The sequence below is a fragment of the Rhodanobacter geophilus genome (assembly GCF_040812275.1).
GTDB classification, from domain to species: domain Bacteria; phylum Pseudomonadota; class Gammaproteobacteria; order Xanthomonadales; family Rhodanobacteraceae; genus Rhodanobacter_A; species Rhodanobacter_A geophilus.
The window spans coordinates 166316-222608 of the sequence record NZ_JBFOHL010000003.1 but is presented as its reverse complement, the minus strand read 5'-3'; the positions used below and the strand labels follow the sequence as shown (position 1 = coordinate 222608).

Annotated in this window: 48 protein-coding genes and 1 tRNA gene (2 of these 49 cut by a window edge); 28 read left to right on the top strand and 21 right to left on the bottom strand. The window is 67.7% G+C overall.

What is annotated here, in order from left to right; genetic code table 11:
* The 3 genes from ABQJ56_RS05135 to radA all read left to right on the top strand — a co-directional run.
* Window positions 1-1136: the 3' portion of a replicative DNA helicase gene (locus ABQJ56_RS05135; protein ID WP_367843911.1), read on the top strand. The gene continues 259 nt to the left of window position 1, outside the view; 1136 of the gene's 1395 nt are visible here — the last part of the coding sequence; its start codon lies off the left edge, out of view; the stop codon is at window positions 1134-1136.
* Window positions 1137-1296: 160 nt separating this feature from the next.
* Window positions 1297-2385, top strand: a complete 1089-nt coding sequence (alr, locus tag ABQJ56_RS05130; protein WP_367843910.1) for an alanine racemase — start codon at window positions 1297-1299, stop codon at window positions 2383-2385.
* A 140-nt stretch (window positions 2386-2525) separates the two neighbouring features.
* On the top strand, window positions 2526-3902 hold the full coding sequence (gene radA, locus ABQJ56_RS05125) for a DNA repair protein RadA (protein ID WP_367843909.1): 1377 nt from the start codon (window positions 2526-2528) through the stop codon (window positions 3900-3902).
* 181 nt (window positions 3903-4083) lie between these two features.
* Here radA and rpsT read toward each other — a convergent pair whose 3' ends face one another.
* Window positions 4084-4347: a 30S ribosomal protein S20 gene (gene rpsT / locus ABQJ56_RS05120; RefSeq protein WP_077483432.1), complete on the bottom strand. Its 264-nt coding sequence runs from the start codon at window positions 4345-4347 to the stop codon at window positions 4084-4086.
* 197 nt (window positions 4348-4544) lie between these two features.
* On the opposite strand from rpsT, the gene murJ reads away from it, so the two are divergent.
* The 9 genes from murJ (at window position 4545) to ABQJ56_RS05075 (ending at window position 15463) form a co-directional block, all read left to right on the top strand.
* Window positions 4545-6152 (top strand): murein biosynthesis integral membrane protein MurJ, encoded by a 1608-nt coding sequence (gene murJ / locus ABQJ56_RS05115; protein WP_367843908.1) that lies wholly within the window; start codon window positions 4545-4547, stop codon window positions 6150-6152.
* Window positions 6153-6183: 31 nt separating this feature from the next.
* Window positions 6184-7137 carry a bifunctional riboflavin kinase/FAD synthetase gene (locus ABQJ56_RS05110; protein ID WP_367843907.1) on the top strand — a complete coding sequence of 318 codons (954 nt, stop codon included), beginning with the start codon at window positions 6184-6186 and terminating at the stop codon, window positions 7135-7137.
* A gap of 183 nt (window positions 7138-7320) precedes the next feature.
* Window positions 7321-10299 (top strand): isoleucine--tRNA ligase, encoded by a 2979-nt coding sequence (locus tag ABQJ56_RS05105; RefSeq protein WP_367843906.1) that lies wholly within the window; start codon window positions 7321-7323, stop codon window positions 10297-10299.
* A gap of 142 nt (window positions 10300-10441) precedes the next feature.
* Window positions 10442-10942, top strand: coding sequence for a signal peptidase II (gene lspA, locus ABQJ56_RS05100; protein ID WP_367843905.1), 501 nt, complete (start codon window positions 10442-10444; stop codon window positions 10940-10942).
* A gap of 114 nt (window positions 10943-11056) precedes the next feature.
* A complete protein-coding gene (gene ispH / locus ABQJ56_RS05095) occupies window positions 11057-12016 on the top strand; it encodes a 4-hydroxy-3-methylbut-2-enyl diphosphate reductase (protein ID WP_367843904.1) in 960 nt (319 codons plus the stop codon).
* A gap of 181 nt (window positions 12017-12197) precedes the next feature.
* The gene (locus tag ABQJ56_RS05090; protein WP_367843903.1) at window positions 12198-13205 is read left to right on the top strand and encodes a tyrosine-type recombinase/integrase; all 1008 of its coding nucleotides are present in this window, start codon (window positions 12198-12200) and stop codon (window positions 13203-13205) included.
* Complete coding sequence (locus tag ABQJ56_RS05085; RefSeq protein ID WP_367843902.1) at window positions 13187-13963, top strand: helix-turn-helix transcriptional regulator; 777 nt, start codon at window positions 13187-13189, stop codon at window positions 13961-13963. The genes ABQJ56_RS05090 and ABQJ56_RS05085 overlap by 19 nt, the downstream gene beginning before the upstream one ends.
* A 93-nt stretch (window positions 13964-14056) precedes the next feature.
* Complete coding sequence (locus ABQJ56_RS05080) at window positions 14057-14365, top strand: helix-turn-helix domain-containing protein (protein WP_367843901.1); 309 nt, start codon at window positions 14057-14059, stop codon at window positions 14363-14365.
* 87 nt (window positions 14366-14452) lie between these two features.
* A complete protein-coding gene (locus tag ABQJ56_RS05075; RefSeq protein WP_367843900.1) occupies window positions 14453-15463 on the top strand; it encodes a hypothetical protein in 1011 nt (336 codons plus the stop codon).
* Between the two features lie 54 nt (window positions 15464-15517).
* Here the strand turns inward: ABQJ56_RS05075 and ABQJ56_RS05070 are convergent, their stop codons facing one another.
* The 7 genes from ABQJ56_RS05070 to ABQJ56_RS05040 all read right to left on the bottom strand — a co-directional run bounded on the left by ABQJ56_RS05070 (window position 15518) and on the right by ABQJ56_RS05040 (window position 26557).
* Entirely contained in the window at window positions 15518-16186 is a 669-nt protein-coding gene (locus ABQJ56_RS05070) for a hypothetical protein (RefSeq protein ID WP_367843899.1), read from the bottom strand.
* Window positions 16187-16343: 157 nt separating this feature from the next.
* Window positions 16344-16419, bottom strand: a tRNA-Thr gene (locus ABQJ56_RS05065).
* Between the two features lie 18 nt (window positions 16420-16437).
* Window positions 16438-18420 (bottom strand): exodeoxyribonuclease V subunit alpha, encoded by a 1983-nt coding sequence (gene recD, locus ABQJ56_RS05060; protein WP_367843898.1) that lies wholly within the window; start codon window positions 18418-18420, stop codon window positions 16438-16440.
* Window positions 18410-22057, bottom strand: a complete 3648-nt coding sequence (recB, locus tag ABQJ56_RS05055; protein ID WP_367843897.1) for an exodeoxyribonuclease V subunit beta — start codon at window positions 22055-22057, stop codon at window positions 18410-18412. Before recB ends, recD begins: the two co-directional genes overlap by 11 nt.
* Window positions 22054-25575, bottom strand: a complete 3522-nt coding sequence (gene recC, locus ABQJ56_RS05050; protein ID WP_367843896.1) for an exodeoxyribonuclease V subunit gamma — start codon at window positions 25573-25575, stop codon at window positions 22054-22056. Before recC ends, recB begins: the two co-directional genes overlap by 4 nt.
* Window positions 25576-25797: 222 nt before the next feature.
* Window positions 25798-26151, bottom strand: coding sequence for a hypothetical protein (locus tag ABQJ56_RS05045; protein WP_367843895.1), 354 nt, complete (start codon window positions 26149-26151; stop codon window positions 25798-25800).
* A 67-nt stretch (window positions 26152-26218) separates the two neighbouring features.
* Window positions 26219-26557 carry a hypothetical protein gene (locus tag ABQJ56_RS05040; RefSeq protein WP_367843894.1) on the bottom strand — a complete coding sequence of 113 codons (339 nt, stop codon included), beginning with the start codon at window positions 26555-26557 and terminating at the stop codon, window positions 26219-26221.
* Between the two features lie 200 nt (window positions 26558-26757).
* Between ABQJ56_RS05040 and ABQJ56_RS05035 the strand changes: the two genes are divergently transcribed.
* Both ABQJ56_RS05035 and ABQJ56_RS05030 read left to right on the top strand, forming a co-directional pair.
* Window positions 26758-27360, top strand: coding sequence for a TetR/AcrR family transcriptional regulator (locus tag ABQJ56_RS05035; RefSeq protein ID WP_367843893.1), 603 nt, complete (start codon window positions 26758-26760; stop codon window positions 27358-27360).
* Window positions 27361-27374: 14 nt separating this feature from the next.
* Window positions 27375-28292 (top strand): alpha/beta fold hydrolase, encoded by a 918-nt coding sequence (locus tag ABQJ56_RS05030; RefSeq protein ID WP_367843892.1) that lies wholly within the window; start codon window positions 27375-27377, stop codon window positions 28290-28292.
* A gap of 199 nt (window positions 28293-28491) precedes the next feature.
* Here the strand turns inward: ABQJ56_RS05030 and pdxR are convergent, their stop codons facing one another.
* Window positions 28492-29985 (bottom strand): MocR-like pyridoxine biosynthesis transcription factor PdxR, encoded by a 1494-nt coding sequence (gene pdxR, locus ABQJ56_RS05025; protein ID WP_367843891.1) that lies wholly within the window; start codon window positions 29983-29985, stop codon window positions 28492-28494.
* A 133-nt stretch (window positions 29986-30118) separates the two neighbouring features.
* Here pdxR and ABQJ56_RS05020 point away from each other — a divergent pair, with 133 nt between their 5' ends.
* The 3 genes from ABQJ56_RS05020 (at window position 30119) to ABQJ56_RS05010 (ending at window position 35216) form a co-directional block, all read left to right on the top strand.
* Entirely contained in the window at window positions 30119-31045 is a 927-nt protein-coding gene (locus ABQJ56_RS05020; protein ID WP_367843890.1) for a transporter, read from the top strand.
* Between the two features lie 208 nt (window positions 31046-31253).
* The gene (gene chaB, locus ABQJ56_RS05015) at window positions 31254-31481 is read left to right on the top strand and encodes a putative cation transport regulator ChaB (protein ID WP_367843889.1); all 228 of its coding nucleotides are present in this window, start codon (window positions 31254-31256) and stop codon (window positions 31479-31481) included.
* 96 nt (window positions 31482-31577) lie between these two features.
* A complete protein-coding gene (locus ABQJ56_RS05010; RefSeq protein WP_367843888.1) occupies window positions 31578-35216 on the top strand; it encodes a methylmalonyl-CoA mutase family protein in 3639 nt (1212 codons plus the stop codon).
* Between the two features lie 82 nt (window positions 35217-35298).
* On the opposite strand, the gene ABQJ56_RS05005 is transcribed toward ABQJ56_RS05010, so the two are convergent.
* The 3 genes from ABQJ56_RS05005 to ABQJ56_RS04995 form a co-directional block, all read right to left on the bottom strand.
* Complete coding sequence (locus tag ABQJ56_RS05005; RefSeq protein ID WP_367843887.1) at window positions 35299-36507, bottom strand: TIR domain-containing protein; 1209 nt, start codon at window positions 36505-36507, stop codon at window positions 35299-35301.
* 157 nt (window positions 36508-36664) lie between these two features.
* Window positions 36665-36817, bottom strand: a complete 153-nt coding sequence (locus tag ABQJ56_RS05000) for a topoisomerase DNA-binding C4 zinc finger domain-containing protein (RefSeq protein WP_367844013.1) — start codon at window positions 36815-36817, stop codon at window positions 36665-36667.
* Between the two features lie 182 nt (window positions 36818-36999).
* On the bottom strand, window positions 37000-37356 hold the full coding sequence (locus ABQJ56_RS04995) for a hypothetical protein (protein ID WP_367843886.1): 357 nt from the start codon (window positions 37354-37356) through the stop codon (window positions 37000-37002).
* A 538-nt stretch (window positions 37357-37894) separates the two neighbouring features.
* Here ABQJ56_RS04995 and ABQJ56_RS04990 point away from each other — a divergent pair.
* The 3 genes from ABQJ56_RS04990 to ABQJ56_RS04980 all read left to right on the top strand — a co-directional run bounded on the left by ABQJ56_RS04990 (window position 37895) and on the right by ABQJ56_RS04980 (window position 39324).
* A complete protein-coding gene (locus tag ABQJ56_RS04990; RefSeq protein WP_367843885.1) occupies window positions 37895-38617 on the top strand; it encodes an rRNA pseudouridine synthase in 723 nt (240 codons plus the stop codon).
* Window positions 38618-38735: 118 nt separating this feature from the next.
* Entirely contained in the window at window positions 38736-39017 is a 282-nt protein-coding gene (locus tag ABQJ56_RS04985) for a type II toxin-antitoxin system RelE/ParE family toxin (protein ID WP_367844012.1), read from the top strand.
* A 16-nt stretch (window positions 39018-39033) separates the two neighbouring features.
* Window positions 39034-39324, top strand: a complete 291-nt coding sequence (locus ABQJ56_RS04980) for a HigA family addiction module antitoxin (RefSeq protein ID WP_367843884.1) — start codon at window positions 39034-39036, stop codon at window positions 39322-39324.
* A 92-nt stretch (window positions 39325-39416) separates the two neighbouring features.
* Here ABQJ56_RS04980 and ABQJ56_RS04975 read toward each other — a convergent pair whose 3' ends face one another.
* Complete coding sequence (locus tag ABQJ56_RS04975) at window positions 39417-40058, bottom strand: hypothetical protein (RefSeq protein WP_367843883.1); 642 nt, start codon at window positions 40056-40058, stop codon at window positions 39417-39419.
* 236 nt (window positions 40059-40294) lie between these two features.
* Between ABQJ56_RS04975 and ABQJ56_RS04970 the strand changes: the two genes are divergently transcribed.
* Together ABQJ56_RS04970 and ABQJ56_RS04965 are read left to right on the top strand one after the other, a co-directional pair.
* A complete protein-coding gene (locus ABQJ56_RS04970) occupies window positions 40295-40660 on the top strand; it encodes a YciI family protein (protein ID WP_367843882.1) in 366 nt (121 codons plus the stop codon).
* Between the two features lie 74 nt (window positions 40661-40734).
* A complete protein-coding gene (locus tag ABQJ56_RS04965) occupies window positions 40735-41283 on the top strand; it encodes a DUF1801 domain-containing protein (protein ID WP_367843881.1) in 549 nt (182 codons plus the stop codon).
* Between the two features lie 118 nt (window positions 41284-41401).
* On the opposite strand, the gene ABQJ56_RS04960 is transcribed toward ABQJ56_RS04965, so the two are convergent.
* The 3 genes from ABQJ56_RS04960 to ABQJ56_RS04950 form a co-directional block, all read right to left on the bottom strand.
* Window positions 41402-42421, bottom strand: coding sequence for an alpha/beta fold hydrolase (locus ABQJ56_RS04960; protein WP_367843880.1), 1020 nt, complete (start codon window positions 42419-42421; stop codon window positions 41402-41404).
* Window positions 42422-42599: 178 nt separating this feature from the next.
* On the bottom strand, window positions 42600-43244 hold the full coding sequence (locus ABQJ56_RS04955; protein WP_367843879.1) for a glutathione S-transferase family protein: 645 nt from the start codon (window positions 43242-43244) through the stop codon (window positions 42600-42602).
* Window positions 43245-43597: 353 nt separating this feature from the next.
* On the bottom strand, window positions 43598-45340 hold the full coding sequence (locus ABQJ56_RS04950) for a glycoside hydrolase family 76 protein (protein ID WP_367843878.1): 1743 nt from the start codon (window positions 45338-45340) through the stop codon (window positions 43598-43600).
* Window positions 45341-46052: 712 nt separating this feature from the next.
* Here ABQJ56_RS04950 and ABQJ56_RS04945 point away from each other — a divergent pair.
* Window positions 46053-46592 (top strand): nucleotidyltransferase family protein, encoded by a 540-nt coding sequence (locus tag ABQJ56_RS04945; protein WP_367843877.1) that lies wholly within the window; start codon window positions 46053-46055, stop codon window positions 46590-46592.
* Window positions 46555-46755 carry a hypothetical protein gene (locus tag ABQJ56_RS04940; RefSeq protein ID WP_367843876.1) on the top strand — a complete coding sequence of 67 codons (201 nt, stop codon included), beginning with the start codon at window positions 46555-46557 and terminating at the stop codon, window positions 46753-46755. The genes ABQJ56_RS04945 and ABQJ56_RS04940 overlap by 38 nt, the downstream gene beginning before the upstream one ends.
* A gap of 98 nt (window positions 46756-46853) precedes the next feature.
* Here the strand turns inward: ABQJ56_RS04940 and ABQJ56_RS04935 are convergent, their stop codons facing one another.
* From ABQJ56_RS04935 to ABQJ56_RS04925, 3 genes are all read right to left on the bottom strand, one after another.
* A complete protein-coding gene (locus ABQJ56_RS04935) occupies window positions 46854-48662 on the bottom strand; it encodes an amidase (RefSeq protein WP_367843875.1) in 1809 nt (602 codons plus the stop codon).
* A gap of 145 nt (window positions 48663-48807) precedes the next feature.
* Window positions 48808-49677: a hypothetical protein gene (locus ABQJ56_RS04930; protein ID WP_367843874.1), complete on the bottom strand. Its 870-nt coding sequence runs from the start codon at window positions 49675-49677 to the stop codon at window positions 48808-48810.
* Between the two features lie 95 nt (window positions 49678-49772).
* Window positions 49773-50195 (bottom strand): hypothetical protein, encoded by a 423-nt coding sequence (locus tag ABQJ56_RS04925; RefSeq protein ID WP_367843873.1) that lies wholly within the window; start codon window positions 50193-50195, stop codon window positions 49773-49775.
* Between the two features lie 493 nt (window positions 50196-50688).
* Between ABQJ56_RS04925 and ABQJ56_RS04920 the strand changes: the two genes are divergently transcribed.
* The gene (locus ABQJ56_RS04920) at window positions 50689-51990 is read left to right on the top strand and encodes an MFS transporter (protein ID WP_367843872.1); all 1302 of its coding nucleotides are present in this window, start codon (window positions 50689-50691) and stop codon (window positions 51988-51990) included.
* A gap of 108 nt (window positions 51991-52098) precedes the next feature.
* Here ABQJ56_RS04920 and ABQJ56_RS04915 read toward each other — a convergent pair whose 3' ends face one another.
* Complete coding sequence (locus ABQJ56_RS04915; RefSeq protein ID WP_367843871.1) at window positions 52099-52620, bottom strand: lipocalin-like domain-containing protein; 522 nt, start codon at window positions 52618-52620, stop codon at window positions 52099-52101.
* Window positions 52621-52736: 116 nt separating this feature from the next.
* Here ABQJ56_RS04915 and ABQJ56_RS04910 point away from each other — a divergent pair, with 116 nt between their 5' ends.
* Complete coding sequence (locus ABQJ56_RS04910; RefSeq protein WP_367843870.1) at window positions 52737-53618, top strand: LysR substrate-binding domain-containing protein; 882 nt, start codon at window positions 52737-52739, stop codon at window positions 53616-53618.
* Between the two features lie 141 nt (window positions 53619-53759).
* On the top strand, window positions 53760-54593 hold the full coding sequence (locus ABQJ56_RS04905) for an arginase family protein (protein ID WP_367843869.1): 834 nt from the start codon (window positions 53760-53762) through the stop codon (window positions 54591-54593).
* On the opposite strand, the gene ABQJ56_RS04900 is transcribed toward ABQJ56_RS04905, so the two are convergent.
* Complete coding sequence (locus tag ABQJ56_RS04900) at window positions 54487-55092, bottom strand: IS110 family transposase (RefSeq protein WP_367843868.1); 606 nt, start codon at window positions 55090-55092, stop codon at window positions 54487-54489. The two genes, ABQJ56_RS04905 and ABQJ56_RS04900, sit on opposite strands and share 107 nt — an antisense overlap.
* 278 nt (window positions 55093-55370) lie before the next feature.
* Between ABQJ56_RS04900 and ABQJ56_RS04895 the strand changes: the two genes are divergently transcribed.
* On the top strand, window positions 55371-56293 hold the 5' portion of the coding sequence (locus tag ABQJ56_RS04895) for an MFS transporter (RefSeq protein ID WP_367843867.1). 301 nt of this gene lie beyond the right edge of the window; only the first 923 of its 1224 coding nucleotides appear in the window; the start codon lies at window positions 55371-55373; its stop codon lies off the right edge, out of view.

The window sequence follows — 56293 nt, the reverse complement described above, 5'->3', positions numbered from 1 at the left end:
ACGGCCTGGCCGAGATGGTGGGTGGCGCAAGCTACCTGATCGAGCTGGCCAACGGCACGCCCAGCGCGGCGAACATCGCCGCCTACGCGGAGATCGTGCGCGAGAAGTCCGTGCTGCGCCAGCTGATCGACGCCGGCACCGGCATCACCGAGGACGGCTACCGCCCCGAGGGCAAGAGCGTGCAGGAGGTGCTGGAGAACGCCGAACAGGCGGTGTTCAAGATCGCCGAGTCCGGCGCACGCGGCAAGAAGGATTCCGTCTCCATGCGCGAGGCGGTGAAGGACGCGTTCCGCCTGCTCACCGAGCGCTACGAGAACCGCGGCCAGCTCACCGGCATCACCAGCGGCTTCAGCGACCTCGACAACCTCACCTCGGGCCTGCAGCCGTCCGACCTCATCATCGTGGCCGCACGCCCCTCGATGGGCAAAACCGCGTTCGCGCTGAACATCGCCGAGAGCGCCGCGCTGCGCGCGAAGAAGGCGGTGGTGGTGTTCTCGATGGAAATGTCCGCCTCGCAGCTGGCGTTCCGCCTGATCTCCTCGGTGGGCCGCATCCACCAGCAGCACCTGCGCAACGGCGACCTCGCCGAGGAGGATTGGCCGCGCGTCTCCAACGCGATCGCGATCCTGTCCGAGGCGAAGATCTTCATCGACGACACGCCGGGCCTGTCGCCGGTGGAACTGCGTTCGCGCGCGCGCCGCCTGCATCGCGAGCACGGCGGCCTGGGCCTGATCGTGATCGACTACCTGCAGCTGATGCAGGTGCCCGGGAACAAGGAGAACCGCGCCACCGAGATTTCAGAAATCTCGCGTTCACTGAAGGGGCTCGCCAAGGAACTGAACGTGCCCGTGATCGCCCTCTCGCAGTTGAACCGCTCGCTGGAGCAGCGCGCCGACAAGCGACCGATGATGTCCGACCTGCGCGAGTCGGGCGCCATCGAGCAGGACGCCGACGTGATCATGTTCATCTACCGCGACGAGTACTACAACAAGGAATCGGCGGACAAGGGCCTGGCCGAGATCATCATCGGCAAGCAGCGCAACGGCCCCACCGACACCGTCAAGCTCACCTTCCTCGGCCACTACACCAAGTTCGAGAACTACGCCGCCGATTCGTTCGTGGGGGCGTTCGAGTGAGGGCGGGGAACGGAGAACGGGGAATGGGGAATGGGCCGGTTGCGCGGGCTTGTGGCCTGTCGTCCGACATGGCCGAAGATGCCTGCGCGAACCGTGGCCTGCCTGTCCATCGTGTGTCCCCCGTTCCCCGTTCCCCATTCCTCGTTCCCCGCTCCACTCCATGAGCCGCACCACCGTCGCCACCATCCATCTGGGCGCGTTGCGCCACAACCTCGCCCGCATCAAGGCCATGGCCGCGCCGGCGAAGGTGATGGCGGTGGTCAAGGCCGATGCCTACGGCCATGGCCTGGAGCGCGTGGCGCGCGCGCTGGACGCCGAGGCCGAGTGCTTCGCGGTGGCCGCGCTGGGCGACGGTCTGCGCCTGCGGGCGGCGGGTCATCGCCAGCGCATCGTGGTGCTGTCCGGTCCCGACCAACCCGGCGACATCGCCGAAATGCAACGACTGGGGCTGGAGGCGGCGATCCATCACGAGGCGCAACTGGCCTGGCTGGCCGAGGCCAGTGCGCGGCGCGGCCGGTTGCGCGTATGGCTGAAGATCGACAGCGGCATGCATCGGCTCGGCTTCGCGCCCGAGTGCGCAGCCGAAGTGCATGCGCGGCTTGCCGGGATGCCCGGCGTCGATCCCGGGATCGGCCTGCTCACCCATTTCTCCGAGTCGGAAGTGTTCGACGGCGACGCCACGCGCGTGCAGATCGCACGCTTCGACGAGGCGACGCGCGGCCTGGACGGCCCGCGCTCGCTGTCCAACTCGGCCGCCGTGCTGGGCTGGCCCGGCGCGCGCGCCGACTGGGTGCGCAGCGGCGGCCTGCTGTATGGACTTTCCGTGGTGGAAGGGAAGAGCGGGGCGGACTTCGGCTTCCGTCCCGCGATGACGCTGGCCACGCGCCTGGTCGCGATCAACCGGACGGCCAAGGGCGAGCGCATCGGCTACAACGGCACGTGGACCTGTCCCGAGGACATGCCGGTCGGTGTCGCAGCGGTGGGCTACGGCGACGGCTATCCGCGCAGCGCCGCGGCCGGCACGCCGGTGCTGGTGGGCGGGGGGCGCGTGTCGCTGATCGGCCGCATCTCGATGGACCTGATCACGCTGGACCTGCGCACGGCGCCGCAGGCGCAGGTGGGCGACCGCGTCACCCTGTGGGGCGATGGCCTGCCGGTCGAAAGCATCGCCGCCCAGGCCGGCACGATTTCCTATGACCTCACCTGCGGCATGACCCGTCGCGTGCTGTTCGTCGAGGACGAAGGCTGACGCGCCACCCGGCTGCATGCCGTCTCGTCGCCTGCGATGGACGCCGGTTACTCTTGGCCGCATGACTTTTGCACTCGTCCTTGAGTGCGAAGATCAAGAGGCGGTCATCCATGACCGCACTATTCACGAGGAACCTCAGCATGGCCAAGGCCAAGACCGCCTACGTCTGCACCGACTGCGGTGCCGAGCATCCCAAGTGGCAAGGCTCGTGCGTGGAGTGCGGGGCGTGGAACACGCTCTCCGAGATCGTGCTGCAGCCGGCGGCGAAGTCGGCGGGCGCGGCGCGCGGCGGCTACGCGGGCAAGGCGGCGGGCGCCAGCAAGGTGATGCCGCTGACCGAAGTCGCCATGACGGCCGAGGCACGCACGCTCACCGGCATCGGCGAGCTCGACCGCGTGCTGGGCGGCGGCCTGGTGGAGGGTTCGGTGGTGCTGGTGGGCGGCGATCCCGGCATCGGCAAGTCCACCCTGCTGCTGCAGATGCTGGGCACGCTGGGCGCGCAGCTGCCCAGCGTCTACGTCACCGGCGAGGAATCGCTGGCGCAGGTGGCTTCGCGCGCGCAGCGCCTCGGCCTGCCGCTGGAGCCCTTGCAGGCACTGGCCGAAACCTGCATCGAGCGCATCCTCGAACAGGCCGTGGCGGCGCGGCCGCGCGTGCTGGTGATCGATTCGATCCAGACGATCTGGACGGAACTGCTCACCGCCGCGCCGGGCTCGGTGTCGCAGGTGCGCGAGTCGGCGGCGCGGCTCACGCGCTTCGCCAAGGAGACCGGCACCAGCGTGTTCCTGGTCGGCCACGTCACCAAGGAGGGCGGCATCGCCGGCCCGCGCGTGCTGGAGCACATGGTGGATGCGGTGCTGTATTTCGAGGGCGAGTCCGGTTCGCGCTTCCGCGTGCTGCGCGCGTTCAAGAACCGCTTCGGCGCGGTCAACGAGCTGGGCGTGTTCGCGATGGGCGACAAGGGCCTGCGCGAAGTGCCCAATCCCTCCGCGATCTTCCTCTCCGCGCATGCCGGCCCCACGCCGGGCAGCGCGGTGATGGTGACGCGCGAGGGCACGCGGCCGCTGCTGGTCGAGGTGCAGGCGCTGGTGGACCAGTCCAGCCTGGGCAATCCGCGCCGGGTGGCGCTGGGCCTGGAGCAGAACCGCCTGGCGATGCTGTTGGCGGTGTTGCACCGGCACGGCGGCGTGGCCGCCTACGACCAGGACGTGTTCATCAACGTGGTGGGCGGCATCCGCGTGCAGGAGACGGCGGCCGACCTGCCGGCGCTGCTGGCGGTGCTGTCCTCGCTGCGCGACCGCCCGCTGCCGGAGAAGACCGTCGCGTTCGGCGAGGTGGGCCTGTCCGGCGAGATCCGCCCGGTGCCGAACGGCGAGGAACGCCTGAAGGAAGCCGCGCACCACGGCTTCCGCCGCGCCATCGTGCCGAAGGCGAACGCACCGAAGTCCGGCCGCGTGGGCGAACTGGAAGTGGTGGGGGTGGAGCGGCTGGGGCAGGCGATCGACGCTTGCCGGTAGTGCCTTGCTCCCCTCTCCCTCCGGGAGAGGGGTTGGGGGAGAGGGTTCGGGCTGGCAGGGTGGTTGAGGCAAGTCGTGCGCCCTCTCACCCGCCCCCTCCCCCGCAGGCGGGGGAGGGGAGATAAGCGAACGCAAAAAAGCCGGCCAAGGCCGGCTTTTCGTGACGCGCGATGGAGCCGGCTTACGCCAGTTCGCGGATCTTCGCGTTCAGGCGGCTCTTGTGGCGGGCGGCCTTGTTCTTGTGGATCAGGCCGCGCGAGGCGTAGCGATCCATCACCGGCTGGGCGGCGGCGAAGGCCTCGACGGCGGCAGCCTTGTCCTTGGCCTCGATGGCCTTGACGACCTTCTTCAGCGCGGTACGGACCATGGAACGGGCGCTGATGTTGCGCAGGCGGCGCTGCTCGGACTGGCGCGCACGCTTCTTCGCGGACTTGATGTTGGCCAAGGTAGAACTCCCGAATCGCGGGTTGCAGGGTGGAGAAAGAGGCGGATTATGCGGGCGATTCGCCCATGCGTCAAGCATTTAGGCGGCTGCGGACAGGGCATTGCCTGCATTCGGCCATGATCCGCCGGTGATCTTGCCCGCGCCGGCTGGCAGACTGTGCGCCCGTCGCCCGCATTGATCCAGGATCTTCCATCGGCATGAAGTCCCCCAGCATGTTCCGCGGGCTGCTCTCGTTCAGCAGCATGACGATGGTGTCGCGCGTGCTCGGCCTGGTCCGGGACATGTCGCTCAACACGGTATTCGGCGCCAATGCCGTCACCGATGCGTTCTGGGTGGCGTTCCGCATCCCCAACTTCATGCGCCGGCTGTTTGCCGAGGGTTCGTTCTCCACCGCCTTCGTGCCGGTGTTCACCGAGGTGAAGGAGAAGGGCACGCACGAGGACCTGCGGCAACTGATGGCACGCGTCTCCGGCACGCTGGGCGCGGTGGTGCTGCTGGTGACCGCGCTGGGGCTGATCTTCGCGCCGCAGGTGGCGACATTGTTCGAGCCGGGCGCGCTGGACCAGCCGCACAAGTTCGACCTCACCATAGCCCTGTTGCGGTTGACGTTCCCGTTCCTGTTCTTCGTGTCGCTGACCGCGCTGGCGGCGGGCGTGCTCAACAGCTTCCACCGCTTCGCGCTGCCGGCGCTGGCGCCGGTGATCCTCAACATCTGCATGATCGCGGGCGCGCTGTGGCTGTCGACGCGGCTGGACGTGCCGATCATGGCGATGGGCTGGGCGGTGCTGGCGGCCGGCGTGCTGCAGTTGCTGTTCCTGCTGCCGGCGCTGCGCAGGCTGGACCTGCTGGTGTGGCCGCGCTGGGGCTGGAGCCATCCCGAGGTCAAGCGCATCCTCAAGCTGATGGTGCCCACGCTGTTCGGCTCCTCGGTGGCGCAGATCAACCTGCTGCTGGACACGGTGATTGCCTCGCTGCTGGTCACCGGCTCGCAGAGCTGGCTGTCGCTGTCCACACGTTTCCTCGAATTGCCGCTGGGCGTGTTCGGTGTGGCGCTGGGCTCGGTGGTGCTGCCCTCGCTGTCGCGCCACCACGTGAACACGGATCGCGAGGGGTTCTCGCGTGCGCTGGACTGGGGTTTGCGGCTCACCCTGCTGATCTCGGTGCCGGCGATGTGCGCGCTGCTGCTGCTGTCCGAACCGATCGTGGCCACGCTGTTCCAGCACGGCCGCTTCAATGCGTTCGACACGCGCATGTCCACGCTGTCGATCCTGGCCTTGAGTTGCGGCCTGCCGGCCTTTGCGCTGGTGAAGGTGCTGCTGCCCGCGTTCTATTCGCGCCAGGACACCAGGACCCCGGTGCGCGCCGGCGTGGCGGCGCTGGTGGTGAACATGCTGGGCAACTTCCTGTTCATCGCGCTGCTGTTCGAGCTGTGGGCGCCAGCCGCGGTGCGCCGGGAGAGCTGGCTGGCCGGCATCGCGCAGGTGCCGGGCCTGCACCTGGCGCTGGGCATTGCCAGCACGCTGTCCAGCTACCTCAACTTCGTGCTGCTGTGGCACTGGCTGAAGCGCGCCGGTGTCTACCAGCGCCAGACGGGCTGGTTGCGGCACTGGACACGGCTGGCACTGGCCTGCGCGGCGATGGTGGCGGTGCTGCTGCTCGGCCGCTGGCTGTGGCCGGACTGGGATCACGTCGGCACCTTCACCCGCGTCTGGCGTCTTGCGGCGATGGTGGTGGCGGGTGGCGCGGCGTATGTCGCGGCGCTGTTCGGGGCGGGTTTGCGGTTGCGGGACCTGCGGGCAGTGTGAGTGGCCTGGACGGGCCCGATATACTGGCGCGATGACGAAACTTTCCCGCGATATCGCAGGCCCCTGCCTTGTGCCCGGCGGCAGCGTGGTGGCCATCGGCGCGTTCGATGGCCTGCACCGGGGGCACCAGGCCTTGTTTGCCCAGGTGCAGCGCCGTGCGCGGTCCCTGGGCTGCGCAGCGGCGGTGGTGACGTTCGAGCCGCTGCCACGGACCTATTTCTCGGCCGAGCCGCTGCCCCGGCTTTCCAGCGTGCGTGAAAAGCTGCTCGGCTTTGCCGCGGCGGATTTCGGGCAGGTGCACATGCTGCGCTTCAACGCCGGGCTGGCGGCGATGTCCGCCCGGGACTTCGTGCAGCGCGTGCTGGTCGAGCGCGTGGCTGCGAAAGAAGTATGGGTGGGCGCGGACTTCCGCTTCGGGCACAAGCGCGAGGGCGACGTGGCCTTGCTGCGCGAGCTGGGCGAGAAGGCCGGTTTCGCCGGCTGCGTGATGCCGGCCATCCTGCTGGATGGCGCCCGCGTCTCCGCCAGTCGCGTGCGCCAGTTGCTGGGCGCGGGCGATTTTGCTGCCGCCACGGCCTTGCTCGGTCGTCCGTTCGTGATCGAGGGCAAGGTGGAATACGGCAACCAGCTCGGCCGCACGCTGGGCTTTCCCACCGCCAACATCCACCTGCGCGAGCGGGTGAGTCCGGTGCAGGGCATCTTCGCGGTGCGCGTGGGCCTGGGCGAGAGCGAATGCAGCTGGCCGGGTGTGGCCAGCCTGGGCGTGCGGCCCACGGTGAACCAGGTCAGCCGGCCGCTGCTGGAGGCGCACCTGTTCGATTTCGAGGGCGACCTCTACGGCCGGCGCATGGCGGTGGAGTTCGTGGCCAAGCTGCGCGACGAGCAGAAATTCGACGATCTGGATGCGCTCAAGGCGCAGATGGATCATGATGCGCGTTCGGCCCGGGAGATCCTGGGCATGAATCCGGTACTGGCCCGCGCATGAAGCCCTGCGACACGTCCAATCCGCGTTGCACCCGTCGCCGCCGCACGAATGCGGCAGCGATCGTCATTATTATTTGAAGGCATCCGCCCGCAGCGCGAGCGCCTGCCGCCGCGCGCGGCGGGCGGCACTACAGCGCTCCGGGCCGGGCGGTTCCGGGGCGGGACCGAAGAGGCACCCGAAGCGATGACCCAGGACTACAAGAGCACGATCAACCTGCCGCAGACGGATTTCCCGATGCGCGGCGACCTGCCGAAGCGCGAGCCGGGCTGGCTGGCCGAGTGGGAGCAGGCGGGCCGCTACGCGCAGATACAGGCGAAGACCGCCGGCCGCGACAAGGCCTTCGTGCTGCACGACGGGCCGCCGTACGCGAACGGCGCGATCCACATCGGCCACGCGGTCAACAAGATCCTCAAGGACATGGTGGTGCGCTCCAAGCTGCTCGCCGGCCACCGCGCGCCCTACGTGCCGGGCTGGGACTGCCACGGCCTGCCGATCGAGATCGCGGTGGAGAAGCAGCACGGCAAGCCGGGCGAGAAGCTGGACGCGCGCGCGTTCCGGCAGAAGTGCCGCGAATACGCCGCCGAGCAGATCGACACCCAGCGCGCCGGCTTCAAGCGCCTGGGCGTGCTGGGCGACTGGGAAAACCCGTACCGCACGATGGACTTCAAGTACGAGGCCGACATGGTGCGCGCGCTGTCGCGCATCGTCGCCAACGGCCACGTGGTGCGCGGCGCCAAGCCGGTGTACTGGTGCTTCGACTGCGGCTCGGCGCTGGCCGAGGCGGAGATCGAATACGGCGACAAGGTCTCGCCGGCGGTGGACGTGGCCTACGACGCGGTCGATCCGCAGGCGCTGGCGGCGGCCTTCGGCGTGGACGCGGACGACGCCATCGTCGCCGTGCCGATCTGGACCACCACGCCGTGGACGCTGCCGGAAAGCCAGGCGGTATCGCTGGGCGCGGAGCTGGAATACGCCTTGGTTGAAGGCCCGGCACGCAACGGCAAGCGCGTGCTGCTGGTGATCGCGAGCGCCTTGGTCGACAAGGCGCTCGCACGCTATTCCCCTCCCCCTCCGGGGGAGGATGCCCGAAGGGCGGGAGAGGGTACGGGCGGAGCGCAGCCTTCCGGTGCCGTCGTGCCCTCTCCCCCGACCCCTCTCCCGCAAGCGGGAGAGGGGAGAGTGCTTGGCCATGTCGCGGGTGCCGCGCTCAATGGCGTGAAGCTCCGTCATCCGTTCTACGACCGCGAAGTGCCCGTCATCCTCGGTGAGCACGTCAGCGCCGAGGACGGTACCGGCGCGGTGCACACCTCGCCCGACCATGGCGTGGAGGACTTCGTGGTCGGCCGCGAGAACGGCATCGGCCTGCTCAACTACATCGGCGCGCGCGGCACCTACCGCGACGACACGCCCAAGGCGGGTGGGCCAGGTGCCGGCGACCTCGACCTCGCGGGCATGCACATCTGGAAGGCCAACGACGCCATCGCCGAGCTGCTGCGCGCGCGCGGCGTGCTGCTGGCGCACGCGAGGATCGAGCACAGCTACCCGAACTGCTGGCGCCACAAGACGCCGGTGATCTTCCGTGCCACGCCGCAGTGGTTCATCGGCATGGAACAGGCCGGCCTGCGCGCCACGGCACTGAAGTCGCTCAAGGACGTGCGCTGGGTGCCGGGCTGGGGCGAGGAGCGCATCGCCGGCATGGTGGCCGGCCGCCCGGACTGGTGCATCAGCCGCCAGCGCACCTGGGGCGTGCCGATCGCGCTGTTCGTGCACAAGGCCACGCAGGAGCCGCATCCGGATTCCGTGGCGCTGATGGAGCAGGTGGCGAAGCGCATGGAGCAGGGCGGCATCGACGCGTGGTACGACCTCGATCCCGCCGAGCTGCTGGGCGACCAGGCCAGGGACTACGACAAGGTCACCGACGTGCTCGACGTGTGGTTCGACTCCGGCGTCACCCATTTCGGCGTGATCGGCCAGCGTCCCGAGCTGCAGCAGGGCGGTGCACGCGAATACAAGGTGATGTACCTCGAAGGCTCCGACCAGCACCGCGGCTGGTTCCAGTCCTCGCTGCTCACCTCGGCGGCGATCCACGGCCGCGCGCCCTACGACGACGTGCTCACCCACGGCTTCACCGTGGACGCCTCGGGCCGCAAGATGTCCAAGTCGCTGGGCAACGTGGTGGCGCCGCAGAAGGTGATGGACACGCTGGGCGCCGACGTGCTGCGCCTGTGGGTGGCCTCGGCCGACTACCGCAACGAGATGAGCGTCTCCGACGAGATCCTCAAGCGCGTCTCGGACGGCTACCGCCGCCTGCGCAACACCGCGCGCTTCCTGCTCGGCAACCTCGACGGCTTCGATCCCGCGAGGCACCTGGTGGCAGTGGAAGACAGCCTGCCGCTGGACCAGTGGGCGGTGCAGCAGGCGTACGACGTGCAGCAGGCGGTGGTCGCCGCCTACGAGCGCTACGACTTTCCCGAAGTGGTGGCGCGCGTGCAGAACTTCTGCACCAACGAGATGGGCGCGCTGTACCTGGACATCACCAAGGACCGCCTCTACACCATGCCCACCGACAGCCACGGCCGGCGCAGCGCGCAGAGCGCGATGTACCGCATCGCCGAGGCGCTGGTGCGCTGGCTGGCGCCGATCCTGGCGTTCACCGCCGAGGAAATCTGGCAGGCGTTGCCGGGCCAGCGCGGCGAGAGCGTGCTGTTCGAGACCTGGTACGACGGCCTGGCCGCCGCGCAGGCATCGCCCGGGCAGCGGCGCTGGTGGGCCGACCTGCTGGCGATCCGCGACACCGCCGCGCGCGTGCTCGAAGGGATGCGCAAGGCCGAAAAGATCGGCGCCGCGCTTGAGGCGAAGCTGGCGATCCATGCCGACGAGGCCACCGTGGCGCGCTATGCGCCGGCGATGGAGGAGCTGCGCTTCTTCTTCATCACCTCCGACGTGCGCCTGGACAAGGCCGGCGGCCAGCCGGACGACGCCGTGCTCACCGAGCTGGAAGGCGTCGACGTGTGGGTCTCGGCCACGGTCAGCGGCGCCGCCAAGTGCGTGCGCTGCTGGCACCGCCGCGACGACGTGGGCCATCACGCCGACCACCCGGAGCTGTGCGGCCGTTGCGTGAGCAATGTGGAAGGGCCGGGCGAGACACGGCGCTGGTTCTGACGCTTGCCGGAGCCCCTCTCCCTTTGGGAGAGAGGTGAGGGTGCGGTACTTGCGGCGCGCCTATCCAAGTCCGAACCCTCATCCGCCCCTCCGGGGCACCTTCTCCCGGAGGGAGAAGGGAATTCACCTTGAGAGTCATTGCATGACCACCAAACCCAACGCACTCCCCTGGCTGCTGCTTTCTGCCTTAGTCATCGTCCTCGACCAGCTCAGCAAGTGGTGGGCGCTGGCCGCATTGCAGCCGGTGGGCCTGCCGCACCCGGTGATCCCCGGCTTCCTCAACTGGACGCTGGCCTACAACCCCGGCGCGGCCTTCAGCTTCCTCGCCTGGGGCGACGGTTGGCAGCGCTGGTTCTTCGTGGCGCTGGCGCTGGTCATCAGCGCGGTGCTGGTCGTCTGGCTGGCGCGCACCGCGCGGCGCGACTGGCGCACCGCGCTGCCGCTTTCGATGGTCATCGGCGGCGCCATCGGCAACCTGATCGACCGCCTGCACGCGGCCCAGGTCACCGACTTCATCGACGTGCAGTTCGGCAACTGGCACTACCCGGTGTTCAATCTTGCCGATTGCGGCATCACCGTGGGCGCCGTGCTGCTGGTGGCGTTCGGGCTGTTCGGCGGGAAGGGACAGGGCGGCGTGCGATAATCTGCAGGCTTCTCCCTCCCCTGCGTAGTAGGGGAGGGCCGGGGAGGGGTGAAGCCCTTACCCCCTCCATCTCCCCCTGCTTGCAGGGGGAGGGATATCGCCACGGCTTTCACTATGGACATCCTGCTCGCCAATCCCCGCGGTTTCTGCGCCGGCGTCGACCGCGCCATCGCCATCGTCGAGCGTGCGCTGGAATCCTACGGCGCGCCGATCTACGTGCGCCACGAGGTGGTGCACAACCGCTACGTGGTGGACAAGCTGCGCCACGACGGCGCGGTGTTCGTGGAAGAGCTAAACGAGGTGCCCGACGGCGCCACCGTGATCTTCAGCGCCCACGGCGTGTCGCAGGCGGTGCGCGAGGAGGCCGAGCAGCGCGACCTCAAGGTGTTCGACGCCACCTGCCCGCTGGTCACCAAGGTGCACATGGAAGTGGCGCGGCTGGGGCGCATCGGCCGCAGCGTGGTGCTGATCGGCCACGCCGGCCATCCCGAGGTGGAAGGCACGATGGGCCAGTGGAACGTCGCCAACAGTGGCGAGATCCTGCTGGTGGAATCGGTGGAGGACGTGGCCGCGCTGGCGCCGAAGTTCCCGCACGACCTGTCCTACGTCACCCAGACCACGCTGTCGGTGGACGACACCAAGGCGATCATCGCCGCGCTGCGCGAGAAATTCCCCGACATCGAGGGGCCGCGCAAGGACGACATCTGCTACGCCACGCAGAACCGCCAGGACGCCGTGCGCCGGCTCGCCGACGCGGTGGACCTGATGCTGGTGGTCGGCTCGGTCAACAGCTCCAACTCCAACCGCCTGCGCGAGCTGGCCGAGAAGCAGGGCGTGCGCGCCTACCTGATCGACGGCGCCGAGCATATCGAGCGCAGCTGGCTGGACGGCGTGCAGCGCATCGGCCTCACCGCCGGCGCTTCCGCGCCGGAGAAACTGGTGCGCGACGTGATCGCCCGCCTGCAATCCTGGGGCGCCGGCGCAGTGCGCGAACTGGACGGCGAAGCGGAAACCATCACCTTTGCCCTGCCGAAGGAGCTGCGCCTGTTTGCCGGCAGTCCGGCGAAGGATTGATTCGACCAGCCGGACGACAAAAGGCCCGCATCGCTGCGGGCCTTTTGCTTGTTCGATGGTGCCGGAAACAGGAGTCGAACCTGCGACCTACGCATTACGAAGACTCAAGAAAATGTTTCTTTTCTTGAGGTTAGGTCATCGCTGGGGCAATCTCGGCCCATCGCCATGAGGGAGCCGTGCGATGGCCGCTCGCAAGTCGTTGGGACGTGGGTTGGAAGACCGAATGGATAGCTCGGCCATCCGGGCCCGAGTGAGGCGATCGGATCGGGAAGGCAACCGCCACAGCCTGAACCAGCAGTTTCCCTATGATCCCCTGGTTCCGGCGGACTCGCCCTATTCCCGGACGTCTGCCCTCACCCGCGCCCGCGCCTGGCTGGCCGAGCAGCAACGGTCGCTCCGGCTGGATGGCGCCCGGCAAGGCAATCGGTTGGAAGACCAAACCTTGGGTGGATGGGTTGAGCGCTACATCGAGGAAGCCCGGGCCGGCGCGCTGGCGCTGAAACACGGGGAAATCCGAAAAGTCCCGCTTCATGCGCGGAAGAAGTGGATCGAGAAGGACATTTACCTGGCCAAGTGCTGGCTGACCGAGTGCCCCGGCCTGATGGCGAAAGCGCCGGACGCGGTGACGGCCTCGGATCTTAATCATGAGATCGACTTTTTCAGATACCGGCGCATGGACGAGAACGGCAACCTGCGGATATTGAAGCCGGCCACCATCATTCGCCGCCTGATGCTGTTGTCGTCGGTCTATCGTGCGGCGGCGCGCGAGTGGAAGTTTGAGATCGTCAATCCGGTGCCATTGGCGCAACGGCCCCAGCCGAATGCCCCGCATGAGCATGAGCGAGAGGGCCGGTTAGTGTCGGATGAGGAACTGTCGAAGATCCTGGCCGCCCTGGCGGATGCCACCCCGGAAACCTTGGCCTGTTTGCGTTTCCTGCGCTGGTCGGGGGCGCGGCGCAGTGAGGCGTTGAAACTGGACTGGGCCGACGTGGACTTGGCCGCGGAAGTCCCGATGGCGACGTTCCGGGACACGAAGGATCCTAAGGGGCGCAAGCGTCACCGCACCATTCCCTTGGCGCAGGGAGCCGTGGATGCGTTGCGTGGCCTGATGGGCGAGCAGCCACAGCCAAAAAGCGGGCGGGTTACCGCAGGGGTGGCAAGAACATCCACGTGGCCATCAATCATCTGATCGGTCGCCCTCAGTTCTCAGACGAGAAGCGGGCCGCGGTTTCAGGGTTCATGTATCACCTGTCCCGCTGGGCCAGCCAATTGTTCATGGCCGACGAGGTGCGGGGCGCGGCGGCAGCCGGTTTCTTCGCCTTGGAAACCTTGGGCCAGGGCATCCTGATCCTGGATGACCGGCAGCACGTGCTTTTTGCCAACCAAGCCGTGAACCAGTTGCTGGGGGACGTGCTCACCGCCCAAGGCTTCCGGCGCTCCTGGGGCTACGGGGCCACCCTGCGGGACTTGTTCAAACAGGTCACGGCTGATCGTCAGGCGCGTTCCACGACCGTAGTGCACACGGTCGGCGGGCGCGTGGTCTCGCTCCTGTTCTCCCTGCTGCCGTTGCCGCGGGAACAAGGGATCGGATTCACGATGCCCAAGGGATTGGAAGCGGCCTCACGGGCCGAGGAAGGGTCACCCGGGCAGCGTGAGGCGATGCTCCCGGCTGGGAATGCTTCCGTGCTGGTGCTGGTTCGGGCGCAGGTGGAGGCTCAGGCCACCGGTAGCCGCCTGTATCAACAAGCCTTCGGGCTCACCGCCGCCGAGGCCCGGTTGGCCGATGCGCTGGCGCAAGGCCACAGCCCCCAGGATCATGCCGATCGTGCGCGGGTCAGCATCGCCACCGTTCGCACCCAAATCCGGGCGCTGTTGTCCAAAACGGGGGCTGTCAATCTGCGTGCCCTGGTGGTGCTGTTGGCCAGCCTGCCCAAGGCCAGTCGCTGAGGCTTCTCCGAGGGTGTTTCATCTAAACTTCATGTAACTGCGTATCGAAAGTTGGCGTATATGGTTAGGCCCCAATACATTTGGGGATAGGCCATGGCGCTTGCGCGAAAATCAGCCAAGCAGTTGGGGATCAAGTCGGTCTACCGCGCCGAGAACCCCGTGTTTTTGGCCACGCTCCGCGCCTTCCGGGAAAGGGCCAATCTGACCCAAGACGAACTGGCGGCCTTGTTGCAGCGCCCTCAATCCTTCATCACCTCGGCAGAACGGGGCACCGTCCGACTGGACGGCTTGCAGATCCATGATTGGGTCCATGCGTGTGGTGGCGATTTGGTGCACTGGGCCAAGGAAATCGAGCAGGCCTTGGGGACACCGGCGAAGGGTCGAACCAAGGCCCGGAGATAGAGGCCCACACCGCGCGTCGGACGTGACCGACGCCCGATGTCGGCCAACAGGGAAGACAGAGGTGGCACCACTGGGGGTGTAATCACGATGGAAGACAAGCCGCCATTCAGTGATGAGCTGACGACCAAGTTTCGAGTGGACACCGAAGCGATTGCCAAATCACTGATCGAGTTTTGCGGGCTGACCCATTCCAGGGCCATCCCACATCTGGATAGAACCCTCTTGCGATGGCTGGATTTCCGGCTTCGGTTCGTAGATCCGAAGCCTCGTCCGTTGGTGTGTTCGACGGTCTTTCCGAAGAACTTATCCAGTGAAGTAGGACAGGCACTGGACGAGTTTGAACGGCTCAGTTTGGCTGGTGAAGACCTCAACCCTTTTCAGGGGAAAGGGTTGACCAGGCATCACGACACCAGCGGGACCAAGCGGCAAAACAGAACGGATCTTTTATGGGCGGAGTGGAGCATTCATCACTTCCATCTCGCACTACCGACCAAGAGATTCGACCAATATTATTCAGAACGCTCCGGGCAACTGTTGTTTGCCATCGTGTTTGACAACGCGATTGCCTGCCTTGACATCGGAACCCATGGCGCCATGGAGAAGCGAGCGCTGGTCGAGGCGTTCGTGCACAGCTGGCCCGAGGCGGCGGAGCGCTTTCGTTTGAATGGCATCCTCCCTTCAACGTCACCGTTTCCAGAAGAGGATGTCAAAAAACTCCGGGTCGCGGGTGTTTCGTCCTATGTCGTCGTGGACGGTGCGGTGTATGTGCCAGGAGGAATCACCACCGCGTCAACACCAACTAGGGTCACATTGGCCTCCGATCAGGTGACCAGGGGAGTAGACGCCATCGCGCAGATTGCGATCAGCGAAGTCATCCGTGACCGAGGGGCGTGGGGGGAGAGCGATTTGCCGCACCTCCGCTTGGCGTTAACGCCTCGGGGGATCGGGATTTGTGACGATCGAAGCAACAAATGCTGGCGATTGCCTAGGGCAAAGGGAGAGTGGGCCAATCATCCCGTGGGGCACTGGCATGACCTGATGCTTCCGGAATGGATCGAGGAAAAGGTGGCGGAGGCGGTTGCGAAAGCAAGCACCTGACGTGTCGCTAGTCTTGATGAGGAACGGTGTTGCGCGCGCCCACTTTCGGTGGCTTCATGCGCGACTTTTGCTCAAGTTCCCCCGCTTCCTTGTGGGTGCTGGCAACTCCATGGCCTGCTCCGCTCGCTCCCGCGCCCGGATCGCACGGAGGGCATGGCTCACTTCCTCCCAGATCTGTGTGGTGCGCTCCCGGTTCCGCGCATCGCGCTGCTGCTGAGTTTCCGTGTCGAAGGTGGGCAACGGATCAGGGATCTGCTCGGGGGCCAGCTGCCAAACCTCATCACCATCTTTCCCGTATAACCGGAAAGTCTCTCGGGTATCCAGAAAGCCGGTGGACGGCACGATGGCCGCCCTTCCGCGCCGCTTGGGAGTGGCCTCGGGCGAACTGGACTCGCGCATCGGAGTGACTGGACGCCGTCGAGTGGTGGCGAGCTTCGAGGTGGTGGCCAAGTCACCGGGTTGGAAGCCGTGACCGAAGTGGTAGGCCAGGTCATACAGGGGGATGCGCCACTGGCGCCCCGCAGGGCGACCGAGCCCCGGGATCAATCGTCCGGACTGGATGGCGCGCCGAACCAGTTCCTCCGCACCGGTGCCGAGCTTGACCCCGAGCATCTCGTGGAGAGTTTGCGCGGTCTCCTTGACCGACAGCGCCAAGCGGTTCGGCCACCTCGTTTCCAGCTTGCCCAAAAAGTAGGCCGTGCGTTCCTCGGCTGTCACGATCATGAGCCGCTCCCGGGCAGAAAGTGCGGGGCAATCCTGGGGCAAGAATACGTTGGAAAGAGTGCGTTTTGCCCCAGAAAGCGTAGGACAGCGTTGGATGGCCGGTCAACGAAAAAAGCCCCGGAAGCTTTGATTTCCGGGGCTTTCTTCAATTTTGGACTGGTGCCGGAAACAGGAGTCGAACCTGCGACCTACGCATTACGAATGCGCCGCTCTACCAACTGAGCTATTCCGGCGATGCCGAACCGTGGATTTTACGGGCCGGCCGGGTGAGGCGCAAGCCGCGCGGCCAGGCCGGAGTGGCGCCGCGTGCGGTGGGCAATCGCCTGCTCCACGATCGCCGCGCTGCCGACCAGGCTGAACCGGCGGCGGGCGCGGGTGATGCCGGTGTAGAGCAGTTCGCGCGTCAGCACGGCGTTCGGTTCCGGCGGCAGCAGCAGGGCGGTGTGTTCGAACTCCGAGCCTTGCGACTTGTGCACGGTGAGCGCCCAGGCGGTTTCCACCTCACCCAGCCGCGAGGGCGTTGCGAAGCGCAGTCGCGTGCCGCCGTCGCGATCCGTGGCGGTGGCGAGGAAGGCCACCGCCAGTCGGGCGTCGCCCGTGCCGTCGGCGGTGGGCAGCCGCAGGCACAGGCCGATATCGCCGTTCATCAGGCCCAGCCCGTAGTCGTTGCGGGTGAGCAGCACCGGGCGGCCTTCGTACCAGCCGTGCTCGCTCTCGATCAGGCCGCGGGCGTGCAGCGCAGTGGCGAGTTGCCGGTTCAGGCCTTCCACGCCGTGCGGGCCGCGGCGCAGTGCGCACAGCAGCTGGAAGCGGTTGAATGCCTCCAGCGCGCCGCGTGCCCAATCCGCGTGCGCCGCTTCGCCAGCGCCGGGGGCGGGACGATGCGCGTGCAGCCATTCGAGGTAGTGGCGATAGCCGCAGGCATCGCCGTCGCCGTGCGGCGCAGCCGAACCGTCGATTGCCAGGGCCGCCAGCGCACTCTCGTCGATGGCGGGCTGCCAGGCGAGATCGGGCCCGGGCGTCTGCAGCAGCGCCAGCGCCGCAGACGCGTCGCCCGCGTTCACTGCCCGTGCCAACTGGCCGATGCCGCTGCCCGCGCCGAAGCGATGGCTCTGGCGCAGCATGACGATGCGCTGGTCCAGCGGCTGCGCATCGGCATGCACGAAGGCCGCGATGTCGTCGCCGGTGGTGGCCGCGACCCACCGTGCGGTGGCGTCGTCGTAGTGGCCGGCTTCGGCGCGGCGGCACAGGTCGCCCAGCACCGCGCCGGCTTCCACCGAGGAGAGCTGGTCCTTGTCGCCGAGCAGGACCAGCCGTGCCGACTCGGGCAGCGCGTCGAGCACGGCGGCCATCATTTCCAGGTCGATCATCGAGGCTTCGTCGATCACCAGCACGTCCAGGTGCAGCGGGTTGCGGCGGTCGTGGCGATAGCGGCGCGTATCCGGCCGTGCGCCCAGCAGGCGATGCAGGGTGAGCGCTTCGGACGGGATCGCCGCGCGCACGGCATCGTCCACGTCGAGGCGCGCGAGCTGATCGCTGATCGAGGCGTTGAGCCGCGCGGCGGCCTTGCCGGTGGGCGCGGCGAGGCGGATGCGCAGCGGCTGCGCCTGCTGGCGCAGCCGCTGCGTCTGCAGCAGGCCGAGCAGGCGCACCACCGTGGTGGTCTTGCCCGTGCCCGGGCCGCCGGTGATCACGCCGAACGCGCCGCGCGTGGCCAGCGCACAGGCGACACGCGGCCAGTCGGGCGCGCCGCCCGACGCGGCGGGAAACAGCCGCGCGAGTTCGCCGGCCAGGTGTTCCGGCGGCGGTTCCGCGCACGCCACGCGGGCGAGAATGCCTTGCGCCACGCTGCGCTCGTGGTTCCAGTAGCGCCGCAGGTACAGCCGGGTGCCGTCGAGCACCAGTGGCGCGTTGGCCGGCTCGCCGTCGTGGTGGGCGGCGAGCAGCGGCGAGGCGGGCAGGCGCAAGGCGTCGCCGTCGTACAGCGTGGCGGCCAGCGCCTGCCATTCGGCGGGCCAGTCGTGTTCCTGCGCCAGCGCGGGCAGCAGTTCGAGGTCGAGGCAGAGGTGGCCGTCGGCGAGTTGCCGGCTGAGCACGGCGCCCAGCCATGGCAGCGCGGGCGCGATCTGCGCGTCCTGCTCGGCGAGGAAGCGGGCGAAGGCCACGTCCAGCGGACGCAGGCGCTGCTGTTCCAGCGCGCGGTCGAGCAGGGCGAACAGGGCGTCATGCCGCATGCGCGATGCCTCCCGTGGCGAACAGGCGGTCCAGCGCATCGACCAGGGCGAACGGCAGCCGCTCGCGGTGCACGCCGTGGCCCTTGCCATCGACACCGCGCAGGTAGAGATAGAGCACGCCGCCCATGTGGCGCGCATAGTCGTAGCCTGGCAGGCGCGCCTTGAGCTGGCGGTGCAGGGCCAGGGTGTAGATCGCGTACTGCAGGTCATAGCGGCTTTGCAGCACCGAATCGCGCATCGCTTCCGTGGTGTAGGCGCCGGCGTCGTGGCCCAGCCGGTTCGACTTGTAGTCGGCCACGTACCAGCGGCCCTCGTGTTCGAACACCAGGTCGATGAAGCCCTTGAGCATGCCGTTCACGAGGTTGGCCGGGAGTGCCGGGCGCGTCGCGCCGTCCAGCGTGTGCGCGCTCACGAGGCGGTCCAGCGCCCGCGCATCGACGCGGTTCGCCTCGAACCAGAATTCCAGCTCGGCGCGATAGCGCTGCGGATCGGCCAGCGCGGCCAGCGGCATCGCCGTGCCGTCGGGCAGGGGCAGCGGCGTGCGCAGCAGTTCGGGCAGCCATTGCGTCAGCGGCTTGATCCAGGCTGGCCAGCCGCGCGCCTGGCAGCGCCGCGCGATGGTGTCGCGCAAGCCGGCGGAAGGCGCGGCGGCACGGGCGAAGCCTTCGTTGGCGCAGCTTTCCAGCAGGTCGTGCAGAAAGGTGCCGGGCGCGGCGCCGCGTGGAAAGGCATGGATGCCGTGTGCCGGCACGCTCGCGCTTTCCGCGTCGCCGGTGGCGACGGTCTCGGCGAGCGTGGCCTGCCCGGCGGTCTCGGGGGCGGGGCGCGGCATCGCGGCATCGCCGCTGTGCGCCAGCGCACTGTAGCTGGCGATCCACCACGGTTCGTGCGGGGGCAGCGTGCACCTGCGCGCCGCGCGGGTGAGGGTGGTTTCCGCGGCGGCTTCGCAGCGTTGCGTGTCGGCGGTCTCGGCCAGCTCGACGACATCGATGGATGCGCCGTCGCCGGCGAGTGCCCGCACGCGCGGCAGCAGGTCGTCGGGCGCAATCGGGTCGCCGCCCGCCAGCACGTAGCCCAGCGCGGACTTGTGCAGGCCGGAGTCCTTCTTGCGGCCTTCCCTGAGGCAGGCCACGCCCAGCCAGCAGGCATGCCGCGCACGGGTGAGCGCCACGTAGAGCAGGCGCAATTCCTCCTGCAGGCGCTCGCGATCGGCGGCAGCCAGGGCGCCGGCGTCGGGAGCGAGGTCGAGCTGCACCTGGTCCCCGCCATCGCGGCTGCGGACCGCGCCCCTGTCCTTCACCTCGCGGAAGCCGCAGGCGAAGGGCAGCAGCACCACCGGGTATTCCAGGCCCTTGGACTTGTGGACGGTCACCACCTTGATCAGCGCGGCTTCGCTCTCCAGCCGCACGAGTTGCGCCTCGGCGGCCTCGCCGCTGCCGGGGTTGGCGATCTGCGCGGCGAGGAAGCGGATCAGCGCGTGCTCACCATCCAGCCCGGTGGCGGCCTGCTGCAGCAGTTCGGCCAGGTGCAGCAGGTTGGTGAGTGCGCGTTCGCCGTCGTCGCGGGCGAGCAGGCGCGCGGGCAGGTCGAAGCGGTGCAGCAGCTCGTGCAGCATCGCCAGCACGCCGTGGCGCTGCCACAGCGCGTGCAGCTGGCGGAAGTGTTCGTCGCAGGCCTCGCGGTAGCCTTCGTCGCGGTCCAGCCGATCCAGTTCGGCGAGGCTGCGGCCCATGCCGGGCGTGGCCAGCGCGGTACGCAGCGCGCGGTCGTTGCCCGGCTGCGCGCCGGCATGCAGCCAGCGCAGCAGGTCGTTCGCCTCGTCGCTGGCGTAGACCGACTGGTTGTCGGAGAGGTAGACGTGGGCGAGGCCGCGCCGGCGCAGCGCGGCCCGCATCGCAGCGGCGTCGGTCTTGTCGCGCACCAGGATCGCGATATCGCCAGGCTGCAGCGGCACATGGTGGCCGTCCGCATCGGTGAAGCCGCAGCGGCCGCCCTGCGCGGCAGCCAGCCAGGCCACCAGTTGCGCCGCTGCATGCCCGGCCATGCGCTCGCGCCACTCGCCGATGCCGATGGGTTCGTCGGACGTCTGGACGGCCATTTGCATGGCCGGCACCGGCCTGCCATCAAGCTGCAAGACTTCCTTGCGGCCGCGGGCATCCACCGGGATGAAAGGCAACGCCCCGCCGAAACCGAAGGCGCCCTGCGGCTGGCCGTCGGCGTACTCGAAGACGCGGTTGACGGCCTGCACCAGCGCCGCGGTGGAGCGATGGTTGGTGCCCAGCGTCCAGTGCGGACGGGCGGCCGCGGCGCGGGCGCGCAGGTAGGTGTGGATGTCCGCGCCGCGGAAACCGTAGATGGCCTGCTTGGGATCGCCGATCAGCAGCAGCGCGCCACCGTCGCGTTCGCCATAGATGCGCTGCAGGCCGTGCCATTGCAACGGATCGGTGTCCTGGAACTCGTCGACCAGCGCCACCGGGTATTGCATGGCGATGGTGCGCGCCAGTGCGTCGCCGCTGGCGCCATGCAGGGCGGCGTCGAGGCGCTTCAGCATGTCGTCGTAGCCGAGCTGGGCGCGCTGGCGGCGCGCTTCGTCGAGGCGGCGGGCGATCCACGGCACCGCATGGGCGAGCAGTCGCGGCTCCAGTGCAGCGGCCGCGGCCCTGGCCGCAAGCCACCGGTCGATGGCGCGGAAGGCGGCATGCGCCGGGGCCGTCTTGCCACCGTTGACCGAATCGTCCAGGCGCCGCTGGCCGAATCGCCCCGGCGTTTCCTGATCGGCTTCGCCGCCTTTCGCCCAGTGGCGCATGGTGGCGAGATGGTGCGGGAGATCCTTCGCCCTGACCTTGTTGCCGTTGAAGACCCTGGCCTGCACGGCCGCCGTCATGCTTGCCTCGATTGCTTCGATGTCGTCGCGCCACGCATTGCGTGCTTCGAGTTCGGCGTCGCGCAGCGCCCGGGCTTCGGCTTCGAGCAGGCCGGCAGGGTCGTCGATGGCCGGGATGGGCTGGCCTGCCAGCCGCAGGCTGTCGGGCGAGTGGGCGAGCAGCGGCCTGACCGCGTGCTGCAGCTCGTCGGGCCTCCTCCAGTATTGCGTGGCCAGCCCGGCAGCGCCGCGCTCCAGCGGGAAGCGGTAGCGACGCCAGTAGTCGCGCACGGCCTCGGCCAGCAGCTCGCTCTCGTCGGCGATGCCGCCCTCGCTGGCTGCCTCGCCGCTGTCGAAGGCATGCTGGGTGAGCATGCGCTGGCACCAGCCGTGGATGGTGAACACCGCGGCCTCGTCCATCCATTGCGCGGCCAGTTCCAGCTGGCGCGCGGCCATCGCGCGCGCCTCGGCGTCGGGGTATTCGGCGATCAGCGCACGCAGGAAGTCGTCGGCCTCGCGCTGGCCGCGGAACGCGTCGGCGGCTTCGGCGAGGCGCGTGCGTATGCGTTCGCGCAGTTCGGCGGTGGCGGCCCTGGTGAAGGTCATCACCAGGATCTGCGCGGGCAGCAGCGGCGTTTCGCGGCCGTGGCCGAGCACCAGGCGCAGGTACAGCGCGGCGATGGTCCAGGTCTTGCCGGTGCCGGCGCTGGCCTCGATCAGCTGGATGCCGGCCAGCGGCAGGCGCAGCGGAGCCAGTGGGGCGGCGGCGTTCATGCGGCATCTCCTTCGTCGCAGACTGCCTCGGTCAGGGGACGGTACAGGTGCAGCCAGTGCTCGAAGCCGGCGGCGTGCAGTTGCGCGAAGCCGGGCCACTCACGGGCGAGGCAGGCGTCCTCGTCCACTTCCCCGTGGCCGAAGCCGCCTTCGCTGTGGTCGTAGCGAAGGCGCGCGGCGGTTTCGGCGTCCTTGCCCTTGGCCGCGGCCCGCAGCCAGGCAAATGCGGTCTTGCGCGCGATGGGCAGCGGGGCCTGCATGCCGGCATGGATGGCTGCGCACAGGGCATCGAGATGGCCGGCTGCCGTGGCGGGATCGAGCGGCCGCAGTTTCAGCACGGCGTCGGGGCCGACGATCCAGCTGGCGAGCCCGAGCGCGTTGGCGTTGGCGAGCAGGTGCGCCGCCCACGCGTCGAGCAGCTTGTCGTGGCGCACGGCGCCGTCGCGGGTCGGCGTGCTGGCCGTTGGGACCAGGCGCACATGGCCGCCCTCGCCATCGTCGCGCAGGTCGCCCAACCAATCCTCGATGCGCAGGCCGTGCGCTTCGTGGCGGAGTTCGCGGATGCCGACGGTGCGCGGCCAGCGTGCATCCAGTACGTGCCACGCGCTGCCGGCGGCGCGTGCGGCGTGCGCGATGGGTTCCAGCGCGAGCGCGCCGAAGCTGCCGGGCGGCAGGGCGCCCTGTTCGCGCAGGCGTTGCGCGGCCGGGGTGATCGCGTCGACGCCGGCGGTGATGGCGGTACGCAGCAGGGCGTCGGTGGCGCCGTGGCGTTCGAGGCCGTCGAGCGCGAAGGGTTCGTGCTCTTCGCCGGCATCGTCGCGTTCGTCGAAGCGCACGCCGAGGCGGGTGGCGTAGAAGGTTTTCGCGGGCGCCTTCAGGAAGCGTTGCAGCATGCCGAGGCCGAGCGCGGTTTCGGGCTGCCACGGCGCAAGGGGCGCGGCGTCGGCCGTGGGGCCGGCCTGGCGCGCGCGCTGCCATTCGCCGGCATAGGTGAACAGGCGCGCATCGCCGGCGGCGTCGAAGTAGCGCTGGCTGAAGGCCTGTAGCGGATATGTGGTGGTGAGCGCGGAAAGGGGGTCAGAGTCACTTTTCGACTCGTCCCCCTTCTCGACCTGCGCGCCATTGCTCGAAAAGTGACTCTGACCCCCTTTTCCCTTCCGCCAGCCGGCAGCGAGGTAGTCGCGCAGCTGGCCCACCAGCACCGAGGGTGGCAGCTCGCCGTTGTCGCGCGCGCTGCGGCCCACCCAGCTCACGTACAGCGCGTCGCGGGCGGAGAGCAGGGCTTCGAGGAACAGGTAGCGGTCGTCCTCGCGGCGCGAGCGGTCGCCGGGGCGCTGCTGTCCGTGGCTCGCCATCAGGTCGAAGTCGGGCGCGTCGTGGCGGCGCGGATAATCGCCATCGTTCATGCCCAGCAGGCAGACCACGCGGAACGGGATCGCGCGCATCGGCAACAAGGTGCCGAAGCTCACCGCGCCGCCGAGGAAGCGCTGCGAGAGGCGGCTCTCGTCGATCGCGGCCAGCCAGTGCTCGCGCACCACGGCGAGCGGCAGCGGCTGCTCGAAGCCGGCTTCCGCGCAGGCCTGTTCCCAGTCGGCCAGCGCATCGTCGAGGCGCTGCAGGGCCAGCGCATCGTCGTCGTCGCGGCCGGCGTCGAGCATCGCCGCGAGCAGGGCGCGCAGGCGCCCGGCCCATTGCGCGGGCGTGGCTGGCGCGGCGAGCAACCGCCAGTAATGCTCCAGCCGTTCGAGCAGGATGGCGAGCGGGCCGACCAGGGCGGCGTCGAGGCCACCCACCTCGGCGTAAGGGGCGATGCCGTCCAGCGAGACGCCGTCGCCCACCGCGTAACCCAGCAGCATGCGGCGCAGGCCGAAGTGCCAGGTGTTCTGTGGCTCCGGCGGCAGGCCGAGCGCTTCCTTCTGCACGCCGGAGAGTCCCCAGCGGATGCCTGCGCCCTCGATCCACCGGCGCAGCACCGGCAGGCCGGCCTCGTCGAGGCCGAAGCGGCGGCGCAGCGCGGGCGCATCGAGCAGGTCGAGGATGTCGCCCGCCGCAAACCGCGATTCGGGCAGGCGCAGCAACTGTTCCAGCGCCACCAGCAGGGGCGCGGCGCCGCGCGCGGGACGGTCGGCGATGCTGCACGGCAGGTGGCGCGGATCGTCGGGCGGCACGCGGCCGAACACGGCCTGGATGTGCGGCGCATAGGTCTGGATGTCCGGCACCATCACCATCACGTCGCGCGGGGCCAGCGGCCGGCCGTCGCGCGCGGCCCGCTCGAACATCGCCAGCAGGTTGTCGTGCAGGATCTCCACTTCGCGCTGCGGGTTGTGCGCGACGTGGAAGCGCAGCGAGTCATCGCCGGGTATCAGTGGCTGGCGTCGCGCGGGATCGGCCGGCAGCGGTTCGAGATCGAGGATGGCCCGTTGCACCTGGTGCAGCAGGCTGTCGCGGCCGGGGTCGGCGAACAGGTCGATGTCGCGGCCCAGCGCGGCGAAGCGGAAACGGTAGGCATCGGGCCGGTCGAAGCTGTCGAGCAGGCGGATGTAGTCGCGCCCCTGCTTGCCCCACGCGGCCAGCAGCGGGTTCGCGTGCAGGTGCAGTTCCTCGTAGCGCGGCTCGGCCGGCAGGCCGGGCTTGCCGGCGTGGCGGCGCTGCGTGGCCTTGAACAGTTCGCGGTCCTCGATGATGTCGGCCCAGTAGTGCCGGCAGGGATTGGTGACCAGCAGCAGCACCTGGCAGACGCGGCCCAGCGCGGTGAGCGCCTCCAGCGTCTGCTGCGGCAGCGAGGAGATGCCGAACACCACGATGCGTCGCGGCAGCATGGCGGGACGCTGTTCCAGCGAGGCGGCACGGGCGAGGAAGGCGCGATGCACCGCCGCGCGATGGCTGTCGCGCTGTGCGGCGCCCACGTCGCGCAGCAGCGCACGCCACAGGCGGGCCTGCCAGCGCTGCCGCTCCGGCAGGCGCCCACTGCCGCCGCGCAGTTCGTCGCGCAGCACGTCGCGGCCATGCTCCCAGTCGTCCAGCCAGTCGGCGCGATAGACCTGGTACTGGTCGAACAGGTCGGCCACCTGCCGCGCGAGCTGGAACAGCTTGCCGGCATCGGTTTGCCCTTCGCCGAGGAAGTGGCGCAGCGGCGCGAACTCGGCATGCTCGAGCTGCGCAGGCAGCAGGCGCATCAGCCGCCACGCGAGCCGCGACTTGTCGAACGGCGAATCGGCCGGCACCGCCTCCCGACCCAGCACGGCGCGGTATGTGCGCCACAGGAAGCGGCCGGGCAACTGCATGTCCACCGCCGCGCTGATGCCCATGCCGCCCGCCTCGCGCGGCCGCGCCAGCGCCAGCTTCAGCCACTGCGCGATGCCGTTGCTCTGCACCAGCATCAGCTCGTCTTCCAGCGGCGCCAGCGGCGTCCGTGCCAGCCAGGCGACCAGCAGGTCGCGCAGGTCCTCCAGATGGTTGCCGTGCACGACCATCAGGCCGGGCTGGATGTCTTCCATGGTGGGCGAAGGTGTCGGCATCCGGGGATTCTGCCCACCTTTGGTCTCGCCGTCTGCGATTCAAAAGAATCGCGGGGAACGATTTCCGGCATCGCGCCGACGGTGGCCCGAAAAGCGGCGGCCACGGCATGGCGCGCAAAAACGAGGCGGCCCGGAATTTCCGGGCCGTTTCTTTGAGCAGTGCGGCCAGGGATGGCCGCCCGCGTGACTCTCGCGATCAGGGATGATCGCAGAGGTACACCCTCAGCCGCTCACCCACACGCCCGCGCTGAAGTGCCAGCCGTCGCGGCGCTGCACCCAGTGCGGGTGCACGTAGTGGTAACCGGGGCGCACGGCCTCCCAGTGACCGTGCACCGGAACGTAGCGGCCGCCGTACCAGCGCCAGTAGCCGCGGACCCAGATGAAGCCGGGGCGTGGCGGCGGCATCACTTCCACGACGCGCGGCGGCGGGGGCTGCGGCGCGACCACTTCCATCACCGGCGGCGGCGGCGGCGCATAGACCACCCGGCGCGGCCGCGGCGGCGGCTCCATCACGCAGCCGGCAGCCAGCGCAGCGACGGCGGCGACGATCAATGGACCTGCAAGACGTGACGACATGGGTTCCCTCGTTCAGTGGGATGGAGCGCGGCTGGGCGGCGTTGGCGCGCCGCGGGAGGGGCGGGGGTCAGCGGACCCAGTAGCCGTTGCTGAAACGCCAGTGGCCATGCGGCCCCCGCCGCCAGCGCGCCGGCATGTAGTGGTAGCCCGGGCGCGCACGCATCCAGCGGCCGCCCACCCACACGTGGCGATGCATGCGCGGGTTCCACACCCAGTAGCCGGGGGCCCATACGTAGCCGGCACGCGGCGGCGGCACCCGTTCGAAGCGGGGTGCCGGCGGCGCCACGCTGATGCCCACGCCGACCGACACCTGTGGCGCGGCCTGCACCGTGGGCGCAACGACGAAGCCGGCACCGGCCAGCGCCAGCGCGGCGGATAGGATCAGGGCGGAAGACTCGCGACTCATCGTGCTCTCCATGATCGCCGCGGAAGGCGGCGTGCGGTACGGAAAACGCCGGTTTGCCGGCATGTGTTGACGCAAGGCCGGCGGCGCATTCAGGCACGGGTTGGGCTTGCGCGCCCGCGCCCCGCGCCGTGGAAAGCCCGGCGGCGGTGGCGTACTGGACAGTGCTTTTAAGGAACGAACGATCGTGCTATTTTGCGCCCATGGAAACCGCATCCCCCGCCGGCAAGCGCGCCGCCACGCGCGACACCATCCTCGACCACGCTTATGCGATGGCGCGCAACGACGGGCTGGAAGGGCTGTCCATCGGCACGCTGGCGACCGGCGTGGGCATGTCCAAGAGCGGCGTGTTCGCGCACTTCGGTTCACGCGAGGAGCTGCAGCTGGCCGTGCTCGACCTGGGCGCACGGCGCTTCATGGCCAACGTGCTGCTGCCCGCGCTGAAGCAGCCGCGCGGCCTGCCGCGCCTGCGCGCCATCGTGGCGCACTGGTTCGCCTGGGCGCGCAAGCACCAGAGCGGCTGCGTGCTGCTCTCCGCCACCAGCGAATACGATGGCCGCGACGGCGCGCTGCACGACGCCGTGGTGGCGCAGCAGGCCGGCTGGCGCGGCGAGCTGCAGAAGGCGATCGCGCAGGCGGTGGACGAAGGGCACCTGCGCGCCGACACCGATACCGCCCAGCTCGCTTTCGAGATCTACGCGCTGCTGCTCGGCCTGCACCACGACGGCGGGCTGTTCGGCTACGACGCGGCCCAGCGCCACACCGCGGCGGCGTTCGAGCGCCTGTGGCGCAGCTGGCAACCCTGAGGAGGCCCTGTCCCATGTCCCCGCATGCCGCTTCCGTTTCCACCCGTCTCCGCCTCGGCGCCTTGCGCGCCGGTTTCGCGCTCGGTGGCCGGCTGGCGCCGAAACGCACCGCGGATCGTGCCGCGCGGTTGTTCGCCACGCCGTTCGCCAGCAGCCGCAGCCGCGCGCTGGCGGCGCCGCAGGACACGTCGATGCGGCGTGGCGAACTGCAGATCGGCGGCGAGACCATCGCCACCTATGTCTGGGGCGATCCCGCCACGCAGCCGTACGCGCTGCTGGCGCACGGCTGGTCCAGCTTCGGCCTGCGCTTCCTGCCGTGGGTGGAAAGGCTGCGCGCGCAGGGCTACGCGGTGGTGAGTTTCGACCAGCCCGGCCACGGCCGCAGCAGCGGCAAGCTGTGCACGCTGCCCGAATTCACCGCCACCCTCCGCGCCGTGGGCCGCCACTACGGCGAGGCGGCGCTGGCGGTGGGGCATTCGCTGGGCGGCGCCGCGCTGGTGCTGGCGCAGGGCGAGGACTGGCATGCGCAACGCCTGGTGCTGGTGGCGCCGGCCGCGGACATGGCCGACGCGGCCAGCCGCTACTTCCGTCTCGTGCACCTGGGCGAGCATTTGCGCCAGGCCTTCTACGACTGGCTGCTGCGCCGCACCGGCATCGCCGTGGAGCAGCTGGAGGTGCATCGCCACCTGCCCGCGCTGGGCCAGCCCGCATTGATCGTGCACGACCTCGACGATGCCGACGTACCGTGGAGCGAGGGCGAGCGCTACGCGCGCTACTGGCCCGGCGCGCGCCTGCTCACCACGCAGGGGTTGGGGCATCGCCGTGTACTCGACGCACCTGTGGTGATCGCCGCGTCGTTGGCGTTCGTGCGTGGCGAGGCGGTGGGCGAACGCGTGGTCGGTACGACCGAACTGCCGCTCGGCGTGGCCTGAGCGCTGTTCGCTGCGGCGGGCGTCGTCGAAAAACTCCCGTCGTCCCAGCGAACGCCGGGCCCGGTGGCTCTCGATACTCTCGGTGGCAACGGCACGGGACGACTCGCCGCGCTCGCCCCTTCGGGGCCAGCCTTCGGCTGTTCAACGCCCGCATGGCTCGCTTTTGTCCTGGCTCCGCGGGAGTGACGAGCAAAAGCGCCTACAGGCAGCTTCGCAGCCGCCGCACGCCCTCGTCGATGGCGTGCGCGTCCACGCTGCCGTAGCCCAGGATCAGGCCGCTGCGCTTCGCCTCGCCGCGGTAACAGGGCGACAGCGGCCGCACCGACACGCCGGCCCGCGCCGCCCGCTGCGACAGCGCCACGTCGTCCACTTCCGGCGGCAGCAGGGCGGTCAGCTGCATGCCCGCCTCGGCGCCCACGATCTGCAGCGCACCGGGCAGATGCCGGTGGATCGCCGCCTGCAGCGCCGCGCGCCGCGCCGCGTACAGCACGCGCATGCGGCGGATGTGCCGCGCGAAGTGGCCTTCGCGGACGAAGTCGTGCAGCGCCCGTTGCGGCAGCATCGGCGAGCAGGTGTCCAGCGCGTCGCGGGCGGCGCGGAAGGCCGGCAGCAAATCCTTCGGCACCACCAGGTAGCCCAGCCGCAGCCCGGGGAACAGCACCTTGCTGAAGGTGCCCACGTAGATCACCCGCGCGTCGGCATCCAGCCCCTGCAGCGCGGCGATCGGCTTGCTGCCGTAGCGGTACTCGCTGTCGTAGTCGTCCTCGACGATCCAGCTGCCGGTGCGTGCCGCCCACTGCAGCAGCTCGATGCGCCGCGCCGCGCTCATCGTGGCGCCCAGCGGGAACTGGTGCGAAGGCGTGACGCAGGCCAGCCGCGCCGTCGGCGCGCGGCGGATGCCCGTGGCCACGTCCAGCCCGTCCGCATCCACCGGCACCAGCACGGGCACGGCGTCCACCGCCGCCAGCGCCTGGTGCGCGCCGGGATAGCCAGGTTCCTCCACCCAGGCGCGGTCGCCGGGGTCGAGCAGGGCGTGCGCGCAGATCTGCAGGCCGTGCTGGGCGCCGCTGGTGACCAGGATCTGCCCGGCGTCGGCATGCACCGCGCGCACCGTCGCCAGGTATTCGGCGATCGCCTCGCGCAGCGGCGCGTGGCCCATGGTGTCGCCGTAGACCAGCGCATCGGTGCCGACGTTGCGCGCATGCCGGCTCAGCAGGCGCGACCACACGCCATGCGGGAAATGGTCCAGCGCCGGCACGCCCACGCGGAACGCACCCTGGCTCTCCAGCCAGCTCTGCGGCGGCGCGGCCATCGCCGCCACCCGCGCGGCGACCCGGCGCGAGGCCGGCGATACGGAGGTGGGCGGCGCGCGCGGCGGCCGGCGGGTCGGCGCGGCCGGCGCTTCCAGCGCAATCGCCGCGGCCACGCAGGTGCCGGCGCCGGTGAAGCTTTCCAGGTAGCCCTCGGCATGCAGTTGTTCGTAGGCGCCCAGCACCGGCAGGCGCGAGACGCCGAGTTCGTCGGCCAGCGCGCGGGTGGAGGGCACGCGCTGGCCCGGGCGCAGCCGGCCCTCGGCAATGGCGCGGCGGAACCATTCCGCCAGCTGCTGGTAGATCGGGCCGCCGCCGTCCAGCGCGATCGCCGGCACCAGGCCGGTGGGTACACGCTTCATCACGCTTTGCCGAGTGGTCATGTCATGTTCTCGCTCGGTGGCTATTTGCTCGTACCACTTGCCTGCCTAGTCTGCCCGCGATGCGCGAACGATGGAGGTGTCGGTGGTCACGTGGCGATGGACAAAGGCGGCACGACAGAGAGGGGCAGGGCTCGTGGCCCTGCTCGCCCTGCTGCTGGGCGCCGGAACGGCCATGGCGCAGGATGCCGGCCCACCGCGGCAGTTGCTGGACGACGCCTGGTGGACCGGCCCGATGCTGGCCAATTCCGCCGAGACGCTGCCGCAGGGGCACATGCTGGTCGAGCCCTACGTCTACGACGCCGCCTCGAAGGGCGCGGACGCGTTCGGCTCGCGCGCCTACGTACTGTACGGCCTCACCGACCGGCTCACCGTGGGCCTGATCCCCATCATCGGCTACAACCGCGTGAGCCACGGGCCGAGCAGCTCGGGCATCGGCCTCGGCGACCAGATCGTGCAGGCGCAGTACCGGCTCACCCGCTTCCACGAAGGCAGCTGGCTGCCCACGCTCGCCGTGCAGCTGCAGGAAACCGTGCCCACCGGCCGCTACGACCGGCTGGCGCGCGCCAGCGACGGCATGGGTGGCGGCGCCTGGGCCACCACACTGGGCCTCAACGCGCAGAGCTATTTCTGGATGCCGAATGGCCGCCTGCTGCGCGTGCGGCTCAACCTCACCCGCACCTTCAACGGCGATGCCGACGTCAGCGGCGCCAGCGTCTATGGCACCGCGCCCGGCTTCCGCGGCACGGCGCGCCCGGGCGACGCGTTCTACATCGGCACCTCGTTCGAATACAGCGTCACCCGCCGCTGGGTGCTGGCGCTGGACCTGTTCCGCAGCCACGGCGCGGCCAGCCGCGTCGACGGCAGCGCCGACCCGGCCGATGCCTTGCCCACACCCGTGCACCTGCAGGCCGGCTCCAGCGACGCCTACGGCTATGCGCCCGCGGTCGAATACAGCTTCAACTCGAACCTCGGCGTGCTGCTGGGCGCGCGCGTGATCGTGGGCGGGCACAACGCGACGCGTTCGCTGACGCCGGCGATCGCGATCAACTACGTGCACTGAACCCGCCGAGCGACGCCCCTCTCCATGCTCCCTCCCCTGCTTGCAGGGGAGGGTTGGGGTGGGGGGCTTTGGCCACCTGCGCGCCAGTGACGAAAGCACCCCCTCCCGACCTCCCCCTGCACGCAGGGGGAGGAGAAAACACCGCCGCTTGACGGCCGCTTTATCCCGCATCCCCCAAGCTGGCAGGCCCGTTCCCACGGAGCCCGCCATGCCTTACCGGACCCTCAGCCAGCTGCCCGACGCGGTGCGCGACCACCTGCCGAAGCACGCCCAGGAGATCTACAAGGAGGCGTTCAACCACGCCTGGGAGGAATACGCCGATCCGGACAAGCGCCGCGGCGACGAATCGCGCGAGGAAGTGGCGCGCAAGGTGGCGTGGTCGGCGGTGAAACAGGGCTACGCCAAGGGCGACGACGACCGCTGGCACGCGAAATAGGCCGGCCGGCACTGCCGTGCATGTGGCGGTGCACCAGCGGACACGGGGCTGAACCACTAGAATCGTCCGGTTCAAGCACACGATGTCGGAGTTGCCATGAGTTCCCCCGCCAAGCACGTCCCCGCCGGCGCCCCCCAGGCCGAGACCACCCCGCTGCGTTTCGTCACCGCGGCCAGCCTGTTCGACGGCCATGATGCGGCGATCAACATCATGCGCCGCATCATCCAGTCGCAGGGCGCGGAGGTGATCCACCTGGGCCACAACCGCTCGGTGGAGGACGTGGTGCGCGCGGCACTGCAGGAGGATGCGGACGCCATCGCGCTGTCGTCCTACCAGGGCGGCCACGTCGAGTACTTCAAGTACATGGTGGACATGCTGAAGGAGAAGGGCGCCGCGCACATCCGCGTGTTCGGCGGCGGCGGCGGCACCATCACGCCGGAGGAGATCAAGGAGCTGCAGGCCTACGGCGTGGAGCGCATCTACCACCCCAACGACGGCATGAAGCTCGGCCTCACCGAGATGATCGAGGACGTGATGCAGCGCGCCGGCCGCGCCGCCGCGCAGCGCGCGCCCGACACCGCCACCTCCAAGGTGAGCGTGGACGACGAGATCTCCATCGGCCACATGCTCAGCGCGATCGAGGAGGGCAAGCTCTCCGCCCCCGACCTCGACCACCTGCGCAAGCAGTGGAAGCTGGCCGGCAAGGCCACGCCCGTGCTCGGCCTCACCGGCACCGGCGGCGCGGGCAAGTCGTCCGTGGTGGACGAGCTGCTGTTGCGCTTCCTGCACGCCTTCCCGCAGATGCGCATCGCCGTGCTCGCCATCGATCCCACCCGCCGCCGCTCCGGCGGCGCGTTGCTGGGCGACCGCATCCGCATGAATGCGCTGCGCAGCCACCGCGTCTACATGCGCTCCATGGCCACGCGCCGCCAGCACGCCGCCACCAACGAGGTGCTGCACGACTGCATAGACTTCCTCAAGGCGCAGCCCTACGACCTGGTGATCGTGGAAACCGCCGGCATCGGCCAGAGCGATTCCGAGATCGTCGACCTCGTCGACTTCCCGGTCTACGTGATGACCAGCGACTACGGCGCCGCCAGCCAGCTGGAGAAGATCGACATGATCGACTTCGCGGAACTCGTCGTGCTCAACAAGTTCGACCGCCGCGGCGCCGAAGACGCGCTGCGCGACGTGCGCAAGCAGTGGAAGCGCAACCACACCGCGTTCACCGTCAAGGACGAGGACGTGCCGGTGTACCCCACCATCGCCAGCCAGTTCAACGACCCCGGCGTGACGTGGATGTTCGCCAACCTGTGCCGGCTGATGCGCGACAAGCTGCACCTGCCGGCGGAATCGTGGACGCCGCAGCTCGACACCACGCTGAAGGAGCCGCGCGCCACCGTGCTGATCCCCGGTGCACGCGTGCGCTACCTCGCCGAGATCGCCGAGCAGGGCCGCGGCATCAACGCCTCCGTCGCCCACCAGGCCGAGGCCGCCAGCAAGGCGCAGCATTACTACGAGTCGCTGAAGGAGCTGGGCGACGACAAGCTGCCCAAGCCACTCGAGCTGTACCACAGCGAAGATCTGCATCCTGCTTTGCTTCCCTCTCCCTCCGGGAGAGGGACCGAGGGTGAGGGTACGGCCCTTGCCGCAGACCCCACGCAAGCCCCGAACCCTCACCCCCAACCCCTCTCCCGGGGGGAGAGGGGAGCAGTCGACCGCACCCTGCTGCTGCTCCGCCAGCGCTACAACGCCGCGCTCAAGGAACTCACCCACGAGTCCATCCACCTGCTGCGCGACTGGCCCAAGCTGCGCGAATCGGTGACCAAGGACGTCAACGAATACAAGGTGCGCGACAAGACCATCCGCGTCGAGAACTACCGCGTATCCCTGAGCCACCAGAAGATCCCCAAAGTCGCGCCGCCCAAGACCGAAAGCTGGGGCGACCAGCTGCTGTTCCTCGGCAAGGAAAACCTGCCCGGCCACTACCCCTACACCGGAGGCGTGTACCCGTACCGCCGCAGCGGCGAAGACCCCACCCGCATGTTCGCGGGCGAGGGCACGCCCGAGCGCACCAACCGTCGCTTCCACTACTTGAGCCAGGGCGGCGCGGCCACGCGCCTCTCCACCGCGTTCGACTCGGTGACGCTGTACGGCGAAGACCCGGCGCCGCGCCCGGACATCTACGGCAAGATCGGCAACTCCGGCGTCAACATCGCCACGCTGGACGACATGAAGAAGCTGTACTCCGGCTTCGACCTCAGCGCGCCCACCAGCTCGGTGTCGATGACCATCAACGGCCCCGCGCCTATCATCCTCGCGATGTTCATGAACACCGCGATCGACCAGAACGTGGAGAAATACCTCAAGCAGGATTCCGCGCGCTGGGCCGAGGCGGAAAAGACCATCGCCGCGATGTACCCCAACGGCCGCCCGCAATACGCCGGCGAGCTGCCCAAGGGCAACGACGGCCTGGGCCTGGGCCTGCTCGGCGTCACCGGCAACCAGCTGGTGGACGCGGAAACCTACGCGCGCATCAAGGCCGAGACGCTGGCCGCCGTGCGCGGCACCGTGCAGGCCGACATCCTCAAGGAGGACCAGGCGCAGAACACCTGCATCTTCAGCACCGAGTTCGCGCTGCGCATGATGGGCGACATCCAGCAGTACTTCGTCGAACACAAGGTGCGCAACTTCTACTCGGTGTCCATCTCCGGCTACCACATCGCCGAGGCCGGCGCGAACCCGATCAGCCAGCTCGCCTTCACGCTGTCGAACGGCTTCACCATCGTCGAGTACTACCTCGCGCGCGGCATGAAGATCGACGACTTCGCGCCCAACCTGAGCTTCTTCTTCTCCAACGGCATGGACCCGGAATACACCGTCATCGGCCGCGTCGCCCGCCGCATCTGGGCCCGCGCCATGCGCGAACGCTACGGCGCCAGCCCGCGCAGCCAGATGATGAAGTACCACATCCAGACCTCCGGCCGGTCGCTGCACGCGCAGGAAATCCAGTTCAACGACATCCGCACCACGCTGCAGGCGCTGTACGCGCTGTTCGACAACTGCAACAGCCTGCACACCAACGCCTACGACGAGGCCATCACCACGCCGACGGAAGAAAGCGTGCGCCGCGCCGTGGCGATCCAGATGATCATCAACAAGGAGCTGGGCCTCAACTTCAACGAGAACCCCTGGCAGGGCAGCTACGTGGTCGAGGAGCTCACCGACCTGGTGGAAGAGGCCGTGTACAAGGAGTTCGAGGCGATCAGCGAGCGCGGCGGCGTGCTCGGCGCCATGGATACCATGTACCAGCGCGGCAAGATCCAGGAAGAGTCGATGTACTACGAGCACAAGAAGCACGACGGCTCGCTGCCGCTGATCGGCGTCAACACCTTCCTGCCCAAGGACCACGGCGGCGAGATCGCCACCGAGATCGAGCTGATCCGTTCGACGGAGGAGGAGAAGGGGCAGCAGATCGCCAACGTGCAGGCGTTCCAGAAGGCGCGCAATGGGCTGGCGCCGGCGGGTGAGACGTCACATGCGCATGGCACCGATTCCACGGATGCGCCTGTGCCGCAGGTGCATGACAAGCATGGCTTGGCCTACCTGCAGAACACCGCGCGGGACCGCAAGAACGTCTTCGCTGCGCTGATGGAGGCGGTGAAGACGCACTCGCTGGGGCAGATCAGCCATGCGCTGTACGATGTGGGTGGGGAGTATCGGCGGAATATGTGAGCGTCGAATAAGTGCCCCAATAGGGGCACTTATTACTTGTTCGAAGTCTTTGGCAGTCCTATACCTCAATGAACTTTGAAGTTCAGCCCCTGAAGTCGTTAAAGGCCTTCAAAAGCTTCATAGTCGCATCGTAGTCAAGCTTTTCGCCCTCGTAACGCACCTCATATAGGCCCTGCAGATTTGATGGTAGAGTTGCTCCCTTCTCAACCAGAAGGATGAACTTGCGCCCGTAGAGTGCCATCGCTGCGCCAATCTCTATAAGCACATTTTGATTGAGGATTTTGTGCTCTTTGCCTTCGGGGTCAATTAGGCGCTGATCCGTGCCTACGTGGATAATGGCTGCACTGCAAGAGCGCATATCGTCCATTACCTTGTCTGGAACTGGCTTCGAAATCGTTTCGTTCTCGATAGAGATGATTGGTGTGAAGCCGCCAAACGTAAGCAGTTCGCGGATCTGGCCTGCGATTTCTTTGTTTTTGCCGTGCGTGATGAAGACCCGACCTGTCTCACGCTTCTGCGTTTGCGCAGATTGAGCGGGCATTTCTGAGCTTTCGTCGTGGGCGGGATTCTCTTGATCATTTCGATCATCCCTTGCCTCACTATCTCCGGTCGAGGAAGCGATTTCCGAGAGAACGGCGGCCCCATCGAGATCAACATACATTTGATTCTTTACATCACGTGAAAGTCCAAGTGCTTGGAGTCCGTCGATGATCAGAGCCAATACTTCCTTTGCTTTCTCCTTGGGTACGCCCATTTCTTCTAGAACGTTCCCTGCGATTTGCTCCGATGGTAATCGGCTGTTGTTGTATTTCGCTAGGAACTCTCGAATCACTCGCGGCCGAAGGAATGCCTCACGTTTGGCGGCAAGATCATCGTTTTCTTTGGTTGGGGCAACGATCCGTCGTCCTAAAGGAGTAATCGCTATGGTTTCGGAGTTATAGCCGCCCTCCGTGAGTCCGTATGCAATTGAAGCGCCGCAAAGCATGCGAAAGTGGCTTGACCCAGGTGTCATGTCCATTGCCTGTGCTACGCGCAGCGGCTTAGTTGGGCTCTTGCCATAGTTGTCGGCAATGGCTTGCGGGATGCGGATCGCTTGTTCGATGCCGAATGCCGGAATGTCTGCTTGGCTGACGTAACTCCGTTTGGTAGAGCTTGGCTGGGGAGCTGGAGCTTTCTTCGCCGCGCCTTTCGCTTTAGCTGATGTAGCCATACGACCTCCGGAGGTGTGGAAATGTGACGCGCCTTTCATTGTAAGGCAAAAGAGCAAAAAAGTCTGTAGCGTGCGAAACATGCAAACTTCTAAGATATTTAACTCATAAAATCAATAAGTTATATTGAGTACAAAGTTGATCATGTGCGACTTCTCTACGAAATCTGCAAGCGGCGGCCAAGCATGAATACGAATAAAGGGGGCGTGGCCAATTAACCATCGCCCTGCGGAACAAGCGTCAGAGTGCGCCTTCTTCGAGCTGACGCGTACCGTGGCAGCTTGGATAGCCCGTGCAACCCCAGAAGTGGTCGTTGGTTCGTCTGTTGGTACGTTGCATCATCTCTTTGCCGCACTTCGGGCAAGCGGGTGACGCTTCGGCAGGGGCAGACACCTGCGCCTGGATCGTTGGTTCCGCGGCTGCCGTCTGGACGCTGCGCACCAGTTCAAGCAACGCGGCGCCGGTAGGCGTGGCGACCTAGCGCTTTTGCGATCATCGCCTGGAACCTGACGTCGCCCACCCGGGGTTGGCCGGGCGGTCTTGGAACAGCCGCCCGGCGAGATGGTTTGCGGAGCTCAGTACGACACGTCGTTCGAATGGATCGAGGTGGACACAGGCAACTGGCTGAGCCCCTCAGCCTGCTCGCTGAGGAAGTACAAGGCAGCGAAGAGACCTTCGGTGGTGGGAGCATCCAGCGGGCTGCAGCCGCGCTCGATGGTGTCGCTCTGGCTGTTGACGTGCATGTCGCGGAAGGCTTCGCTGTTGGTGAGGACGCGGGCGAGGGCGCGGATGGCGGTGGTGAGGCCGGCCAGAGTGGCGGCGTCCTGCTGGCCGAGGTCGGCTTCGGCGAGGGTCCAGTAGGGGCGCGAGAGCGGGTTGGTGGGGATGCGCGCATCGTCGGGCGCGACTGCCGTATGATCGGGCTTAGCCATGATCAACTCCTCGTAAGTTGGTTGTGGTCAGCGGGTCGTATGGGTTCCAGCCCATGCGGCCCGCGCTGCTTTTGGTCTTGCGGGTTTTCTCCCGTTGCGGTTTTCTCCGGCCGGCGTCAATTGCGCTGCGGCGGTTTTCATTATAAGGCGGAAGTAAAACAAAATCTGTCAGGCGGATGGGTTTAATTTGTAGGAATTGGACTTTATTTTGTAGTCCACTTTTTTGATTAATTCGAAGTACGTGTTTTTAATTAATCGAAATGACGGTGTTCAGGATGCGCATATTCGAAATTCGTCCCTGTGGTGGCGAAACCTCGGCGAAGGAGGTTGAATACAGTCCTCAGCGCATTCCTGGGGGTGATCTGGTAGGACGGATGCAGCGGCAAGTCCTCGATCCGCTTGTCCAGCGCGACAAACGTCAGTGTCGATGATTCCATTCGCGTTGATCCCCTGTGATCGGAAACCTCAGACTCTGACCCCGGTTTCGTTTCGCCGCGGCCTACAATGGCCCGACTGACCACCACCCGCGACCCACCCGATGACCGAACCGCTACGCCTCGACAAACATCTCACTGCGCTGACCGGTTGCTCGCGACGCGAGGCCCAGCAATACATCGAAGGCGGCTGGGTGCGGGTCGACGGTAACGTGGTGGAAGAGCCGCAGTTCATGGTCGACACGCAAGTCGTCGAACTCGATCCGGCTGCCCGGCTGACTCCCGCCGAACCGATCACCTTGGTGCTGCACAAGCCCTCGGGATACGATAGCGATGCCGGCGCCAACCCGGCCAGCGCGCTGGTCACTGCACTGACACGCACGCCTGACGATGCCTCCGGCGTGCGCCCGTTGCGGCGACACCTGCATCGACTGACCTCGCCGCTTTCGCTTCCGACAGGTGCCAGTGGCCTGTTGATCTTCACCCAGGACTGGCGCGTCGTGCGCAAGCTGACCGAGGATGTCAGTCGCATCGAACAGGAATTTGTCGTCGATGTGGAAGGCACGCTGATTCCGAACGGGCTGGCCCTGCTCAATCACGGCCTGCGCTTCAACAACTATGCGATGCCGCCGATCAAGGTTAGCTGGCAGAGTGAACAACGGCTGCGCTTCGCCTTCAAGGTGTTGCGGCCGACCCAGATCGAGCCGATGTGCAACGCGGTCGGACTCACCGTGCTGGCGATGAAATGTCTGCGCGTGGGGCGTATTCCGCTGGCGAAACTGCCGCCGGGACAATGGCGTTACCTGGCGCCACACGAACGTATCTGAGGGTTATTTGGAAAGACGGGGCCAGATTCACCTGCAACCGTTTGAATGGTCGCGAAGTGCGCTTCGGGTCAGGCCATGACGATTTGCGTTATATGACGGATGGCGTTATGGTTTGCCGGTGATCAGGAACTTTGCCGGCAAGGAAGCGGAGAAGATCTGGGGCGGCACGCCTTCCCGGCGCCTGCCTGCCGATATCCAATCCGTGGCGCGCCGCAAGCTGCGCATGCTGGCAAACGCTTCGGTGCTGGATGACCTGCGCATTCCTCCGGCCAATCGGCTGGAAGCCCTGGAGGGCCAGCGCAAGGGCCAGTACAGCATCCGCATCAACGATCAATGGCGCGTCTGTTTCCGCTGGATCGACGGTGACGCCCATGACGTGGAAATCGTCGACTACCACTGACATCAACGAGTCGATCATGAAGAGCCTGCCCAACATCCATCCCGGCGAAGTGTTGCTCGAGGAGTTCCTGACGCCGATGGGCATCAGCCAGAACGCCCTGGCGCGCGCTGCCGGCGTGCCGCCGCGCCGCATCAACGAGATCGTGCTCGGCAAGCGCGGTGTCACGGCGGATACCGCCGTGCGCCTGGCCGCTGCCCTGGGGACCAGCGAGCGCTTCTGGATGGGACTTCAGGCCGACTACGATCTGGAAGAGGCGCACCGGACACTCGGCAAGACCGTCGACCAGATTGAGCGGATTGCCGCGTAAGTCCTCAGGCCCCGAATGTTCCAAACCGAAATGCGTGGCACGGCGCACTTTATCCGTCCCATGTGTTGTTCGTTCTACACGGATCTGGGCGGCTACGTCGCGAGCGCTTTTTTCAGGAGCATGTCGTACAGCTCCACGCGGAATCGCACCCCAACCTGCAACAGGCTCAGCCAGTAGACGCCCATCAGCAGGACGAACAGGAAGACCTCGGGCCAGCTGACTTGCGGCGGCCAGTGCATGTCCTTGAACTGGATGAAGAGGGCGACGAGGATCGGCAGGATACCCAGCCTGTCCAGCCCGCCGGTCAACAGGGGGAGTTTGCTGCGCAACCGCTCCACGCGGAAACCGGTGAAGTCGCTCATGGCCTGCAGGCGCTCGCGCGGAAAATTCCGCAGCCAGCCGATCAGCTCTTCGTGATGCGGCATGTCGAAGTCCAGGATCTCGGCAAATTCGCGCCGCTCGCTGGACGGCTTCATGTTGAAGCCTGGCTGTTGCGCGGTCCAAGCTACAAAGAACGCCGATAGCTCGATAACCACCAGCACAATTGCGGCGGCAAGTGCCCAGCGGTTGTTGGGCAGCGTCTTGCCGATGATCAGGGCCAGCAAGGCCGATGCGAAACCAATGCTGCTGCCCCATCCCGCGCGACGGCTGGGGGTGAACTGGTAGGACGGATGCAGCGGCAAGTCCTCGATCCGCTTGTCCAGCGCGGCAAACGTCAGTGTCGATGACTCCATTCGCGTTGATCCCCTGTGATCGACGTTCGTGAGGCCTCTAGCCTGCCACGGAAACCTGGGCCCCGTCCTCTTTCCGGAGGAAACCGGGGCGGAGGAAGCTGCAAGGTCTTCGCTTGACTTCCTCCGTCCCGTTTTCTGCACGTCGACGAAGCGCCCAGTCTTGTGTCGATCCGGGCTGCGCCCGTTCGTCGTCAGGAAGACGGCAGCCACCAGCGCTGCGTGACCTTGGGCAGCACATGGGCGAGTACCTGATCTACTTCAACCAGCCGTGGGTCGGCGAGCACAGCGAGAGGTGGTTCAAGGAGCGCGGTCCGCTGGCAATGGTGGTGGTGCATGCGATGAAGGCGGCGGGTGTCTACGTGTTCGCCGGGGGGGCTGGAGGAGGATCCGGATGCGGCCTTCACGGCGGATGCCACCCGCGGCACGCTGAGGTTCACCGACGGCCCTACGTCCGGGACCACCAGTTTCTGGGCGGTTTCACCGTGATCGACGTGGCCGACGAGCAGGCGGCAAGGCAGTGGGCGGGCAAGCTGGCCGAAGCCTGCGGCTGGCCGCAGGAGGTTCGCCGGTTCAAGCCGCGGCCCGAAGGAAGAGCAGAATAAGGGCCATCTTCAGGCGTTTGATTGGAAGCGGCGTCAGGGACACTTCTGCACGGTTCCACGATGGGAGGCTTGCGATGGCACGCACCGTTGATACCGGGAAAGCAGGCGGCAAGGCGGCGGGGAAACCCGCTGCCGGCCCGGTCGCCAAGGCCGGGTCGAAAGCACGCCAACCCGGCGCGCGCGCGGCAGCGCCCGCGGTCGCCACCACGCTGCCGGTCGCCATGACGGGCCGGGCCAGCCCGGCGAAGGCCAAGGACGGGGACGAGCCGGTTTTTGCCTATATCCGCAGCCTGCCGCAGCCGCAACGCGGCATCGCCGAGCGCGTCGATGCCCTGGCCGCCAGGACGCTGCCGGGTTTGCGGCGCTCCGTGAAATGGGGCATGGCGTGGTACGGCGTCGGCGATGGCTGGTGCTTCTCCTGCGGCGGTTTCGCCGGCCACGTCAAGCTGACGTTCGGCCGCGGCACCTCGCTCAAGCCGGTGCCGCCGGTTACGCCGATCGGGATGGGCAAGGACTCGCGGGGCGTGAACCTTGCATCGGTGGAAGACCTCGACGAACGCCAGGCCGCGTCATGGATGAAACAAGCCACGGCCATCCCCGGCTTCGGGAAAAAGAAGCACTGAGCGCGGGCAGGGCGCGGAAACCGGGGCACGGAAACCGGGACGGCGGACGTTGAATCCGCGCTGGCTTGGTGTCAGTCGGCCGGATCAGCCTCATTCTTGGCTTTGCCCCTGGACAGCATCACCCCAGTGCGTGCCTTGCCATCCGCAGTGCCTGCTCGACCGCCTTGGCCACTGCCTCCGGCTGGTCGATCTGGATGTCGTGCGAGGTATCCGGGACGTGCACCAGCGTGCCGCGGGAGGAAGTGGCGACGATCTGCGCCTGCGTGTGGGCGCGGGCTTCTTCCAGACCCTTGCGGTCGCGCGGCAGCGCATCGGCATAGGTGTTCGCGGCGGACAGCACCAGCAGGGGCGTCGAGCCGTGCGTCTCCTGCTTTGACACCGGCGGCTTGAATACCGCGGGATTGTTCTGGAGCACCGACAGCACGGTGTGCCAGAACGCGGGTTTGGACATGTGGGCCAGGTTCACCGCGTTGAGCCTGGCGCTGGCGAGCGGATCGGCCTCGCCGAGACACTGGCGCAGTTCCGGATCGGTGGACGGCAGTGCGTGCTTTTCGGCGGCCGCCTCGCAGCGGTGGAGAAACGCGAACCGTTGCACCGAGAGGGTGTCCTCGTCCTTCTGCCAGCCGGGGGCGAACCGGCCGATGTCCTGCGCGGGCGGATCGAGCAGGACCATCGCGCCCACGTCCGCCGGGTAGCGGCTCGCGTACTGCCGAACGATGTTGCTGCCCAGCGAGTGCCCCACCATCACCAGTGGGGTCGCGAGGCCGGCACGCTGGATCAGCGCGTGCAGATCCGCCACGTCGGCGTCGAGATTCCGCGGCAACGGCCCCTCGCTGCTGAAGCCGAAGCCGGCGCGGTCGTAGGCGCAGACGCGCGCGTGGGCGGCCAGCAGCGGCTGCACCTTGAACCAGGTGGAGGAATCGTTGAGCGCGCCGGCCTCCAGCAGGACGGTCTGCGGCCCGCTGCCCGAGCAGCGCAGGTTGAGCTGGCGGCCATGGCCGAGGTCGATCAGCTTCGCCGCTTGCGCATAGCTGTCCGGCATGCGCTGCGGCGCGGCGGCGTGGCTGGCATCGGTGGCCTGGCCAAGGACCATGGCCAGTAAAAGGGCGCTGCCTGCTTTCAGGTACTTCCTGCCCAAGAGGTTTCTCCCGTCGATGGCCCGGACGGGGGGCGCCGGGCAGGCCTCTTCATCGACTCAAGGCGGCGCGGGAAGTTCAGAGCGTTCGAATCACTTCGGGGCAGAACCAAAACGAGGCGGGGTTCGCTTCTTGGCTTGGTATCCCAAAGCGGGGGCGTCGGGGTTGAAGAAACAGGGATCATTGAACGGGCGTCCTGGCGAACCATGCCTTCCTGGATTGGCAGGTCTCCATGGCGCGCCGGTAGGCTTCGCGCGCGCTGGTGCGGGCGATATAGGATTTCTCCGTGTCGCCAAGGGCGATGCCTGCACCGTGTTGCGCCAGTTCCAGCGCGTAGGTCACCGAGATGTCGGCAGCGGTAAACCTCTCGCCGGCGAGATAGGGCGTGTGTGCCAGCTGCCGCGTCACCAGGCCCAGCCGGGTCTGGAAAACGTCCAGCGCCTGATCGGCGCTCCAGTTCTGCCGCTCGGACTCCGGCGCGAAATTGCGCGCGCCGACGACGAAGTAGACGGAGGCCGCGAGGCCGGCTTCGCCAAGGTGGAGGAACTGCTGGTAAGCGGGGAACGCCGGATCGTGCGGGGCGGGCGCCAGCGGTGTGGGTCCGTAGCGGGCCATCAGGTACTCCATGATCGCGATGGACTCGACCATGGTGACGTCGCCGTCCCGGATCGCCGGGATGAAACCGGCTGGGTTGATGGCCAGGAACTCCGGATCCTTCTCGACGCCGGCCAGCAGGTCCACCGGCCGCAACCGGTGCGCGAGGCCCATCTCTTCCAGCAGCCAGACGACCCGGAAGCCTCTTCCTTCGCCAAAGACCGTGATCATCGTCCGTCATCCTCCTGGAGCTCGGCCTGGTCGGCCCTGTGACAGGAGGACGAACGGGGCCTTCGGAAATCGACATCGACCGCTCGTCCGTCGCCGCGGCGACTTTGATTCGAAAGTCACGGGGTGCCTGACGCGGGAACACGGCGCGACATCGTCCGCCAGGTGGACAACCGGGTAGTGATGGGCCGAAGCGAACGCGATGCGCCTGCCTCCCTCTCCTCAGGCCTTGCCGGGGAGGGGCCGGGGTGAGTGGCTTCAAGCCGCTGCGTTTCGATGCCAATCAGGTTCGACGATGCCATTGGCCTGCGTCCTCCTTGTCTCTGGAGGACGCAGGCACGGCCTGGTCCGGCTGGTTATTCGGTGAAGTTCGCGGTGACGTGGTACACGCGCCCGCCCCAGCCATCATCGGGGAACGCGTCGGACACCTTGACGTAGACCGGTTTCGCGCCATCGCTGGCGGACCCGAGGTAGGGCGTCAGGTCGATGGTCTGGTCGGCCTTGTTCGAGCCGTCGGTGATCCGCTGGTTCTCCTGCAGCACGGTCGTCCAGTTCTGGTTGTCGGTACTGACCTGGACCAGGTATTCGTTGTCGATGGTCAGGGTGACATGCGCCGATGTGGTATCGAACGGGAACGGGAAGCGATAGGTGAAGTGGCTGGTGCCGTCGGCGAACCGGTTCTGCACGCCATTGCTCTGCGAACCGTCGGGATCCCACAGCCACGGGGTCTCGTCGGCGGTGCCGGTGTCGAAGTCGATCGCGTGCGCGACCAGCACGTCGGCCTGGGTGCTGAAATGCAGCCCGGCCGCCGCCACGGTGGCGGTGACCATGTGGTGTCCGTCCGTGGCCAGGCTCGGCACCGTGACCGTCAGCGGGATCGTGCCGCCGACCGGGGATGCCACCCCGTGCGGCTGCAGACGCAGCTGGCTTGCTGCGGGCGAGATGCCCCAGCCGGCGGGCGCCTGGACCGATGCGTTCGCGTTGAGCGGGAACCAGCCGGTGGCCGAGACCCCGAGGTCGATGGCGATGGGCGTGCTTCCCGACGATGCCGGCATGATCACGGGCTGCGCCGGGGACATGGTCGCGGCCAGGGATGCCTGCGGCGTCCAGACGGGTATCTCGCCGATCAGGGCGCTGAGCGCGCTGGCCTGGGTGCGCCAATCGAAGACGTTGGGATGCGCGTCGCTGGTGGCGCCGGACCAGCGCGTACCGAGCCGGCCGGCGGCGTCGCGATCATCGTTCCAGATGCTTTCGGCTTGCTGGTCCAGGAAGGCCGCGTAGCCGCGATCGTGGGTGGTGTCGACCAGATCGGTCCAGTAGCGCATGAAGATGCCCTTGAACTGCTTGCCGTTGTCGTCGCAGGTCTGGTCGAGGGCATCGCAACTCTCGGTCAGGATGCCGTTGGCGACCAGTCCGTCAGGACCGATCGCGGCATCCGCCAGGCGGCGCACCGTCGCGAGGATGGACGGGTCCCGGGTGGCGCGCCACAGTTCCAGGCCGGCGCCGATCGCCATGCCCTGGTTGTAGCTCCACACGGTCTGTCCGTTGTTGGTGCAGGTGTCGGTCAGGCCGTCGTTGACCAGGCCGTTGGCGTTGATCATGCCGCTGCCCTGGAACCACTTCCAGGCCGTGCTGGACCGGGCGAGCCAGGTCCGGTCGCCATGGATGCGGTTGTGCAGTTCGGCGGTGAGCCTGATCCACAACGCGTTGGTGACGGCGTTCTTGTAGGTGCGCTCGGCGTTCCACCAGACGCCGCCGCCGCAGGTGCTGGTGTCCCAGTAGCCGTAGACGTAGTTGGCGATGGTGACCGCCATGTCCAGGTACTTCGGGTTGCGGGTCAGGTCATAGGCCTCAACCCAGGTCAGGCCCCACCATTCGGAGTCGTCGATGGCGCGGCTGGTGAAGTTGCCGAGCAGCGGATCGCCGGACAGCACGCCGGCCGGGAACGTGCCCTTGTCCTTCTCGAAGGTGTTGTCCAGCTGAGCGAGATAGCGGCGGTCCCCGCTGCGTTGCATGTAGTCGCCGATGGTTTGCAGGGCGACCGCCGAATTCCACCAGCTGGAGGGGAACCAGGCCTTGCCCGGATCGTACGAACTCATCAACACGTCCGCCGCCGCCCGGGCCCGGGCGACGGCCGTCGGCCCATCGATTTGCGGCTCGGCTTGCTGTGGCTGGGCCCGTGCAGTCGCCGCCGTGGCGAACGCGATGGCCAGGGTCATCAGGCAGGCCAAGGCCCGACTGGGCGAGCGGTGTATCCAGGGAGTGCCGAGGCGGCTCGGGCGGATCTTCGGGAAGAAATTCAATCGATCTAAAATCGAGTGGGGCGAGGTCGTCGGATGCATGGTCAGAAGCTCTCCTCATGGGAATACCCGGGAAAGGGATGGCGGCTGAACTCCCCATCTTTCCCTGACCAGACCAGTGGCTTGGCGCCATTCCTGTCTGGAAAAGTGCGCGCGTGGCGCAGCCTTCAGGGCGCGAGTCGACGAACGCGGCAGACCCGCGCGCTCGGTGGAGTATTGCCGCAGGCTTTTCCCGATTTTGAGAACCACGCCACGGACCGCTCACCGTCCGGCTTGGTGGGGATTTTCCTGGTGCGTGCTTCGATATGCTTCATTACGCTCAGGACGAACGGGGCGGGCATCGTATTGGCGGAGCGGATTTCGCGCTGCACGACGCAGGCGGCGAGCAGCGCCGCAACATGCAAGGCAGCAACTTCCTCTCTTCTGCTGTGCCGGGGGAGAGGGTGTTCTTGCTTGGTATCGTGTATCCAGTGGCGATCGACCCCCACGCCCATTTCATTGGAATACGCCGATGTCGCGCCTAGTCGAGCAAATCAAGCAGGCCCTCGCCGCCTTCGCCGGCTGCAAGACGCCGCCTGCCTTGATCGGAGGCCTGGCGTTGGCCGCGCATCAGGTGGTGCGCGCTACCCGTGACGTGGACTTCCTCGCCGATGCGGACGATGCGGGTCGCCTGCACGATATCCTGCTTGGTCTGGGCTACCGCTGCGTGCATCGCAGCGAAGACGCCGCCAATTACCAGCGCGACGACGAAGGCCTGGACTTGCTCTATGCCCATCGCCCGGTGGCCAGGCGTCTTCTGGGCGAGGCCAGCGAACGCATCACGGCGCTCGGCACCTTGCGGGTGATCAGTGCGGAAGGCCTGATCGGCTTCAAGCTGCAGGCGCTTGTAAACAACCCATCCCGTACCCGCGACCTCGACGACATTCGGGCATTGTTGCGGGCGCAGCGCGGAAAGCTCAACATGGCCGAGGTACGCGGATACTTCGCTCTGTTCGACCGCACGGAATGGCTCGATGAACTCCTCGCCCAAGTTGCCGATGAAGCATCCTGACCGGGTGGCCGAGCCGCTGGCCGGGGGCTATGTCGTGTCGGCCTCGCTGCCCGGGAAGGGGGATCTTTCCGACTGGATGGAGCTCATGGAGGCGGTGGAGGCGTTGTGCCCGGTGTGGCCGCAGAGGGATGGCAGGGGAGAGATGGGGAAGTACAAGCTCTGAGGGGGGATTATTGCCCCGTCTGCTTGTGGCCTTCATAAAAAGCGCGCCGAGTCATCCCGGCGCACTCCGGCCTGCCTGGCCGGATCAGGCCCCGTCGATCAGAACCCCGGCGGCCGCTCCCCGGCCACCGCCACCTTCGCCTCCAGCGCGCGGCCGACGCGGCCCAGCGTGCCTTCCTCGAACAGCCGGCCGACCAGGGTGACGCCGTAGGGCACGCGGTGCGGCCTGGCCAGCTTCGGCAGCGGGTGTTTCGGGTCGGGCGCCCAGTCGCTGCGTACCTGGTCCACTTCCACGAAGCCGGTGCGCAGGGTGAGCGAGGGGTGGCCGCTCATGTTGGAGATCACCATCATCTCGTCGCGCAGCGAAGGCACCAGCAGCAGGTCGACTTCGCCCATCACGCGCTCCATCTCCTTCGCCATCTTGCGGCGCAGGCGGTCGGCCTGCACGAAGTCCACCGCGGAGAGGAAGCGCGATTCGCGGAACAGGTTGGGCCAGGCGTCCGGGGTCTGCACGCGCATGTGGTCGGCTTCGCCCGAGAGCGTGAGCTCCTCGAAGGCGGCGGCGGATTCGGCGAACAGCAACACGTTGAGGTCGTCGTACGGCCAGTCGGGCAGGGACACTTCGGTGGGCACCAGGCCGAGCGCGCGCAGTTGCTCGAGCGCGGCGCGGTCCAGCTCGGTGGCCGGCGCCTCCTTCATCCAGCCGGGGAAGTAGCCGACCTTCAGGCCCTTGATCGGGGCGGCCGCGTCGTAGTCCAGGTGCGCCGCCACGCTGGCGCTGTCGCCGGGGTCGGTGCCGCGGATGGCGTCGAGCACCAGCAGGGTGTCTTCCACCGAGCGGGCGATGGGGCCGAGCTTGTCCATCGTCCAGCACAGGGTCATCGCGCCGGTGCGCGGCACGCGGCCGTAGGTGGGGCGCAGGCCGGTGGTGCCGCAGCGCATGCACGGGCTGATGATGCTGCCCTGGGTCTCGCTGCCGATGGCGAACGCCACCAGGCCGGCGGCGGTGGCCGAGGCCGGGCCGGCGCTGGAGCCTGAGGCGCCTTCCTTGAGCAGCCACGGGTTCATGGTCTGGCCGCCGAACCAGATGTCGTTGAGCGCCAGCGCGCCCAGGCTGAGCTTGGCCAGCAGCACCGCGCCGGCCTCGTTGAGCTTGCGGGTGACCGCACCGTCGTCCTTCGGCACGCGGTGCTTGAAGGGTTCCGCGCCATAGGTGGTGGCGATGCCGGCGGTGTCGAGCAGGTCCTTGGCGCCCCATGGGATGCCGTGCAGCGGGCCGCGGTAATGGCCGGCGGAGATCTCCTTGTCGGCCTGCGCGGCCTGCGCCAGCGCGTGCTCTTCGCACAGCGTGATGACGCAGCGCAGCTGTGGATCGAAGCGCTTCAGGCGTTCGAGGTAGATCTTCGTGAGGCGGGTGGAGCTGAGCTTGCGCGCGCGGATCCACGCGCCGAGCTGGGCGACGGAGGCGAAGGCGATGTCCTCGTCCTTCGCCGGCAGCGGCGTGGCCGCCACCCTGGACGGTGCGAAGCGGTCATGCGCGGGGCCGACGTGCGCGCGGCCCATCGCCGGGAACCAGGTGGTGGCCGGCGCCAGCCCTTCTTCCAGCGCCACCTTGCGCGGACCGGTGCGGCGCTCCAGCAGCGCGGCCATGGAGGTGGGCCAGCTGGCCACCGCCATCTCGCGTTGCGCTTCGGTCATCGTCACCTGCTGCAGCTTCTCCGCTTCCGCGAAGGTGGCCGTGGTGAGCTTCGGCCCCGCCGGCGGCGCGGTGTTGAAGGCGCCGGGCGAGCCGGGCGGCGGCGTGGTCGGCGCGGGGTTCTGCCCGGCCTGCGCCAACGCGCTGCCAGCCACCACGGCACCCAGCAGGCCAAGCGGCGCCTGGGTGAGGAAATCGCGACGAGTCTTCATGGTTCTTCCCGGTGCACTCCGCAGCGGAAGCGCGTTGCTGTCGAATCCGGCGAGGATGCGGCGTGAAAAGGTGTCAGGGTTTCTTGCTGGCCGCTGGAAGTGGCCCTGGGCCGCCTTGATCCTGACTCCCGGCAGGTGCCGTTGTTTATGGCGATGCCGGGGGCGTCGATGCCGATGTTGTCGCAGCGGGCGACGCGGCCGTGGTCGCGCCTGCGGGTTGCGTGGGTTGTGCGCCCCCCGACCCGTATTGAGCGACCTGCAGGGTGAACCGTGCTCGTTGTCCAGCCGGCATCGCCGCCGGGTCGGCGTACACCTGAATCATGTAGGTCGTCGCCGTCGCAGCCGACTCGGACCAGGTGTTCGCCCCGGTCGTGCTCGTGTCGACCAGCTTTTTGCCATGGGTCTGGTCATCCACCTTGAAGTGCAGCTGGGGGTTGCTCGCGACGAGATTGACCTTGACTGTCATGCCCGCCGCAATGGGAACGGTGAAGTTGTGCGCGGTGGCGCCGGAAGCCAGGCTGCCATCTTCTACCGCCCATGGCTTGTTGGCCTGGAATGTCATTGCGGTCGTCGGCGGCTGCAAGTCTGCGGCTCCGTATTGCCCGACCTGCAACGCGTATTTCGCGGTTTCTCCGCGCTTCACCGCGCCAGGGTCCATGTAGACCTGGATGGCGTACGTGGTGGCCGTCGCGTTCGGAGACGACCAGGTGGAGACCCCCGTCTTATGGGAGTCCAGCAGTTGCTTGTCGTGGGTCTGGTCGTTCACCTTGAAATACACGTTCGCATTGCTGCTGAGCAGGTTGATCTGCAATGTCTTGCCCGCCGCGATCGCCACCGTGTAATCGTGCGAGCTGCCGGAAGGGGCGAGGTTGCCGATTTCCTGCGCCCATACACTGTTTGCCGCGAAGGTCACCGTGTCCGGCGTGGCGGCGAAAGCGGGCAGCGACATGCAGGCAGCGGCCATGCCGAGACCCGCCGCCATGGCGGTGCTGCGGAGAAAATGGAAACGTGGCATGTGTGGAATCCTCGCGTCGTTTGGAATTCGGTGGTCGAGTGGGGAAGAGGTGTCAGGGGCACTTTGACGGTGGTTGGTGGCTTGGGACGAGGTTGTCATCGAATCCGTGCCGTTGGTCGCGGATCGACCAGCGCCAGGTGATGAGTCAGATCGAAATCCAGTTCCGCCGCGAATCCACGTCGCTCGCTGGCGAACGTCGGCCACTTGCCGGGCATGCCGGAGGGGACGGCGACAACGACGCCCGCGATCTCTGCGGCTACGCCTGTGGAGCCGATGATGGCCGTGCAGATTGCGTTGCCCGAAAGCAGCTTGATGCCGGGCAGGGCAGACAGTGCGCCCGCGATGGCGACCACGCATCTCCACTTGGCCTGCTTTGGAAGAATCGTCGAATCTTCTGGGAACTTGGGCAGTGCGTCGATCTTTGCGTTCAACGCGGCGAACGTGAGCTTCGGTGGTTCCAGCACGTCCGGATGCATCCTGGCGGTCGCGTCGATGCCTCCTTCCACGTGCATGGCCATGTCTCCCCCCCGGATCAATGCGGCTTGCGGACCATACGCCGGCTTCGCGCGGTTCGCCATATCGCGGATGGCATGGGAATGCCGCCACCGGATGAGGCTGGGGTGCAACCGGGGGCCAGGTGATCCGCGCCTATTGGGCGAATGGATCGCGATGGCGCGGCCGGCTCCATCGAGCGTGATCCCCTGCTTGCGGAAGAAGCCCTGACGACCGACCGATGTGCGCTTTCCCGATGACGGCTAAAGTTCATGCTTTGCCGCGCGGGCAAGCCCCACTGGAATCTTTCGCCATGTCCTGGCCCCACTACCTCGCATGGCCCGCTGGCGGCGTCATGCCTGCCGACGCGATGCCCCATCTCGCCGGCGGCGTGAGCGGCTGCGCGATCCGGACGCCGTTGGCCACGCTCCCAGGCATGCTGATTGCCCTCGTCGGGCTGGCACGGGGTTGCGGTCGCCTCCGGGGCGGCAACGATCCGTCGAAGCCGTCGGAGCCGCAATGAACGGCATGTTCGGTTCGCTCAGGAGCTACAACTACCGGTTGTGGGCCGCGGGTGCGCTGGTGTCCAACGTGGGCACCTGGATGCAACGCGTCGGACAGGACTGGCTGGTGCTCACCGTGCTCACCCATCACAGCGCCACGGCGGTGGGTACGGTGATGGCGCTGCAGTTCGGGCCAGCCCTGCTGCTGTTGCCGTTGACCGGCTTTGCCGCGGATCACTGGGACCGCCGCAAGCTGTTGCTGTACACCCAGGGCGCCGCCGGCCTGCTGGCGCTGGGCCTGGGACTGGTCACGATCACCGGCGTGGTGCAGCTGTGGCAGGTGGATGGCTTTGCCCTGCTGCTGGGCATCGTTACCGCGTTCGACGCGCCGGCCCGGCAGGCGTTCGTATCGGACCTGGTCAGCGATGACGACCTGGCCAACGCGGTGGCCCTGAACTCAGCCTCCTTCAATGGCGCGCGGATGGTCGGCCCGGCGGTGGCGGGCCTGTTGATCTCCGCGGTCGGCGAGGGCTGGCTGTTCCTGGTCAACGCAGGCTCCTATGCCGCCGTGCTGGTATCGCTGGGGCTGCTGCGCGTACACGAACTGCATGGCGAAACGCGGCCTGCACGCACGCGGGGCAGCTTGCTGGCGGGATTCCGCTACGTGTGGCGGCGTCCGGATCTGGTCGCGGTGCTGGTGATGCTGCTGCTGATCGGCACCTTCGGCTTCAACTTCGCCATCTTCATCTCGACCATGTCGGTCACCGTGTTCCACGGCAATGCCAGCCAGTACGGCCTGCTCACCTCGGCGATGGCGGCGGGCACCATGAGCGGGGCCCTGCTTTCCGCCCGCCGCCCGTTCCCCGGCATGGTGCTGATGGGTGTCGCCGCGGCGGCCTTCGGCGTCACCCTGGCGGTGGCGGCGGTGATGCCCAGCCCTGTCCTGTTCGCGTTCGTGCTGTTCTTCGTCGGCCTCGCCGCGCTCACTTTCATGACGGCCAGCAACTCCATGATGCAGCTCACCACCGAGCGCGCCATGCGCGGCCGGGTGCTGGCGCTGCGCATTGCGGTGGTCATGGGCGGCACCCCGGTCGGCGCCCCGCTGGTCGGCTCGGTGGTCGATCACTTCGGCGCACGCTGGGCGCTGGGCGTGGGCGCGCTGGCGGGCCTTGCGGCAGCCGGGGTGGCGACAGCCTATCTGGTCAGGCATCGCCATCTGCGCCTGCGCCGGGATGGTGGGCGGCTGCGCCTGGTCATCCACCCCGCGCCGGCCGATGCGACGGCCGTTCGCGTGGCGGCCGGGGAGCGCGTGACCTGAGCCGGGAAAACCGGGCAGCCGGAACGTGCCTGGATTGGCGGTGACGCGCGCGATGGGGAAACCGTCCGGTTAAACGGGGTCAGCCCAGCGCCGCTTTCGCGAGATGGCTCAGCCGCCGATGCGCCGCCAGACCGATACGGGCACGTCGCCATTCGGACGCGGCGGCACCCGGTAGCTGAGCGTGTCGCCGCGCAGCTCGAAGGCGCGGGTTTGCTGCTGCCCCTCCCAATTCGGGAAGGAGGCGGCTTCGATATGGAACACCAGCTGGTGCCGGCCAGGTTCGACCGTGATCGTGCCGTAGTGGGTGCTCGCGCCCATGACGGCCGCCCGGTATTCCTGCGCGCTGGCCTTGGCCTTGTCCGGGCTGGCGAAGCGCGGGCGGTCGGCGCGGAAAATCTGCAGCGAGTAGTGCCCCATGCGGTCGACCAGCAGCAGGCCCTTCGGCGCATCGCCGTAGTCGTGCGAGCGCGAGCCATCCGGGTGCAGCACGTCGGCTGCCACCAGGGTCCAGGTTCCGGCCAGCGAAATGTTGCCTTGGGGGTCGGCCATCCTGGCACCGGAGGACCAGGCCAGGCCGGGCAGCAGGCAGGCGAGGACGGCAAGGCGGGCGAAGCTGCGGTGCAGGCTCATGGGGGTTTCTCCTTCGAATGGGGCGCACTCGTGGGTGAGGCCTCGCCGATCGTAGGGCTTGCCGACATGCGGAAAAACCGAATAATTCGATATCAACACTTTCGAATTGCTTACCTATGTCGCTTCCCAATCTCGACATGGACGCCTTGCGCAGCCTGGTGGCGATCCTGCGCCTGGGCAGTCTGGCCCGTGCCGCGGAACGGATCGGGCGCTCGCCCTCGGCGATCAGCCAGCAGATGCGCAAGCTGGAATCGCAGCTGGGCGAGCCGCTGTTCCGCAAGCAGGGTCGCCGCGTGATGTTGACCGAGGCGGGCGACCGCGTGCACGCCTACGCGCGCCGCATCCTGGAACTCAACGACGAGGCGGTGCACGCGGTGCGCGGTGCGGCGGTCGACGGCGTGGTGCGCTTCGGCCTGCCGGGCGATTTCGCCGAGTCCTGGTTGCCGGCGGCGCTGGGGCAGTTCCGCAAGGCCTACCCGGCGGTGCGGGTGGACGTATGGGTGGAACCCAACCGGCTGCTGCTCGAACGACTCGACCGCGGCGAGCTGGACCTGGTGCTTGCCATGAACCAGGGCGCGCGCGCGGATGCCGAACACCTGGCCACGCTGCCGATGACCTGGATCGGGCCGGCGGGAACGGGCGCGGTGGTGAGGCCGGATACGGTGCTGGATCTGGCGCTCTACCAGCCGCCGTGTTTCTTCCGCCAGGCGGGCACGGCCGCGCTGGACCGGGCCGGCATCGCCTGGCGGCCCGCTTTCGTCACCGCCAGCCTGCACAGCCTGTGGGCCGGCGTGGCCGCAGGCCTGGGCATCACCGTGCGCACGGGCGCCGACCTGCCGTCCACGCTGATGCGCCTGGACGGGCGCCACGGCCTGCCGGCGCTGCCGGGCGTGGACCTGTGCCTGCATGCCGCAGCTGGCCTACCGTCGGCGGCGCTGACGCACCTGCGCCAAGCGGTGATGGAGCAGGCGCGTACGCACCTGGGCCAGGCGGGTTGAAACGGTCATCAAAGAGTTGGGCTGGAAGGGTCGTCTTTTTGCACAGGCACCTTCTGGACGGCGCAGGGATTGCCGTCTGTTCGTGGTATTCGAGGGCGGGCAGTTGGCCCGTCCTGTTCCGACGTTCCCGGGAGCGAAATCGTGCAAGTTGTCGATAGTCCATTCGATCTGGTGCTGTCCTACCCGCAATGGCAAGGGTCGGGGCGCTCGCAGCATCTGCGCCGGGGCGCGAAGGCCGCGGCGGAGGTATGCCGCAACTACGGGCCGTTCGTGTGCGTGCCGGAGGCCGGCGAAGGCGAGGCGCGTGGAGGCATCCAGCGCTGGACCGCGATCATCGAGCAGTTTCGTTCGGCCCAGGCGATCCTCGATGCGCGGCAGCCAGGGCGGATCCTGACCGCCGGCGGGGACTGTGCCTGCGATATCGCCATCATCGATTACCTGCATCGACGCTACCCGGACCTGACCGTCATGTGGGTGGATGCACATCTCGATGCGAACACGGTCGACACGACGCCCAGTGGCAATTTCCACGGCATGCCGGTGGCCGCGATCCTGGGCTCGGCTCCTGCCGAGCTGCAGGCGATGCTGTCGACGCCGCTGCCGCCGGCGCAATTCCGTTATGTCTCGGCGCATGTGGGCGACGAAGGTGACTGGGCGTTCCAGCAGGCCCATGGCCTGGCCTGGCTGGAGCCGGCGCGATGCCTCGCCGGACTGGCCATCCCCGGGCCTGTCCACATTCATTTCGATCTGGACTCGCTAGACCCGGCCGAATTTCCGCACGTCGCCTATCCCGATGGCAGGCTGTCCTTCGAGGCCGGGCTTGCTCTGGTGCGCAATGCGGCCGCCGCGGATCTGGTCGGCCTGACGATCACCGAGTTCGCGCCTGCCGACGAACGCGCCGCGCAGGAGGGCAGTCGCTTCCTCGACCGGCTGTGCGGCGCCGCTGCAACAAGGCAGGAACAAGTGCATTCGTAGCCGTTCGCATGAGAAAAGGTGTCACCATTTCGCCGCCGGGGGGCACCACGTCGCCGTTGGAGTCAACAGACGCGTAGGTGCTCTTCCCCGTTCGTGACGAGGAGCATCTACCCGTCTTGCCGCGACCACCCGCCGCGGTGTTTCCTGCGGCGCCAAGGATGCAGCCCTCCGCCAACAGGCCCAACCGCATCCGTTGTGCGAGGTGCAGGGCATCGGTGTAGTCGTTGCCGAGCTTGAGGTCGTCGTATTGCGGAATCGCCGTGGTGTTGACCGGATGCACGATGTAGCCGCGGTCCATCGGCCCGTCGACCAGCCAGTACCAGTTGTCGGTGGATTCCACCGCCACGCCGGTCAGCTCGTCGCGGAACGGTGCCAGGTCGGTCAGCAGTCGACTCAGGTCATTGGGGCGTCGACGCTGCAAAAGCGGCTTGCCCTGGCCGTCCATGACGGCCAACACGCTGTTGCTGGAATGCAGGTCGATGGCTGCGTGGAGTGACATGGCTGCCTCCTGTCGCGAAGCGACGTCCGACGTTGTGGTGACATCGAACGTACCGCCACGCGCAGGAGGCGACGACATGGGTCTTCAGGTTGAGCTGGCCCCGTGAGTAGATCGGATCGCGCTGGACAGCGTGCTCAAGCGGTGCCGCGCAGCATGACTGCGTGATACGGTCGGCCTGGCACGGAAACCAGCCAGGTCCGCCATCACATTCGTTTAGCTGGGCAGGCTGGAATACTTCCGTCTTCGAAGCCCGGGTGGGCGACGCGAACGAACCGGACATGCTGCGCAATCTACGCCCGATCACCTCGCTGCTTGCCGGCACGGCGTTGCTGTTGCTGGGCGTCGGGCTGCTGACCACGTTGATTCCGCTGCGTGGCCGGGCGCTGGGTTATTCGGCCATCCTGCTGGGCGCGCTGACTTCGGCGTATTACGCCGGCTACTTCGTGGGGACGCTTGCGCTGCCGCTGTTGGTCCAGCGGATCGGCCATATCCGCGCCTTCGCCTTTTGCACGGCGTGCGTGGCCTGCGTGGTGTTGTTGCATGCGCTCAGCACCAATCCCTGGTTGTGGTTGCTGTTGCGCCTGTTGGCCGGAGTCGTGCTGGTCGGGCTGTACGCCATCATCGAGAGCTGGCTCAACGCGCAGACCGAGTCGGCCCGGCGCGGCACCGTGTTCGCAATCTACATGATGGTGAACCTGGGCGCGCTGGCCCTGGCGCAACAGCTGCTGTGGATTCCCGGTGCGCCATTCGTGCTTTATGTGGTGGTGGCCCTTTTCGTATGTGCCGCGACCCTGCCGGTGGTGACTACGCGCCAGGCGCAACCCGTGCCGCAGTCGGCGCCCCGGCTGGAGCTGCGCCGCCTGTTTGCGCTGGCACCGACGGCCGGCGCCGGTGCGTTGTTGTCCGGGCTGACGATGGGCGCCTTCTGGGGTCTGCTGCCGGTGTACGCGCGCGAAGTGGGTTTTGAGCTGACCCAGGTGGGTACCTACATGAGCGTGGCGATTCTCGGCGGCGCGGCGCTGCAGTGGCCCATCGGCCGCTGGTCGGATCGGCAGGATCGACGCATCGCCCTGGCCGTGGTTTGCACGCTCGCCGCAGTGCTGGCGCTGCTGCAACTGCAGCTGGCGCCATGGCGTGGCGCGATGCTGGTGCTGATTTTTCTCTATGGCGGCCTGGCCTTCGCCGTGTATCCGATCGTGGT

Bases quoted from the DNA above. Each gene is read 5' to 3' on its own strand.
- ABQJ56_RS04945 (WP_367843877.1), top strand. From the start codon at position 46,053: ATGTCGCGCCTAGTCGAGCAAATCAAGCAGGCCCTCGCCGCCTTCGCC.
- ABQJ56_RS05110 (WP_367843907.1), top strand. From the start codon at position 6,184: ATGACGAAACTTTCCCGCGATATCGCAGGCCCCTGCCTTGTGCCCGGC.
- ABQJ56_RS04990 (WP_367843885.1), top strand. From the start codon at position 37,895: ATGACCGAACCGCTACGCCTCGACAAACATCTCACTGCGCTGACCGGT.
- ABQJ56_RS04925 (WP_367843873.1), bottom strand. From the start codon at position 50,195: ATGGCCATGCACGTGGAAGGAGGCATCGACGCGACCGCCAGGATGCAT.
- ABQJ56_RS05030 (WP_367843892.1), top strand. From the start codon at position 27,375: ATGTCCCCGCATGCCGCTTCCGTTTCCACCCGTCTCCGCCTCGGCGCC.
- recC (WP_367843896.1), bottom strand. From the start codon at position 25,575: ATGCCGACACCTTCGCCCACCATGGAAGACATCCAGCCCGGCCTGATG.
- ABQJ56_RS05105 (WP_367843906.1), top strand. From the start codon at position 7,321: ATGACCCAGGACTACAAGAGCACGATCAACCTGCCGCAGACGGATTTC.
- ABQJ56_RS04970 (WP_367843882.1), top strand. From the start codon at position 40,295: ATGGGCGAGTACCTGATCTACTTCAACCAGCCGTGGGTCGGCGAGCAC.
- ABQJ56_RS05070 (WP_367843899.1), bottom strand. From the start codon at position 16,186: ATGATCGTGACAGCCGAGGAACGCACGGCCTACTTTTTGGGCAAGCTG.
- ispH (WP_367843904.1), top strand. From the start codon at position 11,057: ATGGACATCCTGCTCGCCAATCCCCGCGGTTTCTGCGCCGGCGTCGAC.
- murJ (WP_367843908.1), top strand. From the start codon at position 4,545: ATGAAGTCCCCCAGCATGTTCCGCGGGCTGCTCTCGTTCAGCAGCATG.
- ABQJ56_RS05080 (WP_367843901.1), top strand. From the start codon at position 14,057: ATGGCGCTTGCGCGAAAATCAGCCAAGCAGTTGGGGATCAAGTCGGTC.
- ABQJ56_RS04910 (WP_367843870.1), top strand. From the start codon at position 52,737: ATGTCGCTTCCCAATCTCGACATGGACGCCTTGCGCAGCCTGGTGGCG.
- ABQJ56_RS04900 (WP_367843868.1), bottom strand. From the start codon at position 55,092: ATGTCACTCCACGCAGCCATCGACCTGCATTCCAGCAACAGCGTGTTG.
- ABQJ56_RS04915 (WP_367843871.1), bottom strand. From the start codon at position 52,620: ATGAGCCTGCACCGCAGCTTCGCCCGCCTTGCCGTCCTCGCCTGCCTG.
- ABQJ56_RS04950 (WP_367843878.1), bottom strand. From the start codon at position 45,340: ATGAGTTCGTACGATCCGGGCAAGGCCTGGTTCCCCTCCAGCTGGTGG.
- ABQJ56_RS05005 (WP_367843887.1), bottom strand. From the start codon at position 36,507: ATGTTTCGCACGCTACAGACTTTTTTGCTCTTTTGCCTTACAATGAAA.
- ABQJ56_RS04930 (WP_367843874.1), bottom strand. From the start codon at position 49,677: ATGCCACGTTTCCATTTTCTCCGCAGCACCGCCATGGCGGCGGGTCTC.
- ABQJ56_RS05045 (WP_367843895.1), bottom strand. From the start codon at position 26,151: ATGTCGTCACGTCTTGCAGGTCCATTGATCGTCGCCGCCGTCGCTGCG.
- ABQJ56_RS05040 (WP_367843894.1), bottom strand. From the start codon at position 26,557: ATGAGTCGCGAGTCTTCCGCCCTGATCCTATCCGCCGCGCTGGCGCTG.
- lspA (WP_367843905.1), top strand. From the start codon at position 10,442: ATGACCACCAAACCCAACGCACTCCCCTGGCTGCTGCTTTCTGCCTTA.
- ABQJ56_RS04935 (WP_367843875.1), bottom strand. From the start codon at position 48,662: ATGAAGACTCGTCGCGATTTCCTCACCCAGGCGCCGCTTGGCCTGCTG.
- ABQJ56_RS04955 (WP_367843879.1), bottom strand. From the start codon at position 43,244: ATGATCACGGTCTTTGGCGAAGGAAGAGGCTTCCGGGTCGTCTGGCTG.
- ABQJ56_RS04940 (WP_367843876.1), top strand. From the start codon at position 46,555: ATGAACTCCTCGCCCAAGTTGCCGATGAAGCATCCTGACCGGGTGGCC.
- ABQJ56_RS05090 (WP_367843903.1), top strand. From the start codon at position 12,198: ATGGCCGCTCGCAAGTCGTTGGGACGTGGGTTGGAAGACCGAATGGAT.
- ABQJ56_RS04980 (WP_367843884.1), top strand. From the start codon at position 39,034: ATGAAGAGCCTGCCCAACATCCATCCCGGCGAAGTGTTGCTCGAGGAG.
- ABQJ56_RS05010 (WP_367843888.1), top strand. From the start codon at position 31,578: ATGAGTTCCCCCGCCAAGCACGTCCCCGCCGGCGCCCCCCAGGCCGAG.
- pdxR (WP_367843891.1), bottom strand. From the start codon at position 29,985: ATGACCACTCGGCAAAGCGTGATGAAGCGTGTACCCACCGGCCTGGTG.
- ABQJ56_RS04995 (WP_367843886.1), bottom strand. From the start codon at position 37,356: ATGGCTAAGCCCGATCATACGGCAGTCGCGCCCGACGATGCGCGCATC.
- alr (WP_367843910.1), top strand. From the start codon at position 1,297: ATGAGCCGCACCACCGTCGCCACCATCCATCTGGGCGCGTTGCGCCAC.
- ABQJ56_RS04965 (WP_367843881.1), top strand. From the start codon at position 40,735: ATGGCACGCACCGTTGATACCGGGAAAGCAGGCGGCAAGGCGGCGGGG.
- recB (WP_367843897.1), bottom strand. From the start codon at position 22,057: ATGAACGCCGCCGCCCCACTGGCTCCGCTGCGCCTGCCGCTGGCCGGC.
- ABQJ56_RS04920 (WP_367843872.1), top strand. From the start codon at position 50,689: ATGAACGGCATGTTCGGTTCGCTCAGGAGCTACAACTACCGGTTGTGG.
- ABQJ56_RS04975 (WP_367843883.1), bottom strand. From the start codon at position 40,058: ATGGAGTCATCGACACTGACGTTTGCCGCGCTGGACAAGCGGATCGAG.
- ABQJ56_RS05075 (WP_367843900.1), top strand. From the start codon at position 14,453: ATGGAAGACAAGCCGCCATTCAGTGATGAGCTGACGACCAAGTTTCGA.
- recD (WP_367843898.1), bottom strand. From the start codon at position 18,420: ATGCGGCATGACGCCCTGTTCGCCCTGCTCGACCGCGCGCTGGAACAG.
- radA (WP_367843909.1), top strand. From the start codon at position 2,526: ATGGCCAAGGCCAAGACCGCCTACGTCTGCACCGACTGCGGTGCCGAG.
- ABQJ56_RS05035 (WP_367843893.1), top strand. From the start codon at position 26,758: ATGGAAACCGCATCCCCCGCCGGCAAGCGCGCCGCCACGCGCGACACC.
- chaB (WP_367843889.1), top strand. From the start codon at position 31,254: ATGCCTTACCGGACCCTCAGCCAGCTGCCCGACGCGGTGCGCGACCAC.